Source organism: Pseudomonas fluorescens group sp. PF-69, from assembly GCF_054481235.1.
Genome location: NZ_JBTMNC010000001.1, coordinates 854807 through 910570, shown reverse-complemented (window position 1 = coordinate 910570; position 55764 = coordinate 854807). Strand labels below are relative to the sequence as shown.

The following is a 55764-nucleotide window of genomic DNA, read 5'->3' as shown; positions in this document are numbered from 1 at the left end:
CACCCGGTTCGTTCTCCATCGACGACGATCCGCCCGAAGGTATTCAGGGCTGGCTGTGCTCTGGAGAGCCCTTGTTGTTGCTGTGCCTGCTTCCGGGGGGCGGCAGTTTCAATCATTGTGAACAGGCTTTTTGTACCTGTCGGGCGGCGTTGCGGCTTGGCCAGAGTGGTGCGGCATGATCGCCGTCGAGATGCCCGAATCGACCCCGCTCTGGTTTTTGCTGGATACACCGGGTGCGCCACAAGCGGGGGCCGCCCTGCCGCACCGGTTTGCGCATGCGCGGTGGTTCTGGCTGTTCGAAGGCACGGAGTGGCATGCGCTGCGTGAGCAAGGCCCGGCCCTGATCGATCTGCGGAGCTGCCCGATTCTGGCCCGCGCATGCCAGCGCGATGCGCGGTACTGGCGTGGCCTGCTGTTGATCAGCGAGACATCGGCATCGGCCTTGCTGGCGCACTTGCGGCGCATGCTCACGGTCGGTTTCGGCGCGCATCACCGCGCCTTGCTGAGTTACTACAACCCTTGCACCGCCAGTTACTTCTTCGATGCCTGCGACGCCGGGGAGCTGAGTCGCTGGCTGGGGCCGATCAGCCAGTTGCGCTGGTTCGGTGGCACCTGGGCGGACCGGGCCAACGGCAGCCAGGGCTGGCAACGGCTGCTCAATCCGGGGCTTGCCGTCAGCCCGCTGGCGATCGAAGAAGCACTCAGTCCCCATCAGAAGGCAAGGCTGCAAACCTGCCTGCTGGAGCACCACACCTGGCAATGGTTCAAATCCACCGGCACCGATTACCGCACGCTGTGATCCCATCTCCAGGAAGGGCTGACATTGGGATTCAGCGAGCGAACGGTGCTCGATGGCTGGTTATGGCTACGCTTGCAGCACCCGGAGGCTGTGCCCGACCTGCCGTTGCCGGGCGCCACTCAGAAAGAGCGCCTCGATTTCCTGCGCAACCGTTGGCAGAACCCTCAACCCTGAATCTGCACGAACCAGCCATCGTTGCGCCGCAGACGCCAGGCAATCGCGCCCAGGGTCAGGCTGCGCAACACCATGAACAGCAGGAAGGTTATCCACAGGCCATGGTTGCCGAAACCTCGCAACGCCCAACCGAACGGGACCAGCAACGCCACTGTCAGCAGCATGCCGTTGCGCATTTCCCGGGCGCGGGTCGCGCCGATGAACAGCCCGTCGAGCAGGTAGCTCCAGACCGCGATCAACGGCAGCGCCGCGAGATAGGGCAGATAGATGAACGCGGTGTCGCGCACGCTTTGAATATCGGTCTGCATCTCGATGAACAGATGCCCGGCAAACAGGAACAACGCGGCAAAACCGAGACTCGCCAGCAGCGACCAGCCGCAGGCCACCACCAATGAGCGGCGCAGGGCCTCGCGGTCACGAGCCCCGATGGCATGGCCGCAAAGGGCTTCGACGGCGTGGGCCAGACCATCCAGTGCATGGGCGGTCAGCAGCAGGCCGTTGAGCAACAGGGCGTTGGCGGCGACGGTAGCATCCCCCAGTCGTGCACCTTGCACCGTGATCAGAAAAAACACCGATTGCAGGGCCAGGCTGCGGATGAAGATGTCGCGATTGACCGCCAGCAGAGGCCGCCAGCTCTGCCACAGCGCCAGTGCGGCCCAGGCGATGTGGCCAGGATAGGCGCGCAGGGCCTGGCGGGTCATCAGCAGGCCGATCAGGGCGCCGGTCCACTCGGCGATGACTGATGCGCGGGCGGCACCGACCACGCCCCATTCCAGGCCGAGGACAAACCAGAGATTCAGCGCAATGTTGACCAGGTTGGTGCTCAGCAGAATCACCAACGGTGCGCGGGCGTTCTGCGTGCCGAGGAACCAGCCGACCAGTGCATAACTGGCCAGCGCCGCTGGCAGGCCGAACAGCCGCGTGTGGAAAAACTCGCGGGTCATTTGGTCCAGTTCCGCCGACGGCTGCATGAAATGCAGGGCGACGCCACTCAACGGCACGCCCAGCGCACCCAACACCACGGCCAGTCCCATGGCCAACAGCAACCCTTGCAATAAAATCTGTCGCAGAGCCGCGCCATCGCCACGCCCGGCCGCCTGGGCCGCGAATCCGGTGGAGCCCATGCGCAGAAATCCCATGGCCCAGGCGAGAAAGGTGTACAGGCTGGCCCCGACCGCCACGGCACCGAGCTGATGGGCGTGAGGCAGGTGGCCGATGACGGTGCTGTCGACCAGCGCCACCAGGGGGACGGAAATGTTCGAGAGGATCATCGGCGCAGCCAGCGCCCAGACCCGGCGATGGGTCGGGCGGTCGCGCCAGTCGGCAATCAGGTTGGACATGCAGGCTCCTTGAGGAGCGGGCATTGTAGCGACACATTTTGGATTGCCGCGATCCATTGTAGGAGCGAGGGTGTTAGTGAACCACCCAGCTCAACAACCAGAGCCCCAGCATCAACCAGATGATCCCCATGATGAACGAGGCGTTCATGAAGGCGCGGATCGCCGACCACAACACCACCAATCCCAGGATCAGCGTGGCGATGCTGATGATCGACGTGTCCATGCCCAGGGCGCGGGACAAGCCTTCGACAAAATTGCTGCTGGCGCGGCTCATCATCTGGAACAGGCCGCTGAGGCCATCAACGATGAAACGGATGACGGAACCGAGGGCCTGGCCGAGCCATTCGAAAAAACCTTCTACCTGCATGGAATGAGCGTCCTGATAATGAAAGGCGGGGTTGCCGGACTTGAGCCTTGGGCTGTCGATTGCGGCGCCGAGTTCCCCACAAGCATAGAGGGTTGTCTTGCGGCTGTGGGAACGACCCCGTGACCACGACTCACCTCTGCCGCTTGCCTTCATCCGCCATCCCCCCGAAGCTATACGCCTTCAGGAGAACCCGATGAACCTTGTTGAACTGACCGAACGCCTGCACGCCATCCGTGACCGCAATGACTGGCGGCCATTTCACAGCCCGAAAAACCTGGCCATGGCCGCGAGCGTCGAAATGTCCGAGCTGGTGGAAATTTTCCAGTGGTTGACCGAAGACCAGTCGCGCCAGTTGCCGGCGGACCAACTGGCCCACGCCGGGCAGGAAGTTGGCGATATCGTCCTCTATCTATTGCTGTTGTGCAGCGAGTTGGGTCTGGACATGAATGAAGTGGTGCGCAGCAAACTGGCGGACAGCGAACGGAGATTCAGCTGATGAGCGACCGTCATTTCGACCAGTTGGCGACCCGCTTCGCCGAAAAAATCTACGGCGGCGCCAAAGGTGCGATCCGGCTTGCAGTGCTGCAGGCGGATCTGGCCGAAACCTTGCCGGATCGCCCGCTGCGCGTACTGGACATCGGTGCCGGCCTTGGCCACATGTCGCTGTGGCTGGCACAACGCGGCCATCAGGTGACGCTGGCCGAGCCCGCCGAGCCCATGCTCGAAGGCGCCCGCCAGCGCTTCGCCGAGGCCGGGCAAGCGGCAACGTTCATTCAGGCGCCCTGGCAGGATCTGCTCGGCCAACTCAATGAACCTTACGATCTGGTGCTTTGTCATGCGGTGCTGGAATGGCTGGCCGAACCCCACGCGATCCTGCCGGTGCTGCATCAACTGACCAGGGCAGACGGCTGGCTATCCCTGGCCTTTTATAACCGTGATGCGCTGATCTACCGCAACTTGCTCAAGGGCCATTTCCGCAAGATGCGCAAGAACGACATGGCCGGCGAGAAGCAAAGCCTGACCCCGCAACAGCCCCTTGATCCACGGGAGTTGGCGGCGCAACTTGAAGGTCTGTGGCAAGTCGAAACCCAGAGTGGCGTTCGGGTTTTTCACGATTACATGCCGGTGGAATTCCAGGCCCGCGCCGAGCTGGTGGACTTGCTGGAAATGGAATTGGCCCATCGTCGTCACCCAAGCTTTGCCGGGCTTGGGCGTTATTTGCACTGGATTTGTCGGCCGGTCTGATCGGAGTATGAAATGAGCAGTCGTTCAGGGTTGTTAGTTCTGTGTCTGGGGTTGGCGGCTTGTCAGGGCAGCAACCCGTATGTGGCAACCTCCAACCCATTGCCCCCGGCGCCGCCTCAGGCCGCCAACACCTTCGATCGCAGCGCTTACCCGGCTGCGCCACGTGATTACGGTCGCTACCGCAGTTGGGCCTGGCTCAATGGGCAACTGCCGCCGGGCAGCGCATGGGCCGACTCGGCGCAGGTCGCCGAAGCGGTCAGCAATGCCCTCGATCAGCGCGGTTTGCGCCCGCTGCATGACAATCGCCCGGCGGACCTGTTTGTCAGCGCCAACCTGCGCCTGGAAACCCGCCTGCGCCAGGTCCAGGACGACTATGGCTATTACGGCGGCGGCTACTACGGCGGTCACGGTGGTTATGGCAACGGCGTTGGCATGTACAACACGGTGCCGATCGTCCGCACTTATCAGGAACAGGTCGTGGTGGTGCAGGTGGATATGTTCGACGCACAAAGCGGTCAGCCGGTCTGGAGTTCCAGCGCCGAAACCCTGCGCAAGGGCACGCAGATGGAACAGGCCGATGCGATTCGGGAGGCTGTGGAAAAGGCAATGTCGGCGTATCCTCCGAGTTAGCTTCTGTCGTTATGGAGCGTTTCGCAGGTTCATGCCTTCTACCGGAGAATCATCATGTTCCGCCGTTTCGTTTTACTGGCAGTGGCCGCGCTGCTCAGTGCCTGCGCCGCCAACCAGGTCAATCATGACTACGACGCCAGCCGCGACTTCTCCGCCTATCGCAGCTGGAGCTGGAAAGAACCTGCCCTGCAATATCGCCCCGATGACCCGCGGATCAAGAGTGACCTGACCGAACAGCGCGTGCGCCAGTCGGTCACCGATCAATTGGATCAGCGTGGCCTGCGCCCGGCTGCCGCCGGCGCCAAGGGCGATTTGAACGTGCAGACCTACCTGATTGTCGAGGAACGCCAGCAGCAGATCACCACCAACTATGGCGGCGGTTGGGGCAACCCCTGGAACGGCTATTGGGGCGCGCCGATGTACAACGAAACCCGCGTGGTCCCCTACAAGGTCGCCACCCTCCAGATCGATCTGTTCGATGGCAAGGACGGCAAACTGGTGTGGCGCGGCAGTGACGAGCAGATACTCAGCCGCACACCGAACCCTTCGGACCGCAGCGACGCGATACGCGAAACGGTCACCCGAATACTGTCCAACTATCCGCCAAGATAAATACAACACAGCCGGCCTTGAGTGGTGCATTGCGCTTGAGGGCCTCTTCGCTGGCAAGCCAGCTCCCACAGGAATTTTTGTTGTCTGCGCTGGCGAGTTGCCAGCAGTCCTGATTTCCCTTGTCTACACTGCTTCACACCAACGGAGGTAGCGCTCGGCAGTGCGCCGGCAAAGGAGTGCTTGATGTCTCCCTGCTTGCAGTTTCGCGGTCCGGCCCGGCAACGGGGGGCGATTGGTTTGATGGCTGCCGGTACGCTGGCGCTGGCGCTGGGTTTCATGCTGTTGGTGATCGATAGCGGCAGGCTTTACCTGGAGCAGCGCAAACTGCAGCGCGTAGCAGACACCGCCGCACTGGAGGCGGTGACCCGCGATGGCAACTGCTTGTCCGGGGCGAGTGCCACCGCTTACGCCACCCAAAGCGCTACCCGTAACGGTTTTACCGTCAACGCCGACAATACGCTGACCGTCAGTTGCGGCACCTTGCAGATCGGCGCCGATCACTTGCGCGCGTTCAGCGCCGACCCGAAGAAGTCCGCTGCCGTCCAGGTCATCGCCACCCGCACGGTGGCCACCAGCGTCGCGGCCGGTATCGGCGCGTTGCTCTCCGGTGGGCCGGCCAGCCTCACGACCCGGCTCAGCGCCACGGCCGTCGCCGCCGAGCCCAAGATCTCACTGGCGCAATTGAGCATCCGCAGCACCCTGTTGGGCGTCGATAGCTCACAGTCCAGCCTCTTGAATCCGCTGTTCTCGACGCTGCTGGGGGGCAATGTCAACCTGACCGCTGGCGGCTGGGATGGTTTGGTCAAGACCGATATCAACCTGCTCAAATTCATGGACCAGCTCGCCATCGAACTGGGCGTGTCGGCCGGCAACTACACCACGCTGTTGAACACGCAAGGCAACGTCACCCAGTTCATCAAGGCCGCGGCCACCGTGGTGAACCTCAACGGCGCCACCGCGACCGTCACCACCGCGTTGGCCAACTTGCAGGTAGCCGCTACCAGCGCTTCGCCCATCAAACTGGGTGACTTGCTTCAGCTGCAAACCGGTACGCAGGCGGCAGGGCTGGACGCCACGGTGCAGTTGTTTCAATTGATTCAGGGGTTCGTTCAACTGGCCAACAAGAACAGCGCGGTGACCGCTGTGTTGCCCGTCAATGTATTGGGACTGGCGGGCGTGACCACCCGCATCAAGGTCATTCAACCGCCGCAATTCTCGGCGGTCGGCGACCCGGCGCTGGCGAAAGCAGCGCCGCTGGGCGTGAACAGAATCTACGTGCGCACTGCGCAGGTTCGCATCCTGGTGTCGGTGGACCTGTCGGTGATCAATGCCGTGCTGCAGTGGGTCAACTCGCTGTTGAGCCCGGTGGTGGGGCTGGTCAACACACTGCTGGCGCCTGGTTGCCTTCTGGGCAATTGCACCCAGACCGACCTGCAGATACTGCCCAATGGGCTCAACCTCGATCTCGGCATTGAAGCCGGCACAGGCAGCAGTTACGTCACGGACTATTCCTGCGCCAGCCCGACCAACAAAAGCCTCACCGCCACCACCAACATTTCCGCAGTGCAGGTCAAGGTCGGCCAGATCGACGACGCCATCTGGCTATCGTCGTCGCCGGCTCAAAGCCTGTCGCCGCTGACGCTGGTCGATATCGGTTCGAAAACCTGCAATTTCTCAGGATGTGGCGCACGAACCCCTTTCGGCGGTGGCGGCAGCGAAATCATGATCGACAGCCCGGTCGCCGGCACCACCGAGCCCAATTACACCTTTGCCAACCCCCATGAGATCAATGTGTCTCCGGACCCGACGCACCCGGTGATGGTCTCGGGTGTGGTCGGCAGTCTGAAGGGCACGCTCGGCGGGATCACGCTGATTCAACACACGCCCACCATCGGCAGTCTGTTGGGCAGTTTGTTGAGTACGTTGCTGTCGACGCTGTCCGACGTCGTCGCGCTTTTGGCATCGGCCATCGGTGGCCTGTTGGCGCCGCTGGTCGACCCGATCGTGAACAGCCTGCTGATGAACCTGGGGATCGACATCAACAAGGTTGACGTCGGCTTCAACCTGACCTGCGGCGAGAAAGGCAAAGCCTACCTGGTGATCTGATCCTCCTGCACAACCGGCAACTCGATACAGAACCGCGCACCCTCGGTTGAGTTGCGCACGCTCAGTTTGCCCCCCATGTTTTCGACGATGCCGTAGCTCACCGACAGGCCGAGTCCGGTGCCGATGCCGACCGGTTTGGTGGTGAAGAACGGCTCGAAAATCCGTTCCAGCAGTCGCGGGTCGATGCCGCCGCCGTTGTCCTCGACCCACAGGCGCACCGACTGCGGGTCCCGTTCGGCGTACACCGCGATCCACGGTTTGAATTCGGGGTGGGTTTCGCGCTTGCTCAGCAATGCATCCCGGGCGTTGACCATCAGGTTGATCAATACCTGCTCGAGCTGATCGACGTAACCGCGCACCTGCACCTCGAACCCGGTTTCGCTGATGCGCAGTTCCACCCCTTTGCCACGCATGCCTTCGGCCAACAGCGACAGCGTGCCTTCGATGGCCTGGGCCGGATTGAACGGTTGTTGCTCGATCTCCGAGCGGCGGCCGAACACCCGCATGTGATCGACTACCCGCGCGGCGCGCTGTACCTGCGCATCGATGCGATTGAGTTTGTCGGTCAGGTAATCGACCTGCACGTCACCGTTGCCCAGGCGCTTGAGCACATTGATGATCGCCATGCGCATCACGTTCAGAGGCTGGTTGATTTCGTGGGCCAGGCCGGTGGCCATTTCGCCGAGGGTGGCCATTTTTGCGCTTTGGGTCAGTTGCTGCTGGGAACGCCGGACTTCGGTGTTGTCGCGGCCCACGGCCTGAATCTCCAGCAACTGGCCCTGTTCGTCGAACACCCCGCGATCCGACCAGACCCACCAGGCATGCTCTCGACCCGGCAATTGCAGGTTGATTTCCGCGGTGCTGACCGGGAACTCCGGGCTGAGGCGGGTCAGGCGCTGGAGGAAGGATTCGCGCTGTTGCGCCGACATCCAGTTGCCCAGGTTCAGCCCCGGCAGTTGCTCGGGCGTGCACTCCAGATACGCCGCCAGTGGCCGGTTGCCGAAGGTCAGTGACAGGTCCGGGCGATATCGGCAGATCATCGCCGGGGAGTCTTCCACCAGAATCCGATAGCGCTCTTCGCTTTGCTTGACCTGTTCGGCCGCCACGGTCGCTTCGGTGACATCCAGCCACAGGCCCACGGCTTCCACCGGCAGTCCCAGGTCATCGCGCAAAAGCTTGGCCTCATCGAGCAACCAGTGGTAATCGCCACGACTGTCACGCAGTCGATAGCGGGCGCGCACCGAGCCTTCGCGTAGCAGTTGCCGGGTGCGCTCGAAATAACGATCACGGTCTTCGGGGTGAACCCGATCCACCAACGCAGTCGTGGCGCAATCGGTGAGCGTCCAACCGAGCAACGGCAGCAGGCTGTCGCTGAAGAACGTCGGTTGCAGCGCGCCTTCCACATAGCGCTGCACGTAAATCACCGCGGGCGAACTGGCGATCAGATTGTCCAGGCGTGCGTGTGCGGCGGCGGCGTGTTGTTCCTGGTTTTTGATGTCGCTGATGTCGAGCATGAAGCCCACCAGGCGCCGATGGCGGCCGACACCCAGGGCCTGGCCTTGCAAGCGATACCAGCTCGGCGGCAGTGCGGCGTCGGGGCGATACGAACGCACGCACAGCAGTAACGGCGTGCCTTCGTCCAGCAGGTCTTGCAAGCGACTGCGCAGTTCTTCGCGGTCGGCGGGATGCACCTGATCGAGCCAGTCGTTCAGCGGTAAACGCCCGCTGGCAAGGTTCAGGGTGTTGGCCAGCGAGGGCGCCAGTTGCACCTCGGCCCTGTCGCTGAACACTTCCCACCAGCCGGTGCCGAGCAAAGCCTGCAGTGATTCCAGGCGCTCCATTTGCAGGTGGTGCCGTTGCTCGCGGGAGCGTTCCAACAAGGGACCGGCGAGCGCTGAGGCGAACTGCAGCCAATCGCGCTCGCTGACATCAGGCGCCCGTTGCTGCACCGGATAGCAACCACACAGTAACCAGGCTGCCACGCCTTGAGCATCGTGATAAGGCACGACGAACCCTTCGGCATTGCCAAAGATGACTTGCAGACGGGGGTGTTCGGCAGGGTTCAGGTGCTGCGGTGCCGAGCCGTTCAGGCTGTCCAGGCCGGTCCCCAGCCGCTGTCCGGTGTGCCACAGTTGCGGCGCATCGAAGCCTGCAAAGTGCTGGTGAATCTGCCAGCCCTGTTCTTGTTCGTCGAGCAATGCCAGGGCGATGCAGGGGACGTGAAAACGCTGGGCCAGGCTTTGCAGTTGATCGGACAGGACTTCGGGCAAGCGCGTCAGGCTGCACAGGCGCAACTGCTCGCCAATCTGCACCGCGAGCAATCGGCATTGTTCGCTCACCCGCGATTGCCGGCGCTCGAGCAGCAGATCGCCGATGTCCAGCAATTGCAGGAGCCAGGCATCGGCCAACGGCTGGACCCAGCCGCGCAGGTGCAGGGTTTGACCACTGAGTGTGTAGAAGTCCAGGTCCAGGGCCTGGCCCTGCCAATCGGCGGGGGAGCCCTCGACGACGAGGCCACAGTGCGGGAGCAAAAAGTCGAGCAGATGCGGGGGCCGGGCGCCGGGTACCTGCTGGGCCAGCGCGTGTCGCAGCGGTCCGGTCAGGTGTAACACGCGACCTTCGGTGTCCAGATGCATCTGTAAGCCGACACCGGGCATGCTCGGCGCTTGCAGGGCCTCCAGGGGCGGAGGCGGGTGGCGGTTGAGCAAACGCCCGAAGAGTTTATCCCCGGCACTCAAAATTGCAGGCTCGAACTGGCGGTGAGGGTCGCGGGCAAATCAGGCACTTGACCTATTCCCGGCAGGTTCAGAAACGGAATGACGGCATTCAATTTACTGGTGGGGTAGTTGATGCTCACCTTCAGGACTCCGCCGACATAGGTGGTGGTGGCGTCAGTAGCAACGTCGAAGTTCAGTCCCGCAGGAATCCACGCCAGTTGCCGGGTCAGTTCCTGCGTGGCGGTGGACTTCAACTGGGCTTCGTAACCGGGAGTATTCGGGTCCAGTGCCACGCTCCGGCGCACGGCTTCGGCCGTCGACTGGTTGAACGACTGCATCAGCAGCAGCGGCAGGCTGTAAGTGACAATCGCGTAAAACACGCCGAAAAAGATGACGAAGACCAAGGCGAACTCAATCGCTGCGGCTCCTTTTTGCTTGCGGGGGAAGCTGGTTTTCATGAGTGCGTCTACCCTGACATCACTAGGTAATGTCAGCATAGAATCATTCAGCCAAAACGGACGTTTTTTACCGGATGCAGAGCCTTGTCCTACTGATCTGGCTGACGCTATGCGCAGCGCAGGATGCCCGGGAGCGGCACATCGCCAATGGCTTGACCCTTGGCGCAGGGGCGTTGGCCCTGGCATGGATGCTGTTGAGCGGAACCACCTGGGTGGGAGCACCCGCCGAGCAGGGCGGCTGGGCAGCCCTGTTGGCGCTGGCATTCACCCTGCCCGGTTATGCGTTACGACGCCTGGGCGCCGGGGATGTGAAACTCATGACCGCCCTGGGTCTGGCGACCGATGGTCGGCATGTGCTGGGCGTGTTCATCGGTGCCGGACTGGCCAGTGTGTGCTGGCTGCTGCTGGCGCCAAGCGTCTGGCTCCATGTCGGTCAAAGGCTTAGAGGACGCCTTCGCTATCTGCAGCCTGGAATGTCAAAAAAACAACCCTTCGCGCCGTTTTTGCTCGTGGGCTTGTTGCTGACATTGGCTGTGTTTCGTTTTTTTACAGAGTCGGAAAGTGCGACTACTTTCATTCAGTAGTTGTACAGCCCTGAGCTGTGATTGGAAGTACGGTCAGCCTTTGACCTGGCAGGGAGTTGCACGTGAGCAAGCGTACCTCGGCAGTAAAAGTCCTTGTGGTCGACGATCAGCCATTCATCGTTGAAGAACTCTGCGAATTTCTTGAGAGCCGCGGCTACCGTTCCGTTGCCTGCGGGTCCAGCCATCAAGCCATCGAGCGGTTCAACGAAGACCCTGATATCGGCCTGGTGCTTTGTGATTTGCACATGCCGGGTCTGGACGGCATTCAACTGGTTCTGGAGCTGCAACGGCTGTCGGGCAAACACCGCGCGTTCGAGGCGATCATGCTGACCGGGCATGCGGACAAGCAGGATGTGATCAAGGCGTTGCGTGCCGGTTTTGCCGATTACTACCAGAAGCCGATTGATCTGACGGAGCTGCTCGAAGGCTTGCAGCGGCAGGAACTGGTCTTGCAGGAACGGCACAAGGCACTGCAACTGGGACACCTGGATCAGAAGCTGCAGTACCTGTCCGAGTCGATCGAGGACCTGTATCAGGACCTGGACAAGGTTCGCCGGACTCCGCTTTCGTCGGGTTCGGTGGAGTCGGGCGATGAGGCCGTCAGCGAAGCGGATCGGGTAGAGATCCCGGCGATTTTCAATCAGTTGTCGCCCAGGCAACTGGATGTGGCGCGGCTGGTGGGCAAAGGGCTGACCAATTATCAGATTGCCTGTGAGTTGGGGATCACCGAGAACACGGTGAAGCTGTATGTGTCCCAGGTGCTGCGGTTGACCCATATGCATAATCGGACGCAGTTGGCGTTGGCGCTTTCGCCGAGCGGTTCCGGGTTGCGGCAGCGGGTTACGGCGCACTGAATAGCCCATCGGTTTTTTGGATAGCGTACATATCCGTTTCCGCGGTAACGGCGACTTATGGTTTCGCCCTTACGGCGACTCACTTTTTTACAAGCGCCTAAAAAAAGTAAGCAAAAAACGCTCGGCCTGATGAGTGGTGAAGGGCGACCACGATCCCCTGTGGGAGCTGGCTTGCCAGCGAAGAGGACCTCAAGCGCGATGCACGACTCAAGGACGGCTTCGCCGGCAAGCCGGCTCTACAGGAATGCGCCCGTTCCTCAACCGCAAACAACCAGCACTAATTCCCCGATCCGCTACTCACCTTCCCGCCCGCATCCTGATCAAAGAACTGCGGGATCTCGTGCTGATAGGTTTTCAACCAGCGTTGCATCGTCAGTTCCCGTTCGGTTGCGGTAGCGGTTTGCAGTTTTTGCGAGGCGGCGTTCTTGCTGCTTTGCAGTTGCAGCCAGCCTTCGGTTTCCTGCTGTTGTGGCGAGTTCGGGCCGGGGTCGATGGCGTGGCTGGTGAGGGGCAGGGCCAGCAGGCCGAGGCAGCAGAGGGTGGTCGGTTTCATCCTGGGTTCTCCCTACTGAAGGGCGGGTGCGGTGGCGACGGCGACTTGCGCGGCGACGGTCGGGGCGGACTTGGCTGGCGCCTTGAGTCTTTGCGCGCGGGCCTGGGCCTCGGTGACCTGGGCGGGGCTCAGGCCGAGACGGCTGACCAGTTCGGCGGCGCGGCTCCAGTCGTCCTGATAGATCAGCAACGTCACCAGGTTCAGGCCTGCCAATGTGTTGTTTTGCTTGAGTTCAAGGGCGGTGAGGAATTCGAACCGGGCGTCTTCGACACGCAATTGATTGAGGTACACCACACCGAGGTCGTTGCGGATTTTTTCGTCGGTGGGCGCCAGGCGTGCCGCCCGTTGCAGGTGGGACTGGGCCTGGCCGTTGTCGCCCCGTGCGACAGCAAGTTGACCCAGGCCGTGTTCGGCCTCGGCCGCCTTGCAGCCGCCGAGCAGGCTGCGGTACAGCGGCTCGGCTTCGTTGCGGCCCAGCAGTCGATAGACCTTGGCCTTGCGCAAGCGCACATCGGCCAGGTTGTCCGGCAGGTTCTGCAGATTGGCCAGGCTGGCGTGCAGCTTGCCGTCATTGGCCATGTCGTCCGCAAGGTTCAGCGACAGCTGTTCTTCGGAACTCAACTTGCCGCAACTGGCGGAGTCGGTCAGGGCGTTCCAGGGTGTCTGGCCGTTGCTCGCGCAGCCGCCCAGCAACAGCAGACTCAAACCGGCAATCACTACTTTCATCACGATCCCTCTAGGAAGCAAAGGCCCGGGTCAGGGCGGTGAGGCCCGGGCCGGCCAGTACGATCAATAACGCCGGGAAGAGGAACAGCATCATCACGACGGACATTTTGGCGGACATCTTGGAAATGTATTCCTGCAAGCGCGTCAGGCGCCGGTCATCGAGCAACAGCTTGAGCGCCAGCAGCGACTTCATCGCACCGCCGCCCTGATGGATCAGCTGTTGCAGAATCACGCAGGTGTCGGTGAACTCATCCACCCCCAGCAAGCGGCTCGCCTTGTTCAGTTCATCGCCCAGCTCCAGGCCGGAATCGACCCGGGCCAACACCAGGCGCAGTTCATGGGTGAGCGTTGGCATCAGCTGTTTGCCGTCGTTGCTCAACACACGCAGCGATTGCTCCACGGCCATGCCGGATTCGAACAGGATGCGCAGCAACGGAATGAAGGTGGAAATCTCGATCGCCAGTTTTTTCTTCCGATGCTGCGCAGCCGCCGCCAGCAGGCGTTTGGGCAGCAGATAGCCTATGCCGGTGGCAAACGTCGGCGCGACCCAGCGATTGGCGACGTGCGCAAAGAACAGCTCTTGAATCAGCACACTCAGGGCCAGTGCCAGCACCGGCACGCCGACCTGGAACGCCGCATACAGGGCGCGTTTGCGCGCGGTGCGCCAGCCGAGGCCGTTGAGCAGTGTCTGGGTTTCGTTATCGAGTTTGACCGACTGCTGGCCCAGCCGACTGGCGCCCAGGGCCAGCAGCCACTGGCTCAAGCGTGGCTCGCTCGGCGCCTTGCCGTCCAGTCGTCGCACCACTTGCCGCGCACGCCGACGCAGTTCCAGCACGACGCTGAACAACAGCAGCGATGCCAACAGAAACAGCAGTGAGCTCAGCAACATGGACAGGTTCATAGGCTACGCAACATCCGCCACAGTGCCAGACAGCCGAACACCTGCAAGACGAGCGCGCTCACCAGCATCCATTGCCCGGAGCCGTCGTTCCACATGCTGAGCAGGTACCTCGGGTTGGAGATCAGAAAGTAGCCGGCGACGGTGACCGGCAGCAGTGCCAGTACCAGTGCCGTGACGCGGGTTTCGCCGGTCATGGCGCTCAATTGACGAGCCGCTTGCTCGCGTTCGCGGATCAACTTGATCAGGTTTTCCAGCAGCTCGCTGGCGTTGCCGCCGTAGCGGTGGTTGACCTTCAGGCCGAGGGCGAACAGGCGCAGTTCGTCTTTGTCGTACAGCTCGGCGAAGTCCGAGGCGGCGTCGGGCAGGCTGACGCCCAACTGCACACTGCGTTGCACCCGGCCCAGGGCGTTTTTCAGCGGGTCTTCGGCAACGTTGATGGCGCCCAGTACCGCATCGGCCAGGGTGCGTCCGGACTTCAGGCTGCGCACCGCATGGTCAAGCAGTGTCGGCAATTGCTCGATCATGCGCTTGAGCCGGCGTTGATAGCGCCAATCGATGTACAAACGCAGAAACAGGGGCGGCAGCAGCAACGGAATGAAAAGACCGACCCAGCCGCCCGCCGCGACCCCGAGCAAAACCGCCAGCCCCCAAAGCGTCAGCCATAGCCCCAGGCGCTCCGTGGGTCGTCCGAGGCCTGCACGCAAAAAGGCGCGATCCAGTGCCACCCAGGACGATTTCTGCACCACCGGTTCCGGTTGTCCCTGGGTCAGGCGCTCCAGCACGCGCTGGGTGCCGGGCTGGCGCAACCCGCGGTAAAGCAGGCGAGCCGACAGGCCGAGCAAGGCCAGGCAAACGAGGATGAGCAGCAGCGATTTGAGCATGCTGTAACCTTCAGTACGCCGAGGGAGAGAGCGCCGATTCGCGACGCAGTTTGTCACCGGCAGGGTTGACCGCTTCGCGCATGAAACCGAAGCCGCTGCGACGGTCGAGGCGGAACAGCGTATTGGTCACATACACATCTTCACGGATGCCGATCACCTCCACGACCTCGCTGACGCAGCGACGGCCATCGGGCAAGCGCGTCAACTGGATCACCACGTCCAGCGCCGCGCAGATCATTTGCCGCAAGGTGCGTTCGGCGATGCTGCGGCCCGTCAGGCCGACCAGGGTTTCCAGGCGCAGCAGCGCATCCTGGGCATTGTTGGCGTGCACGGTGCTCATGGAACCGTCGTGGCCGGTGTTCATGGCGGTGAGCACATCGACCACTTCAACGCCGCGGATCTCACCGAGGATGATGCGGTCCGGGCGCATCCGCAGGGCGTTGCGAATCAGGTCGCTGGACTTCACTTCGCCGTGGCCCTCGGCATTCGGCGGACGGGTCTCCAGGCGCACCACATGAGGGTGGCCCAGTTGCAGTTCGGCAATGTCCTCGATGGTCACCAGCCGTTCGTGGGGATTGATCAACTGGCTGAGAATGTTCAACAGCGTGGTCTTGCCGGTGCCGGTGCCGCCGCTGATCAGAATGTTGCAGCGCTTGCCCACGGCCTCCTTGAGGAAGTCGTAGATCGCCTGGTCGATGGTCTGCATGGTCATCAGGTCGGTGCTGTTGAGCATGTCCTGGCGGAACTTGCGGATCGACAGGCACGGGCCATCGAGGGCAATCGGTGGAATGATCGCATTGACCCGGCTGCCGTCCGGCAGGCGCGCATCGACCATCGGCGACGACTCGTCGAGGCGCCGACCCAGGGGGGCGAGAATGCGCTGGATAACGCGTTCGACGTGGTGCGCATCGATGAAGCGCAAATCACTCTGGTGCAGCAAACCGTCGCGCTCGATGAACACCCGGTGCGGGCCGTTGACCAGAATTTCGGTCACCGCCGAATCTCGCAACAACACTTCCAGCGGGCCGAAACCGGTGAGCTCGTCGACGATCTCTTCGGCCAGGCGCTCCATCTCATAACGGGAAATCGCCAGGTGCAGGCGCGCGATGTATTCGGCCACTTTGTCGATGACGAATTGCGACAGCGCCTGCCGCGATCCTTCCAGGAGGTTTTTGCCCGACTCTTCGATCGCATCGATGATGTAGCGGTGCAGCACCAGTTTCAGGCCTTCATGGTCGGTGTTGCCGGCCACGCTGCGTTGCGCCACACCGAACAGTTTTTCGCCGCTCATTGCGCACCTCTCAAACGGCTGAACCAGGACTTGGGCTTGGCCAGGTTTTCGGAACGCTTGGCCAGGCATTCACCGAGGGTGCGCAGGCTTTGCGTAAGGACTTCCCGTGGCGCCAGTTCGAACAGGGTCACGCCCTGATTCTTGGCGTTCAGGCGCACTTCAGGGCTGTAGGCGAGGGTGGCGATGACCTCCATGCCGAAGCTTTTGCCCAGGGCGTCGGAGTCCGGCGCGACGGCGCGCAAGTAGCGATCCACCAACAGCCGCGCGTGATCGAGCTTCATGCCTTTTTCGCGCCACAGATTGAGCACTTCGAGGTTGCGACGGCAGTCGAGCACGTTCTGGTCGGTGTACCACAACAACTTGTCGCAATGGCTGACGAAGGTGCGCAGGGCTTCGCTGTCCGGTTGCCCGGTGAGGTTGACCACGATGTGCTGGAAGTGTTGGCGCAGGGCGCTGAGCAGCATGTACAACTCGGCGGCGCTGGTGTGTTCCAGCGGCTCATCGTGGCTGGCGTAGGCGAGGATTCGCACCCCGACTTCGCAACGGGTGAAGGCACTGTCGATCAGTGTCGCGTCGAGGCGGCGCAAATGCCGCAAGGCATCGCCGAAGTGAAACGAACTCTCCAGCCCGAGCAAGGCCAGGCTGTCGCCACGTGGCAGACCCAGGTCGAGCAAGAGGGTTTGCTGTCCGCTCTTCTGCACCACCTGCGCCATGTGATTGGCCAGCAGCGCGCCGTCGGCATTGCTCTGCACGCCATACAGCACGGTCAGGCCACCCAGTTGGGTGCTCGGCGTCACGGCCGGAAGGCGTTTGCTCAGGCGGCGTACCAGCCCGGCGACTTCACTGGAGCGCGAACCATACGAAACGAAATCCCGCGCCCCGGCGCGCATGGCATTGAGCACGAGCTGGTTGTCCATGCCGTCGCCCAGGGCGACGATCGCCAGCATCGGCTTGGCTTCCAGGGCGCCCTCGATCAACGCGCATTGGGCCACCACGTGTTCGCGGTCGAGGCCGACGAACACCAGGCTGGCGAAGGTCACGTCCACCAGCGCCAGCAGTTCGTCGAGACTGCCGGCGCCGGCGCTGACCACTTGACCCAGCGGCGCGAGGGCGCCCTGCAGCCACTCAAGGTCAGTGTGGTTACGCGTGATCGCGAGGAAGGTCTGGCTCAGGTTCTGGCTCATTGCGATAACCCGCTGCGTTTATCGAAGTCGCCGTTTTCGAGGAAGTACAGGCGATACCAGTTGGGGTCGTAGTTGCGCAGTTTCTCCCCGGGCAACGACGGCAGCTGCGCGTTGGCGGCCAACGGCTGGACCAGGTGCGGGGTGACGATCATCAGCAGCTCGCGCTCTTCACGGCTGATCGAAGAGCTGCGGAAAAACGCGCCGAGAATCGGAATGTCACCCAGGCCCGGAAACTTGCTGACTTGCGAGCCGTTTTGCGTGCTGATCAAACCACTGATGACAAAGCTCTCGCCGTCGGCCAGGGAGATGCTGGTGTCCGTGCGGCGAATGGTGAACGCCGGCACCGTGGTGCCGCCGATGGTCACGGCATTGTTGTAGTCCAGTTCGCTGACCTCGGGGGCGACCTTGAGGGCGATCTGATCGTTGCTGACCACCGTCGGCGTGAGCGTGAGGCGGATGCCGAACTCCTTGTACTCGATGGAATAGCTGTCGCTGTTGGCGCTGGGAATCGGGATCGGGATTTCACCGCCGGCGAGAAAGCTTGCACTCTGCCCGCTGAGGGCGACCAGGCTCGGGCGTGCCAGGGTGTAGGCGAAGCCGCTGCTTTCCATGGCATTGATGATGGCGAGGAAGTTACCGCCACCGGCGACGATATTGAACACGTCGTTGGCCAGGGGAATGCTGGGTGTGGCGATGCGCGGATCGATGTTGCGCAGCGGGAGCACGCGGGGCGTCACCCCGGTATTGGGCACTGTGCCAGGGGAGCCGAACAGGAAATTCGAGTTTTTGCCATAGATCGAGGTGCTGGCTTCCTTGAGTTTGGTCCGGCTGACTTCGACGAAACGGATGTCGGTCTGCACCTGTGACGGCAGCGACGGATCATCCGATGGCAGCCGCGCGGCCCTGGTCATGGCCGCAGTGGCGCGCCCCTGGACGAACACCATGCTTTGGCGCGGTGCACTGGCGCAGGCCGTCCAGACCATCAGGCTGGTGGTGCCGGGGGCCATCCCGGTGAGCAGGAACGCCTGGTTGCCATTGACCCGAACGTCGGCGATCTTCGGGTCCCCTACGGCCAGGCGCGTGATGGGAACAGGCGATTGCAGCTCCTGTTGCTGCCCTTCGCCGATTTCCACGGTGGCGGGTAACGGGCCCAGCGCGGCACAGTTGCCGCCTGCCGCGACGGCGGCTGTCAACGGCATGCCGCCGATCAAGATGGCCCAGATCAAACCGTTGAATAACGGAATAATTCGTCTGCGCATGGAAAGGCGTCCTTGCTCGATTCAGGGGGTCTGTTGAGTGAGTTCATTGCCGCGAATGACTTCCACGCCCGATTTTTTCGGTGCGACGGGGGCACTGGCGACGACGGGTTTGGGCGGTGCGGTCATGGCCAGTTGATTGAACTGAATCAACTCGCGATTGGCGTTGGCGAGGTTGGTCGCAGAATCGCTCTCACCGGCCCAATAACGGGCCAGGCGTTTCTCATCCGCACTGCGAACTGCCAGGCGCAACACCCCGGCCTGGGTGGCGAGGAGCAGGCGACTCAACAGCGGCGCGGGAACGGCGAGCAGGACGGTACGGGCGCTGGCACGCTGTTGTTCCTGCTTGAGCTTTTCATCATTGCTGTAGGCCGGGCTGGTGGGTTGGCCATCGTTGGTCAGGCCCAACTGTTCGCCCACCCCCAGCACGCGCAATGCCGGAACCACCAATTGTGCCGAGGGTTGGGGATTGATGGCGTCCATGCGCAAAAACAGCAAGACGTCGACATAGTCCCCCGGTGCCAGTTGGCCGCCGGCATTGATGACTTCGTCTACGGATACGGCGAGCGCGCGTTCGTCAGAACGAATCATCCGCGCCAGTTTGCTGCCGGCTTCGAAGCTTTCATCACTGAGCCAGGTTCCGGCGCGCAGGCTGCGCCAGGGCGTGCGACCGATCGCCTGATCGAGACGGGTGAGGCTGCCGGCAGGGGCGGTGCGGAGTTTTTCCACGGCCACGTCGGCGGCAGTGATTTGCACGAACGGCGCGACGTCATGCAGCAGCACGACGACGGGTTGGCGGGTGTCTTCTTCCTGTGGCGCCGCTGCCTGGGGAGTGGCGGCTGTCGGGGTGACGATCCCGGTCTGTGCAACCACAGGGGCGGCGGCCGGTTGCCGGCTCAGGGTGAAGCCCCAGTAACCGGCAATGACAGCGCCCACCAGAGACAGTCCGGCAAGACCCAGAATGGCACGACTGTTCATGACGGCTCTCCCTTTCCTGCTGCGCAAAAATTTCGTATCAGAGAACGAGAAAAATTTGCAATAAGGCAGCTATGAACATTGAACTATTTCGCTATTTGACCCTAGCGCAGCTAGTGCAAAATGCCATTACCGGAACGGAAATATCTGATAAAAGTGAACGACTAACGTGAAATGTCAGGTTCTTTGACGCCAACCAAATGACTAATACTTTCGTATTAATGCGTTCTTACAGTTGTTGACCGGGTAAATGCCGACAATGCTGGTGCTGGCATAGGGGAATCATGTTGCGTTGATGCAACACCCGTGGTCATCAAGGAGAACGTCATGTCTGTTGCCAAGGTTGTTCAGAAGATCAAATCCGAGATCGATTTCTATAAAAGTCTGGCCAAAGATACCGAAGGGGCTTCAGGTATTGAGTACGCCATTGTGGCGGCGATGGTGGCGGTGGTGATTGCCGGACTCAGTACTGGTATGGGCACTTCGATCACCACCATTTTTGGAAAAATCAAAACTGCGCTGGGTTGAGTATTGGCAAGTCGCCAGGCCTAAAAACGGACGCTAATGTCAGCGCTAACCCATTCCAGGTGTTTCCTATGAACGCTCCTGTGCTTTCGCGCCAGCAACTTCTACTGGTCGACGATGAGGAAGATGCGTTACTTGAGTTGGCCGAGTTGCTGGAGGGCGAAGGCTTTATTTGCTTTACCGCGACGTCGGTGAAACTGGCGTTGCAGCATTTGACACTCCATCCGGATATTGCATTGGTCATCACCGACCTGCGCATGCCGGAGGAGAGTGGCATGTCGCTGATCAAGCGCTTGCGCGAGCATACGTCGCGCCAGCATCTGCCGGTGATTGTGATGTCCGGGCATGCGGGCATGGAGGACGTGAGTGACATGTTGCGGTTGCAGGTGCTGGACCTGTTTCGCAAGCCGATCTATCACGTACGGCTGTTGGAGACGTTGAACAACCTGTTTCCACTGCCGCGGCTTCAGTTGGTTTATCCCTGAATGTCGCTGTCTGGTTCTGGCGATCTGTTGACGGCTGGCTGACCGGCGAAGGCGGCGAGTAGAACACGACTCCCGGCAACGTCCTTCGCCAGCACGGCGTCTTCTTCAGACGTTGTCAGGCGAGCGGCCGCCAATGCCCAATCATGTGCTCCAGCTCTCCGGCGCCGATCAAGCGCAGATCGCCACTCGACCCCGCCGCACTGGCGAGCAACGTCACCTCGCTGGGCAGGCGTACCGGTTTCTGGAATTGCACCATGATCTCGAGGTTCGCCGTCGACAGGTGATCGGCCAGCGCGGCCAGGGTGCGCGCCTTGTTCCACAAACCATGGGCGATGGCCGAAGGAAACCCGAACAGTTTGGCGCTGGCGGCACTCAGGTGAATCGGGTTGTAGTCGCCGGACACCTTGGCGTACTGCCGGCCGATATCCGCGGGCGCTTTCCAGTGCGCGACTTCGCTCAGCGGCAGTGTCGAGGCCAACACCTGCTCGACGGGCTCACCCTCCAGCTTGACGCCGCGACAGAGCATCCGGCTTTCAGCTTCCCACAGCGACCCGAGTTGATCGTCGAGGGTGGTCACCAGGTCGAAGGTCGCACCCTTGGCGTGGGGTTGCAGGTTCTGCACTTGCACGCTGACCCGGACCCGATTGACCCCGCCCAGCGGCCGCAGTATGCGTATGCGATTGCTCAGATGAATCAGCCCCAGCAACGGAAACGGAAAGTCCTTGGCGGTCAGCAATTGCATCTGCAAGGCGAACGCGAGGATGTGCGGATAAGTCGGTGGCAGCAAACCATCGTCGGCGAACCCGCAGACCTTGCGATAGGCCGCCAGGTGTTGCGGATCGACATTGATCCAGCAGCGCAAACCGGCATCGGGCAGGGTGGTGCCGCTGATTTTGCGTCGCGTCGCCGCACGTAGATACAGCCCCGGCAGGCTCGGCTCGCGGTTGAGTGTGTGCCAGTCAGTGATCATGCCTATGCCCCCAAAACGCTTTGCCCACAGACGCGCAAGGCCTGCCCGGTGAATGCGCCCGTGCCCGGCTGCGCCAGCCACGCCACCGCTTCGGCGACGTCCTGAGGCAGGCCGCCCTGGCCCAGGGAACTCATGCGTCGCCCGGCTTCGCGCAGGCCGAATGGAATGTGTGCGGTCATCTGGGTTTCGATAAACCCCGGTGCCACGGCATTGATGCTGATGCCCCTGGCCTGCAACAGCGGCGCCCAGGCCTGCGCCAGGCCGATCAGCCCGGCCTTGCTCGCCGCATAGTTGGTTTGTCCGCGATTGCCGGCGATGCCGCTGATCGACGCCAGCAGGATGACCCGGCCGTGGTCACGCAAGGTGCCGTTATCGAGCAAGGCCCTGGTCAGGACTTGCGGGGCATTGAGGTTGACCGCGAGCACAGCGTCCCAGAATTCCGGGGTCATGTTGGCCAGGGTTTTGTCGCGGGTGATGCCGGCGTTGTGCACCACGATATCGATGCCGTCGGGTAGCGCTTCGACCAGTTGCGTGGCGGCGTCCTCGGCGCAGATGTCGAGGGTGATGCTGCGCCCGCCCAGGCGTGCGGCGAGGGCGTCGAGATCGGTTTTGGCGGGTGGCACGTCGAGCAGAATGACGTCGGCGCCGTCACGGGCCAGGGTTTCGGCGATGGAAGCACCAATGCCGCGCGCCGCGCCGGTGACCAGCGCCTTGCGCCCGGACAGCGGACGGGTCCAGTCGGTCACCGGGGTGTCGCAGGCGTTCAGGCGAATGACTTGCCCGGAGACGAAAGCGCTTTTCGGCGAAAGGAAAAACCGCAGCGGGCCTTCCAGTTGATCGTCAGCGCCTTCGCCGACATGGATCAGCTGCAAGGTGCCGCCGCTGCGCAGTTCCTTGGCCAGCGAACGACTGAACCCCTCAATCGCCCGTTGGGCGCTGGAGGCGAACGGGTCGCTCAAGGTCTGCGGCTCACGCCCGAGAATGACCAGGTGAGCGCAGTGGTCGAGGTTCTTCATCAAGGGCTGGAAGAATTCGCGCAGCTGTTTGAGCTGATCGGTCTGCACCAGGTGAGTGGCATCGAACACCACGGCCTTGAGTTTCGGGCCATGGCCGGGAATCCACGCCGTGGCCAGCGAAGGATCGGTGCCGTAGCTGTAGATGGCATCGGTCAGGCGATTGGCGAAGGCGCTGACGTTTTCCGCCAGCGGCCCGCCGCCGATCAGCAACGCGCCTTCGATAGGACGCAAGCGGCCCGCTTGCCAACGCTCCAGGCGCACCGGCGAAGGCAGGCCCAAGGCCCCGACCAGGCGATGGCCGATGGAGGAATTGGCGAAGTCGATATAGCGGTCAGACATGGAACGCGCTCCAGCAGCTGAGGTTCAAAGTGTGGACCATGAATGGCGATCAGTCGTTCGATCCACGAGATAAGGCCTACGCTTGACCAGACGGTAGGAGCGAGCCTGCTCGCGATGGTGTATCAGTCGAAGTCAATGTAGCTGACACACCATCGCGAGCAAGCTCGCTCCCACAGGGGGCGGTTTTAACTTTCAAATGTTGATAGGGAGCTTTTCATGACTCAGCTGCGCCGCGTCGCGATCATCGGCGGTAACCGGATTCCCTTCGCCCGCTCCAATGGCGCATACGCCACCGCCAGTAACCAGGCCATGCTCACGGCTGCCCTCGAAGGCTTGATCGAGCGCTACAACCTGCATGGCCTGCGCATCGGGGAGGTGGTTGCCGGGGCGGTGCTCAAGCTGTCGCGGGACATGAACCTGACCCGCGAATGCGTGCTCGGTTCGCGGCTGTCACCCATGACCCCGGCCTATGACATCCAGCAAGCCTGCGGCACCGGACTGGAAGCGGCGTTGCTGGTGGCGAACAAGATTGCCCTGGGCCAGATCGACTGCGGCATTGCCGGTGGGGTCGATACCACGTCTGACGCGCCGATCAGTGTCAGTGAAGGCCTGCGCAAGATTCTGCTGCAAGCCAACCGCGCCAAAACCACTGGCGACAAGCTGAAAACCTTTCTGCAGTTGCGGCCCCGTGACCTGATTCCCGAGTTCCCGCGCAACGGCGAACCGCGAACCGGCTTGTCCATGGGGCAGCACTGCGAGCTGATGGCACAGACCTGGAGCATCCCCCGCGAAGCACAGGATCAACTGGCCCTGGAGAGCCATCAAAAACTGGCCGCGTCCTATGCCGAAGGCTGGCACAACGATTTGATGACGCCGTTCCTCGGCCTCACCCGCGACAACAACCTGCGTGCGGATTCGACGCTGGAAAAGCTGGCCGCACTCAAACCAGCCTATGAAAAAAGTGCCAAGGGCACGCTGACGGCGGGCAACTCCACGCCGCTGACCGATGGCGCGTCGCTGGTGCTGCTGGGCAGCGAAGCGTGGGCCAAGGAGCGCGGCTTGCCGATTCTGGCGTACCTGCGCGACGGCGAGGCGGCGGCGGTGGACTTCGTCAACGGCGCCGAAGGGCTGTTGATGGCACCGGTGTATGCGGTGCCGCGCTTGCTGGCGCGCAATGGCCTGACCTTGCAGGACTTCGATTACTACGAAATCCACGAAGCCTTCGCCGCGCAAGTGCTTTGCACCTTGAAGGCCTGGGAGGACCCGGACTATTGCAAGACCCGTCTCGGCCTTGATGCACCCTTGGGTTCAATCGATCGTAGCCGGCTCAACGTCAAAGGCAGCTCGCTGGCGGCCGGGCACCCGTTTGCCGCGACGGGCGGGCGCATCGTGGCCAACCTGGCGAAGTTGTTGGCGGCGGCAGGCAAAGGCCGGGGCCTGATCTCGATCTGTGCTGCGGGAGGGCAGGGCGTCACCGCCATCATCGAGCGCTGATTTTTGAAGGCAGCGAAAAACTGTGGGAGCGGGCTTGCCCGCGATGGGGGCCGCACATTCACCATCGCTGTTGCCTGACACATCGCTATCGCGGGCAAGCCCGCTCCCACAAGGGCCGCCGGTGTTGAATCGATGTGTGACATGGCCTAACGTCGGCCGCATCAGCCGTCTTGCAACATAAGGTCAGTCAATGCCGACTAACGGACAAATCACCCTCGAACGCAGCATTCCTCCCCTCAAGACGTTGCCGCGTCCGCTGTATGCGCGGGTGGAGAGCCTGAATGCCGGTTCATGGACGCCGTCCCATCGCCACGACTGGGTGCAGTTTTCCTACGCGATCAGTGGCGTACTTGGCGTGCACACCGCTGAAGGCAGTTTCTTCGCACCGCCCCAGTGGGGGATCTGGATTCCGGCGGATCTGGAGCATCAGGTGGTGACCTCGATGCGTGCCGAGATGCGCAGCCTCTACGTGCGTCGCGAGGATTGCCAGTGGGCGGACGGGCGTTGCCGGGTGCTGGAAGTGACGCCACTGGCCCGTGAACTGATCAAGAGTTTTTGCCTGCTGCCGGTGGAGTATCCGCAGGGCGATAGCCCGCAGGCGCGGCTGGTGAGTGTGCTGCTGGATCAATTGGCGACGTTGCCGGAAGTCGGGTTTTCCCTGCCGTTGCCTCGGCATGAACGGTTGCTGGGGTTGTGCAACGAACTGATCGAAAATCCCGAGCTCAACGTGACTTTGCAGGCGTGGGCTGAGCGCTTGGGCATTTCGGAGAAAACCCTGATGCGCTTGTTTCAGCGCGAAACGGGGTTGAGTTTCCGTGGCTGGCGCCAGCGCATGCGGCTGTTGTCATCGCTGAGCTTGCTGGAGGAGGGCGACAGCGTGACCAACGCTGCGCTGGCATGCGGGTATGACTCGACGTCGGCGTTTATTGCGGCGTTCAAGGGTTTGTTCGGTTTTACGCCGGGAGAGTTGTTTCGGCAGTGATGAAGCCTTCGCTGGCAAGCCAGCTCCCACAGTGTGACGCAAATCTTGTGGGAGCTGGCTTGCCAGCGATCGACCGCGAAGCGGTCTTCGGTCAGGTGCGGAAGCGGCGCACCAACCCGTCCAGCTCATTCGACAAACCGGCCAGGCTCTGGGAATCGAGGCGCGCCGAGTTCGCCAGCTCTGCCACCAACTGCGCATCGCCATGGATGTGGCTGATGTGCCGGTTGATGTCTTCGGCCACTTGATGCTGTTGCTCGGCCGCCGTGGCGATCTGGGTGTTCATGTCGCGGATCACGTCCACCGACTCGCGAATCTGCCCGAAGCTGCTGCGCGCTTCACCGATGCGTATGACCGATTGCTGCGACACTTCCAGGCTCGCATGCATCTGCTGGGTCACCTGGCTGGTGCGTTTGGCCAGGTTGCCCAGCAGCCCGTCGATTTCCGCCGTGGAGTCGGCCGTGCGTTTGGCCAGGGCTCGCACTTCGTCGGCGACCACCGCGAAACCACGGCCTTGTTCACCGGCACGTGCGGCCTCGATGGCGGCGTTCAGAGCCAACAGGTTGGTCTGCTCGGCAATCGAACGAATGGTCCCGAGAATCGACTGAATGTCGTTGCTGTCGCGCTCCAGTTGTTGCATCGACTGGGCCGACTGTTCGATTTCCTGGCTCAGGCGATCGACGCTGGTCACGGCGGCGTCAATCTGTTGCTGGCCTTCGCGGGCCTGGCGCTGGCCACTGTCGGCCGATTCGGCGGCCTGGCTGCAAGAGCGGGCCACTTCGTTGGCGGTGGCGACCATTTCGTGGAACGCGGTGGACACCATGTCCACGGCTTCACGTTGACGACCGGCCGCTTCGGCCATGTCGTGGGAGACCTGGGTCGAGCTCTTGGAGGTGTCGAGGATTTTGCTCGCGGCGCCGCCAATGCTCTGGATCAGGTTGCGGATCGCCGCCAGGAACTGGTTGAACCAGTTGGCCAGTTGCGCGGTTTCATCGCGACCACGGATTTGCAGGTTCTGGGTCAGGTCGCCTTCACCCTGGGCGATGCCTTCCAGCCCGCTGGCCACGCTGCGGATCGGGCGCACGATAAGGCTGGCGAAACTGGCGCCGACGACGGCGAAGAGCACCGCCAGCACGGCGGCGATGATGGCGATCAACCAGGTCAGTTGGGTTGCCGAACTCATGACTTCGCTTTGCTTGATCAGGCCGATGAAGGTCCAGCCCAGTTGCTCCGACGGCCAGACGTTGGCCATGTAGCGCTCGCCGTTGAGCTCGACTTCGACCAGACCTTTACCGGCCTTGGCCAATTGCGCGTAACCGTCGCCGAGGCTGCTCAGGGCTTTGAAGTTATGTTCCGGTTGTTTCGGGTCCACCAGCACGGTGCCGGTGTTTTCCATCAGCATCAGGTAGCCGGACTCACCCAGTTTGATCTGTTTGACGATTTCGGTGAGCTGCTTGAGCGACACGTCGATGTTGACCACGCCACCCTGGGCACCCAGTTGGTTGGCCACGGCGCGCACGGTACTCACCAGCACGGCGTCATCGCCGGCCCAGTAATAGGCTTCGGTGCGCACAGTCTTGCCCGGGTTGGCCATCGCCGTTTTGTACCAGGGACGAACGCGCGGATCGTAGTTGGCCATTTTGGCGTCGCCAGGCCAGAACGCATAACCACCACTGGCCAGGCCGTAGGACACGTAGGAGTAAGCCGGATGACTGGCGGCCAGGGCCGCAAACAAATCAAACAGCTTGGTGTCGATCTCGGTGTCTGGAATTTTCGCGGCGTCAGCGCTGACGCGGCTTTTCACGCTGGCGTCGGCTGTCCTGACCAAGGGCTGGTTGGCCAGGTACTCGACGTTCTGGCTGATGCCGTCGAAAAACAGCTGCATGGCGTTGCTGACCTGACGAATCTCGCGTCCGCTGCCGTCGATGAAATTGTCCTTGGCATCGCCGCGCAGGTTCAGCACCACAAGGGTGGCGACCAGTACCACGGGCAAGCAGGCGATGATTGCAAACGCCCACGTCAACTTCTGTTTGATATTCATCCGCGCTCCATATTTTGTTGTAACCCACGTAGTGCAGAGGACTCGCGGAATTTAATGGCAGACATAAACTGAGTTGTTGATCCCGTTCCTGGGAAAGTCGTCGTCTTCTATCGAAACGAGCGTCGGACAATTCGCTTTGTTACTGATGACTTCGGCTGCTCTCGTGGGAAATTGAGGGCTGTTGGAAAAAAATCCTACGAAAATAGTCGGACGGTATGTCGGATTTTGTCGTCAATCCTCTTACATCCCTTCTCCAACAAGTGCTGCGGGCTCGGCTATGATTCTTGGCGGTCGATGAACATCGGCGGAATTTGTCAGGTTTTTCGGCACATTGTGTGCATCGGCAGCGTTCATAGGTCGGCAACCCCTCCCGTCAAGGAGAGGATTGCCGTATAACGAATGACTTTCGCGTGTTTGGTAATAAAGGACCCACAATAAAAGCTGATGAAGACTCCAAAACGCATTGAACCCCTGATCGAGGACGGTCTGGTCGACGAAGTGCTGCGCCCACTCATGAGTGGTAAAGAAGCAGCTGTTTATGTGGTGCGCTGCGGTAACCAGTTACGTTGCGCGAAGGTCTACAAGGAGGCGAATAAACGCAGTTTTCGTCAGGCGGCCGAGTACCAGGAAGGCCGCAAGGTGCGCAACAGCCGTCAGGCCCGGGCCATGGCCAAGGGCTCCAAGTTTGGCCGCAAGGAAACCGAGGACGCCTGGCAGAACGCCGAAGTGGCGGCGCTGTTCCGTCTGGCCAATGCCGGTGTGCGAGTGCCCAAGCCGTACGACTTCCTCGAAGGCGTGCTGTTGATGGAGTTGGTGGCCGACGAGTACGGTGATGCCGCGCCGCGTCTGAACGACGTGGTGCTGGAACCGGACCAGGCACGCGAGTATCACGCCTTTCTGATTTCGCAGATCGTGCTGATGCTGTGTACCGGTCTGGTGCACGGTGACCTGTCGGAGTTCAACGTATTGCTGACCCCGACCGGTCCGGTGATCATCGACCTGCCCCAAGCGGTGGACGCAGCGGGCAACAACCACGCGTTCAGCATGCTGGAGCGCGATGTGGGCAACATGGCGTCCTACTTCGGGCGGTTCGCGCCGGAGCTGAAAAAGACCCGGTACGCCAAGGAAATGTGGGCCTTGTACGAGGCCGGCACCTTGCACCCGGCCAGCGTCTTGACCGGCGAGTTCGACGAACCGGAAGAGTTGGCTGACGTGGGCGGCATCATGCGCGAGATCGAGGCTGCACGCCTGGATGAAGAGCGCAAGCAGGCTGCACGTGCCGCTGATGACGCGCCACCGGGCAAGGCCGAAGAACCGCCTCCGCCGTGGATGCAGTGATCGGCTAAAGAAAAACCCGGCTTCGGCCGGTTTTTTTGCAGGGTTACAGATTCAATATGGATGTTGCCTCATCGTCCGCCTTCGCGGGCTTGCCCGCGAAGGCGTCAGTACATTCAGCATCAAGGTGTCAGGCAGAAACAGGTTCAGCACAGCACCCCGATTCCAGGTTCTTGAGAATCGGACAGTCCGGCCGATGATCCCCTTGGCAGTGCTCAACCAGGTCCTGGAGGGTATCGCGCAACTGGCCCAGTTCACGGATCTTCTGGTTCAGATCCTCGATATGCTGACGGGCCAGGGCTTTGACATCGGCGCTGGCGCGCTGGCGGTCTTGCCAGAGGGCCAGCAACTTGCCGACTTCTTCCAGGGAAAAGCCCAAATCCCGGGAGCGCTTGATAAATGCCAGGGTATGCAAATCGTCGTCACTGTAGATCCGATAACCGCTGTCGGTGCGATGGGCGGCCTTGAGCAGGCCGATTGACTCGTAATACCGGATCATCTTGGCGCTCAGGCCACTGTGGCGCGCTGCTTGGCCGATGTTCATCGGTTGTCCTCCAGGTCCTTGGGTTTCCAGGTTTTCAACAGCAGCGCGTTACTTACGACGCTGACACTCGACAACGCCATGGCCGCGCCGGCCAGCACCGGGTTGAGGAAGCCGAACGCCGCCAATGGAATGCCGACCAAGTTGTAGACGAAGGCCCAGAACAGGTTTTGCCGGATCTTCGCGTAAGTCTTGCGGCTGATCTCCAGCGCGGCGGGCACCAGTCGTGGATCGCCGCGCATCAGGGTGATGCCGGCGGCGTGCATGGCTACGTCTGTGCCGCCACCCATGGCGATGCCAATGTCTGCGGCAGCGAGGGCCGGCGCATCATTGATGCCGTCACCGACCATCGCCACCACGCCGGTTTTCTTCAGCGCGGTGACCGTAGCGGCTTTGTCGGCTGGCAGCACTTCGGCATGCACGTCGCTGATGCCCAGCGCTTCAGCCACCACTTTGGCGCTGCCACGGTTGTCACCGGTCAGCAAGTGACTGCTGATGTGCCGTGCGCTCAGTTGTTGCACCGCTTGCAGTGCGCCGGGCTTGAGGGTGTCACCAAAGGCGAACAGGCCCAGCACCCGTGGCTCCGGGCTTTGCTCGATGAGCCAGGACAAGGTCCGGCCTTCGGTTTCCCAGGCGCTTGCCGAATCGGCCAAGGGACCCAAGCTCAAGCTGCTCTCGTCCAGCAAGCGCCGATTGCCCAGGGCCAGCCGCCGGCCTTCGAGGCTGCCAGCAATGCCGCGTCCGGTCAGGGACTGGCTGTCGCTGACATCGGCCACGGTCAGGCCACGTTCGCTGCAGGCATCCAGCACTGCCTTGGCCAGCGGGTGTTCGCTGCCGCGTTGCAGGGCGCCGGCCATTTGCAGCAGCGCGGCTTCGTCGCCGTCGATGGCGCTCAAATGGGCGATACGCGGAGCGCCCGAGGTCAGGGTGCCGGTCTTGTCGAACACCACCGCGCTGACTTCATGGGCTCGCTCCAGCGCTTCAGCGTCCTTGATCAGAATCCCGTAGCGCGCTGCCACCCCGGTGCCGGCCATGATCGCGGTCGGCGTCGCCAGACCGAGGGCACAGGGACAAGCGATCACCAACACCGCCACGGCGTTGATCAACGCGGTTTCCATCGGTGCGCCGTACAGCCACCAACCGATCAGCGTCGCCAGGGCCAGCAACAAAACCACCGGCACGAACACCTGGCTGACTTTATCCACCAGTTTCTGGATCGGTGCTTTCGCCGCTTGAGCGTCTTCCACCAGACGGATGATGCGCGCCAATACGGTTTCCGCACCGAGCGCCTGAGTGCGAACCAGCAACCGACCTTCACCATTGATTGCGCCGCCGGTGACCTTGTCGCCAGGCTGTTTCGGCACCGGCAGGCTTTCGCCGCTGATCAGCGCTTCGTCGGCATGGCTCTGGCCTTCGACCACGGCGCCATCGACCGGGAAGCGTTCACCGGGTTTGACCAGCACCAGGTCATTGAGGCGCAGGGCGCTGATGGCGACTTCCTGCTCACGACCGTCGACGATTTGAATGGCACGCTCGGGGCGCAGTGCTTCGAGGGCGCGAATGGCGCTGGCGGTCTGCCGTTTGGCACGACTTTCCAGGTATTTGCCCAAGAGCACCAAGGCGATCACCACCGCCGAGGCTTCGAAATACAGGTGTGGCATGCGTCCGGCGGCCGTGGCCCATTCATACAGACTCAAGCCATAACCGGCGCTGGTGCCCAGGGCGACCAGCAAATCCATGTTGCCGGCCCCGGCACGTACGGCTTTCCAGGCCGCGACATAAAAGCGCGCGCCAAAGATGAACTGCACTGGCGTGGCCAGTGCAAATTGCACCCAGGCCGGGAGCATCCAGTGCACGCCGAACGGTTGCAGCAGCATTGGCAGTACCAACGGCAAGGCGAGGGCGATGGCCGCGAGCAAGGCCCAGCGCTCGCGTTGCAGGCGAGTGTGCTGGCTGTCGGTTTGTGGCTGTTCGGCCTCCCAGACGCTCGCGCTGTATCCGGCTTTGGTCACGGCGGCGAGCAGGGTTTGCGGATCGATCTGGCCGAGCAGTTCGAGGTGGGCCCGTTCGTTGGCCAGGTTGACGCTGACGCTCTTCACGCCGGGTACTTTGTTCAGCGCCCGTTCGACGCGACCGACGCAAGAGGCGCAGGTCATGCCGTCGATGCTCAATTCCAGACTGTGCTGCGGCACGCTGTATCCGGCGTTTTGCACGGCCTCCATCAAGGCCGGCAGGCTGTCGGCGGGTGCCTGAACACGGGCCTGCTCGGTGGCCAGGTTGACGCTGACAGCCGTGGCGCCAACGACTTTGCTCAAGGCGCGTTCGACACGCCCGGCGCAACTGGCGCAGGTCATGCCGGCAATGGGCAGATCGTAGGTAATGGATTCGGACATGGGGCACGCTCCCTGTAGTGGATGCCCACAGGATCAACCTTGCCATGCGGGTAAGGTCAAGCCCGAATCGAAAAACTGCCAGCGTAAATAGTGGGAGCTCGCTCCCACATCAGGTGCTGATCAGTACTCGAGCGCTGCTTGTTTGAGGTACATCCCTTCCTGCGTCATCGCAATCCGGAACTTCAGCACGTCCCCGGCCCGAAGCGTGATGTTTTGCGAGCCCGGCGCCAACATGCCCGGATTGCAGCCAGGTGCCTGGCCGGGCAGCAGTTTCAGGCGCAGCGAGACATTGCCCGGCGGCAGATTGAACGAAGTGCTTTGCTCCTGGAACAACCGCGCCGACAACTGATCCTGGATGTAAACGCCAATCTCGCAGCTGGTCGACACTTCCAGCCGTTCACGGGAAATGATCAGTACACCATAGTCCTCCCCGGCAGCATTGGCCGAGGGCATGGCGGCGAAAAGGCTGAGAAAGCCAAACAGGCTGAAAGCTGACCAGCGCATGGCTGAATCTCCTGAGATCGAGTCATAGATGGACGCAGCTTGGCCGAGCGCGACGCCGATTGCCAGCCCGGCAGATTATTTCAGAACTTGACCTTGCCATGGTGGCAAGCTCGACACTGCGCGTCGCCTCTTTAAAAAACCTCATTCAAGGAGTTGTCCCATGCAAGTATTCAATGTTGAAGGCATGTCCTGCGGCCATTGCGTCAAAGCCATCACGGCTGCGGTACAGGCCAGGGATGCGGCCGCCAGTGTGCGTGTCGATCTGGCGGCGAAAGAAGTGGGCGTCGAAAGTTCGCTGAGCGCCGAACAGGTGATCGCGGCGATCAGCGAAGAAGGTTATGACGTCAAGTTAGCCTGATTTTTTTAATAGTTAGCGAGCTATCTGAATGTTCAAGGCATCCGTGCACGGCTAGACTGTCGGGCTGCTGACTCTGCCCAACTGGATGCCTGATGAACCTGCGCACAATCCTCATTCTCGGCGCCTTGAGCGCGTTCGGTCCGCTGGCGATCGATTTTTACTTGCCGGCCTTTCCGGCCATGGCGCTTGCCTTTGCTACCGATGAGCAACATGTGCAGCTGACGCTGGCGGCCTACTTCTTTGGTCTGTCCATCGGTCAATTGGCCTATGGCCCGGTGGCGGATCGCTTTGGGCGACGCATTCCCCTGTTGATCGGCGTCGGGCTGTTCACCGCTGCCTCTCTGGCCTGCGCCTATGCGCCGAACCTCGATTGGCTCATCGGCGCGCGTTTCGTCCAGGCGCTGGGCGGGTGTGCGGGGATGGTGATCTCACGGGCGGTGGTCAGCGACAAATGCGATGCAGTGGGGTCGGCGAAAGTCTTTTCGCAGTTGATGCTGGTCATGGGGCTGGCGCCGATTCTTGCGCCGATGCTCGGCGGTGTGCTGGTCAACACCGCGGGTTGGCAGTCGATCTTCCTGGTGCTGACCGGTTTCAGCGCGTTGGCCGGTCTGGCCGTAGCCCTCGGATTGCCGGAAAGCATGCCCGCCCATTTGCCGCGCCAACCCTTGTCCGGGGCGTTGCGTCAGTACGGACGGCTGTTGAAGGATCCGGTGTATCTCGGCCACGCGCTGACCGGTGGTATCGCCATCGCCGGGATGTTTTCCTACATCGCCGGTTCGCCATTCGTCTTCATCAAACTTTATGGTGTTCCGGCCGAACATTTTGGCTGGTTTTTCGGGGCCAATGCGGCGGGTTTCATTCTGGTGGCCCAGGTCAATGCACGGCTGTTGGCCCGGCGTGGCCCGGCGTTCCTGCTGGCGCGCACGGTGTGGATCTACCTCGGCGCCGGCCTGGCCTTGCTCGCCGTCAGTGCGCTGCATACCGCACAGCTTTGGCCGTTGTTGATTCCGCTGTTTGTCTGCATCGCCAGCCTGGGTTGCATCCTGCCCAACGCCTCGGCCTGCGCGATGAACGGCCAGGGCGCCCGCGCCGGCAGCGCCTCGGCGATGCTCGGTTGCCTGCAATTCAGTGTGGCCGCCGGAGCTTCCGCGCTGGTGGGCGTTTTACACGACGGCAGCGCGATGCCGATGGCCATGGTCATCAGCCTGTGCGGCATTCTGGTGGTGAGCGCGGCAATGCTTACCCGACGCTTGCAGAATGCCCGGGCGTTGGTGCAAGCCCAGGTCTGAGGGCGGACTCAGCCGGCAGCTCGCTGCTGACGGTCGGGAATTTGATGGGGGGCCTGCAAGCGCGCTTCAAGCGTGTTGGTGAAGGCGCGGGCTTCGGCTTCGCTGCGGAAAGTCACCGCATGTTGGTCCAGACGAACTTGCCACTGGGACTTTGCCAATTCTTTTATCAGGATCTTCATTACTGACCTCCTCAGATAAAAATGTGTCTCACAGAGGTGTCAATTGTAGTCCTGAATACGATCGCAATTGTGACAAGGATCAAGCTTCTGACTGACGGTGTCGCCCGTGCTCGGGGCGACACCGAAGCCATCGGCCTAGAAGCCTTCCAGCACAATCTTGCCCTTGGACTTTCCGCTCTCGAGCAGCGCATGGGCTCGACGCAAATTCGTCGCGTTGATTGTGCCGAAGTGCTCGCCAACCGTGGTTTTCAGCGTCCCGGCATCGATCAACTGTGCCACGCGATTGAGCAGTTTGTGCTGCTCGATCATGTCGGCGGTTTCGAACAGTGAGCGGGTGTACATGAACTCCCAGTGCAGTGACAGGCTCTTGCGCTTGAGCTTGGTCACGTCGAGGGTTTTCGGGTCATCGATCAGTGCCAGCTTGCCTTGCGGTGCCAATGCCTCGACCAGTTGATCGAGGTGATGATCGGTCTGGGTCAGGCTGGCAACGTGGGTCACGTGTTCGATACCGGCGTGTTTGAGTGCTTCGCTCAGCGGCTGGCTGTGATCGACCACCCGGTCGGCGCCCAAGGCTTTCACCCAGCTTTGGGTTTGCGGACGCGAAGCGGTGCCGATGACGTTCAGGCCAGTGAGTTGTTTCGCCAGTTGCGTGAGGATCGAGCCGACACCGCCGGCTGCGCCGACAATCAGCAGGCTCTGGCCTTCATCGACGTTGCCTTCGCGTACTTGCAGGCGTTCGAAGAGCAGTTCCCACGCCGTGATGGCGGTCAGCGGCAGGGCGGCCGCTTCGGCGAATCCCAGGGTTTTGGGCATGTGGCCGACGATCCGTTCATCCACCACGTGCAGTTCGCTGTTACCACCGGCGCGGGCGATGGAGCCTGCGTAGAACACCTTGTCGCCGGTCTTGAACAGGGTCACTTCGCTGCCAACGGCTTTGACCACACCGGCCACGTCCCAGCCCAGCACCTTGGCCGCGCCGCCCTCAGGCTGGACGTTCTGGCGGACCTTGGTGTCCACCGGGTTGACCGATATGGCTTTGACTTCCACCAACAGGTCGCGGGGCCCGGCGACAGGCTCCGGCAGTTCGATGTCTTGCAGGGATTTTTCGTCGCTGATCGGCAGGGAGGCGTAATAGGCGATGGCTTTCATGGAGGGCTCCGTTAACTAATAGAAGAAAGAATCAGGCGAGGGCTTGCAGGCGCTTGAGTTCGAAGTGTTCGAGAAAATCCCCGGCCCTGGCGCGCAAGTGCTGGATATGGGCACTGGCGTCATGGGCTTGCAGGGCTTCATCGCTGCTCCAGCGCTCGATCATGTAGAAGGCCAGTGGATTGGCCAGGTCCTGATGCAGATCGTATTGCCCGCAACCCGCCTCGGCACGAGTCGGCTCCACCAGCGCCCGCAAGTGCTGTTCGAGGGCGCCCTGCTGGCCGGGTTTGGCGATGAGGGTGGCGATAGCGGTAAAAGGCTGGGACATCTTCGACTCCGGGAACGGGGTGATTTCGATGGAGAGATGATTGGCTATTTCTAGTGAAGATAAAACCCGCTAAAAGAGCAGTCTCTTTCAATATTTTTTTGATAATCGAGGCTTCAAATGCTGCGTTTCGATGACTTGCAGTTGTTTGTCCGGGCGGCGGACCTGGGCAGTCTGTCGGCGGCCGCGCGGGGTATGGACATGTCGGCGGCGGTGGCCAGTGCCGCCTTGAAACGCATCGAACAGCAGCTCGGCGCCCGCCTGCTGGCCCGTTCAACCCGCAGCTTGCGTCTGACCGTCGAGGGCGAAGGCTTTCTCGAATACGCCCGGGCGGCCCTGAGCAATCTCGACGAGGGCCGGCGTTTGTTGGCCAGCGGGCAGGACCAGGTCAGCGGCGTGTTGCAGTTGTCGGCACCGTCGGACTTCGGTCGCAACCTGTTGTTGCCCTGGCTCGACGAGTTTCAGCGCGAGCACCCGAAACTCACCGTGCGTCTGTTGCTGGGCGACCGCATCGCCGATCTTTTTCGTCAGCCGGTGGACATTGCCTTGCGTTATGGCGAGCCGGAAGACTCCAGCCTGGTGGCATTGCCCATCGCCCCGCAGAACCGGCGAGTCCTCTGCGCTTCACCGGATTATCTGGCCCGGCATGGCGAGCCACGGCAATTGGAGCAACTGGCCCAACACAATTGCCTGCTGTTCATGCTCGGCAGTCGCGTCCACGACCACTGGAGTTTCCACGATGGCAAGCGCGCGGTCAGCCTGACCGTCAGTGGCGATCGCTTCAGTGATGATGCCGACGTGGTGCGTTTGTGGGCGGTGGCAGGGGCTGGAGTCGCCTACAAATCCTGGCTTGATGTGGCGGCCGATGTACTCGCCGGCCGTTTGAAGGTGCTGATGCCCGAGCTGCTCTGCGAGCGCGCACCGCTGAATCTGCTGTGCGCCCATCGCGCCCAACTGAGTAAGCCAGTGAACCTTTTGCGAGAAATGCTGGCCAGCCGATGTGCGCGGTTGAGCAGTCATTTTCCGGGGTTGGCGGGCATCGATCATTAATCGCAGGAAAAAAGCGAAATTTCCCTCAGGAACTATCACCACCAACGCTTCGCGGAGGGCAGGAACCAGGCGCCAACCCGCCTATACTAGCGCTCGCCTCATGTCCGCACCGTCGATCCGAATGGCGAGGCCTCGCTGGAGCCGACCTTGCCCCATATCCCGTCGTCTGCCCTCTGCAACCCTTGTCCGGTGAGGGCTTGAGTGAGCGATGGTTTTGTCCGGTGAATGGCGGTTATCGCGTCTTGGCCGACGACACATTACTGCTCAAGATGTCCCGTGGGCAGTAGACGAAACGATTCAACAGGGAGTGAATACATGGAACATGCACCTTGCATCAGCCAGATAGCCACCTTGCTGGCTGACCCAAAGCGCAGCGCAATGATGTGGGCCTTGATGGACGGCTCGGCACGACAGACCGAAGAGTTGGCGTTGTTGGCGGGTCTGTCACCCTCTTCGGCCAGTGCGCATCTGGGGCGTTTGTCCGCCGGAGGTCTGCTGAAGGTCGAGCCCCGCGGGCGCAAGCGTTTCTTTCGCCTGGCCGCCCCTGAAATCGGAGCGGCGATCGAAGCCCTGGCCAGTGCGACGATTGCCAGCACGCCACAGAATATCCCTGACATTTTCAAACGCACCGCGCCCCTGGCCAAATCGCTGCCGACCCGTTCGCCATTGTTGCGTGCCCGACTTTGCGATGATCATTTGGGCGGCACACTGGCCGCTGACCTGTATCAGCGGTTACTGGATTCAGGCTGGATCGAACAGTTCGATCAGCGTGTCACGATCACGTTCAAGGGTTCGACGGAGCTCGCGGCCCGTGGTGTCTACATCCAGGCACTGGCCCATCGCAACGGCCGGGTCGCGTGCGCATGCCCGGACTGGAGCGAAAGACGTGCTCACCTGGGCGGCTCATTGGGGGCTGCGTTGTTGCAGCTGTTCATGCAATCAGGTTGGTTGAGCCTGGCCAACGATTCGCGGGCCTTGCAGATTACCGCCGCCGGGCAGCGTGAAATTCACCGCTTTGCCAAGGAAACCGAGCTGGAACTGGCGCTCTAGGGCTTTTTCAGGCTGACGTCTGGGGTTGGGGCGCCAGACGTCGTGCAGAAGCCCGGACAGGTCGCATCCAGCAATAACCCTCCATGGCTATCACGCACACTCGAACCGGGGACTTCCTGGATTGGGGGATGCGGTATGGACACACGAAGCTACAGCGCGGCAGAACGTCTGGAACGACTGCCCATCAGCGGTTATCACCGCGTCATTTTCATCATTATCGCCCTGGCGTTTTTCTTCGACTCCATGGACCTGGCGATGATGACGTTCCTGCTCGGTTCCATCAAAGCCGAGTTCGGCCTGAGCACCGCGCAGGCCGGGCTGCTGGCCAGTTCGAGCTTTTTCGGGATGGTGGTGGGCGCGTCGCTGTCCGGAATGCTGGCCGACCGCTTCGGGCGTAAGCCGGTGTTCCAGTGGAGCATCGTGTTGTGGGGGCTCGCCAGCTACCTGTGTTCCACGGCGCAAACGATAGAGACACTGACGTTGTTCCGAATCCTGTTGGGGATCGGCATGGGCATGGAGTTTCCCATTGCTCAGTCGATGCTGTCCGAACTGATTCCGGCCAAACGGCGCGGACGCTACATCGCCTTGATGGACGGTTTCTGGCCGCTGGGCTTCGTCGCGGCCGGGGTGCTTTCCTACTTCCTGCTGCCGGTGATTGGTTGGCGGGATATTTTCCTGGTGTTGGCGGTGCCGGCGGTGTTCGTCCTGGCGATCCGCTTTTTCATTCCCGAGTCACCGCGCTGGCTGGAGCAGGCCGGTCACCATGAGGCGGCGGATACCGTATTGGGGCGTATCGAGGAGCGCGTCAGGGCTTCATTGGGCCATTCGCACTTGCCCGAGCCGATTCGCCTGCCGCAGGTGGCCAGTCAACCGGGCAACTTTTTCTCGGCACTGAGGCAGATCTGGTCGCCGCTGTATCGCCAGCGCACGATGATGATCTGGAGCGTCTGGTTCTTCGCCTTGCTCGGCTTCTATGGCCTGACCTCCTGGCTCAGTGCCTTGCTGCAACAGTCGGGTTTTGCCGTGACTCAGTCGGTGTACTACACGGTGTTGATTTCCCTCGGCGGGATTCCCGGTTTCCTGATGGCGGCCTGGCTGGTGGAGCGCTGGGGACGCAAGCCGGTGTGCGTCGTGACGCTGCTCGGCGGCGGGGTGATGGCGTTTCTTTATGGGCAGAGTGCGGTGTTTGGCGGCAACGTCAGCCTGCTGATCGCCTCGGGGTTGCTGATGCAGTTTTTCCTGTTCGGCATGTGGGCGGTGCTCTATACCTACACGCCGGAGCTGTACCCGACATCGGCGCGGGCCACCGGCTCGGGTTTTGCCTCGGCGATTGGTCGCGTGGGCTCGCTGCTCGGGCCTCTGGTGACCGGGCTGGTGTTCCCGATAACCGGGCAGGGCGGGGTGTTCGCCCTGGGGGCGTTGTGTTTTGCGTTGGCGGCGCTGGTGGTCTGGGTGTTCGGGATGGAGACGCGGGGCAAGACACTGGAGGAATTGAGCGAGCCGGTGTCCATCGGCTAAATGCTGACCCTGTGGGAGCGAGCAAGCGCGCTCCCACATTGGTTTTGCGGTGTGGTTACGGTTTTACCAAACGTGCATCCAGGCTGTTCTGCGCCAACCGCTTGGCCTGGTCCTGGGTCATGCCCAGATCGGTGTACAACGCATGGAAGTTTTCGGTGACGTAACCGCCGAAGTACGCCGGGTCATCCGAGTTCACGGTCACTTTCACGCCACGCTCGAGCATGTCGAGAATGTTGTGCTGCGACATGTGATCGAACACGCGGAGCTTGGTGTTCGACAACGGGCACACGGTCAGCGGGATTTGCTCATCGATGATGCGTTGCATCAGGCGCTCGTCTTCGATGGCGCGCACACCATGGTCGATGCGCTGGATTTTCAGCAGGTCGAGGGCTTCCCAGATGTACTCCGGCGGACCTTCTTCACCGGCGTGGGCGACAGTGAGGAAGCCTTCGCCGCGGGCACGATCGAACACGCGCTGGAACTTGCTCGGCGGGTGGCCCATCTCGGAACTGTCCAGGCCGACGGCGACGAACGCGTCACGGAATGGCAGCGCCTGATCGAGGGTCTTCTGTGCTTGTTCTTCGCTCAGGTGACGCAGGAAACTCAGGATCAAACCGCTGGTGATTCCCAGTTGCTGCTCACCGTCCTTCAACGCGGCGGCGATGCCGTTGAGCACCACTTCGAATGGAATGCCACGGTCGGTGTGAGTCTGCGGGTCGAAGAACGGTTCGGTGTGAATCACGTTCTGCGCCTTGCAACGCAACAGGTAGGCCCAGGTCAGGTCGTAGAAATCCTGGGAGGTGCGCAACACGTCAGCGCCCTGGTAATACAGGTCGAGGAACTCTTGCAGGTTGTTGAAGGCGTAGGCCTTGCGCAAGGTATCGACGTCGCTCCACGGCAGGGCGATCTTGTTGCGTTCAGCCAGGGCGAACAGCAGCTCGGGTTCCAGCGAACCCTCAAGGTGCAGGTGCAGTTCTGCCTTGGGCAGGGCGTTCAGCCAGTCGTACATAGTCTGTTCTCATCAGGTGCAATGGTCGCCATTCTACAGGTGCTCGCTGCAACAATTGGTAAAACCTGACCGAGGGGTTCATCACACCGCTTGCTGTTCCCGTCGATAGGCGTAGGTATCGGCGAAGCGCGAGAGCAGGAACTCGGCGCAGGTGGTGGTCGGGTATTTCGCCGGGTGCAGCTCATCCTGACAGCCGGGCAGGCATTCGATGCGCGTGTCGGGGTGTGGCTCGGCGAAGAACGGCATCGAATAGCGATCCATGCCCAGCGGGCTGATCACCCGGTGTGGCGTCGACAGGTAACGGTCATTGCTCCAGCGCGCCATCATGTCCCCCAGATTGACCACGAACGTGCCTTCGATGGGGGGCGCCTCAATCCATTCGCCTTTTACGTTCCGGACTTGCAGGCCGCCGGCGGCATCTTGATAGAGCAGGGTGATGCACCCGTAATCGGTGTGGGCACCGGCACCTTGCTGTTCGGCGGAACTGGCCGTGTGGCGCGGCGGGTAGTGGATCATCCGCAAGACGCTGACGGGTTCGTTGAAGCGCGTATCGAAAAAGTCGCGTTCGATCCCCAGCGCCAGGGTCATCGCCCGCAACAGCGTTTGCGCGAGGGCCTGCATGTCGAGGTAGTGTTGCTCCATCAGTGCTTCCCAGCCTGGCACTGACGGATGACGATTCGGGCCACGCAGGGGTTTTTCCGCCAACACTTCGGGATGGTCGGCGGGCAGGTGCAGACCCATGTCGAAGGTCTCTTTGAGGTCGCTGGGTTTGCTCGGGTCAAGCTGCTCGGTGGCGATGGCGCCATATCCGCGATGGTGGCGGGTCTGGGTGATGTCGATCTTGAGCTTTTCGGCCGCAGGTTGAGCGAAGAAACGCCTGGCGCTGTCGAGTACGGCGTCGATCCGTGCGGCGCTGATCGGGTGGCCCTTGATATAGAAAAAGCCCCATTCGCGGCAAGCGTGGTCGATTTGCGTTGCGACGTCAGACCAGGCGTTCTGGTCGTCGCTGTAGAGCGGGGCGATGTCGATGATGGGAAGGCTGGTCATGCGATTGTCCTGATGAGTACGCAAACGGGAAAACGCTGGGGAGCCTGTGGGAGCGGGCTTGCCCGCGATGACGTCAGCACATCCTGCATCTTTGTTGACTGAATGTCCGCTATCGCGGGCAAGCCCGCTCCCACAGGGTTTTGTGTTGATCGCTGGATTACTTCGGCATCTCGGCCTTCATGCCTTCCACGTAGTAATTCATCGACGCCAGCTCCGCATTGGTCGCGCTCACGCCCGCCGGGATTTTCTCGACACCGGCCTGATCCTTGATCGGCCCGCTGAAGGGGTGCAATGCACCGCTCTTGATGTCGGCGATGATCTGCTCGGCTTCGGCTTTCACCGGCGCCGGCACCAGGTCGCTGATCGGCAGTTCAACCGTGCCTTCTTTCAAGCCGCCCCAGTAGTCCTGGGATTTCCAGGCATGATCGATCACGCTCTGGGTTGCCTGAATGTAGTGCGGGGCCCAGTCATTGACGATGGACGTCAGCACCGCTTTGGGCCCGAAGTGCGCCATGTCCGAAGCGTAGCCGACGGCATACACGCCACGACGTTCTGCGGCCTGGATCGGTGCCGGGCTGTCGGTGTGCTGGAACACCACGTCCACGCCCTGGTCGATCAGCGCGTTGGCGGCATCGGCTTCCTTGCCCGGATCGAACCACGAGTTGACCCACACCACCTTGATCTCGGTGCCGGGGTTGTACTTGTTCAGGGCCAGTTGAATGGCGTTGATGTCGCGGATCACTTCCGGGATCGGGAACGATGCGACATAGCCGATCTTCTTGGTCTTGGTCATCTTCGCCGCGAGGAAACCGCCGACGTAGCGACCCTCGTAGGTGCGCGCCAGGTAGGTGCCGAGGTTCTTGTCCTGTTTGTAGCCCGTGGCGTGTTCGAAGGTCACGTTGGGAAATTGTTTGGCGACTTTCAGCGTCGGGTTCATGTAGCCGAAGGAGGTGGTGAAGATCAGGTCGTACTTGTCCTTGGCCATGTTGCGGATCACCCGTTCGGCGTCGGCACCCTCGGCGACGTTTTCCACGTAGTTGGTGGTGATCTGCGGACCGAATTTTTCCGCCAGTGCCTTGCGTCCCTGTTCATGCTGATACGTCCAGCCGTGGTCACCGATCGGACCGATATAGACGAAGCCGACTTTCAGCGGGTCGGTGGCACTGGCGGACAGGCTGGCGCTCAGACCGATGGCCGCCGTAATGGCGCAAAGCAGCTTCTTCAACGGACGTTTGTGCATGAATTGGAACTCCATGTTGTTGTGTGGTTGGCAGGGTCAATGCAAATTGCTGACCAACAAGACAACAAAATGGCTCTGAATCGCATACGGCCCTCGCGAGCAAGCTTGTACCCACAACAGCACCGTTAGCCCCGGGGGAGCGGGCTTGCCCGCGAAGAGGCCGGCAGGGCCAAAAAAAGTGCATGGCCTTGTACGGCTGCAATGCGCTGGTGCGTTAAGGTGTTGCGAATTATTAGCGCCGCTTCACAGTCAGTCGCTTATCCGCTCCTTCACGGCAAAAGGCCCGACATGCTCACCGTTCTCAAGCAAGAAACCTTTCTGCTGCTGGCCCTGATTGCCGCGGTTGTTGCCTTCGCGCTGGAGCACTGGTTGCTGCACAGCGGCCAGGCCATCGCACTGACCGGCGGACTGCTGTTGATTGCGTTCATCGTCGCTGCCTCCATGCGCGTCGCTCACCAGGCCGAATTGCTGGCGGAGAAAGTCGGCGACCCCTACGGCACCATGATCCTGACCCTGGCCGCCGTGCTGGTGGAGGTGCTGATCCTGGCGATCATGATGAGTAACGAAGCCTCGAAGACTCTGGTGCGGGACACGATTTATTCGGCGGTGATGCTCGATATCAACGGCATCCTCGGTCTGGCGGCGTTGATGGGCGGGCTCAAACATGGCGAGCAGTCCTACAACGATGATTCGGCGCGAAGCTACAGCGTGATGATCCTTACCGCCATGGGGGTGTCGATGGTGGTGCCGGAGTTCATTCCCGAGGCCAACTGGAAGCTCTACTCGGCCTTCACCATTGGCGCGATGGTGTTGCTGTACGCTTTGTTCCTGCGCATGCAAGTCGGGCCGCACAGTTATTTTTTCAGCTACAGCTATCCGGACAAGCGTCGCAAGAAGGAACCCCTGGAAAGCGAACCGGCACCCATCAACCTGACGTTGTCCATCGGCATCCTGGTGTTCGGGGTGGTGGTGATTGGCGCGCTTGCCGAAGTGATGTCCAAGACCCTTGATCTGGGCCTGGAAGGGACGGGCGCCCCGCCGGTGGTTACGGCGATCCTGGTGGCGGCGATTTCCGCGGCACCGGAGATTCTGACCGCGTTGCGCGCGGCGCTGGCCAACCACATGCAGGCGGTGGTCAACATCGCTTTGGGCGCGTCGCTGTCGACGGTGATTCTGACGGTGCCGGCGACGGAAGCAATGGCGCTTTACACCGGCCAGCCGTTCCAGATGGCCATGACCCCGGGGCAGACCGTGATGATCTTCATCACCCTGATCGTCAGCGCAATCAACCTCAACGATGGCGAAACCAACGCCATCGAAGGCATGACCCACTTTGTGCTGTTTGCGACCTTTATCATGTTGTCGCTGCTGGGACTTTGAATCCCCAACAAATCCCTTGTGGGAGCGAGCCTGCTCGCGATGGTGTGACAGTCAACGTCCATGTCACTGATCCTCCATCGCGAGCAAGCCCGCTCCCACAGGGACGGTGGTCGGATCAGGTCCCGGCGATCAACTGCCGTGCCGCCTGGCTGTGATCGGCAATCAAGCCTTTGAGGTCGAGCCCCTCGACCTGTCCATCAATCACTCGCCATTTGCCACCGACCATCACCCGATCCGCGCGATCCGCGCCGCACAGCAGTAGCGCCGATACCGGATCGTGGCTGCCGGAGAAGCGCAGTTCGTCGAGCTTGAACAGCGCCAGGTCGGCTTGCTTGCCCACGGCAATCTCACCGATATCGGTACGGCCCAACAGGCTCGCCGAGCCTTTGGTCGCCCAACCCAGCACGCGTTCCGGCGTGATCTTCTCGGCACCGTAGCGCAGGCGCTGGATGTACAGCGCCTGCCGGGTTTCAAGCATCATGTTCGACGCATCGTTGGAGGCCGAGCCATCCACGCCAAGGCCGAGCAGCGCGCCGGCATCGGTCAATTCGATGGTCGGGCAAATGCCGGAGGCCAGGCGCATGTTCGAGCTCGGGCAATGGCAAATGCCGGTGCCGGCGGCGCCGAGGCGGGCGATTTCATCCGGGTTGAAGTGGATGCCGTGGGCCAGCCAGGTGCGCGGGCCGAGCCAGCCGACGCTGTCCAGGTAATCCACAGTGCGCAGGCCGAAGCGTTGCAGGCAGAAGTCTTCTTCGTCGAGGGTTTCGGCCAGGTGAGTGTGCAGGCGCACATCAAGCTTGTTGGCCAGTTCGGCGCTGGCGGACATGATTTGCGGGGTCACGGAGAACGGCGAGCAGGGCGCCAGGGCGATCTGGATTTGTGCGCCGTCGCCGCGTTCGTGGTACTCGGCGATCAGGCGCTGGCTGTCGTCGAGAATCACCTGGCCTTCCTGCACGGTTTGTTGCGGTGGCAGGCCGCCGTCCTTTTCACCGAGGCTCATGGAACCACGCGTGAGCATGGCGCGCATGCCCAGTTCGCGCACGCTTTCAACCTGCACGTCGATCGCGTTTTCCAGGCCTTCGGGGAACAGATAGTGGTGATCGGCAGCGGTGGTGCAACCGGACAGCAGCAACTCGGCCAACGCGACTTTGGTGGCGAGGGCGAGTTTTTCCGGGGTCAGTCGGGCCCAGACCGGGTACAGGGTTTTCAGCCACGGGAACAACGGCTGGTTGACCACCGGCGCCCAGGCGCGGGTCAGGGTTTGATAGAAATGGTGATGGGTGTTGATCAGGCCCGGCAGGATCACGTGCTCGCGGGCGTCGAACACTTCATTGCACGGTGCCGAAGGTTGTTGACCGAGGCTGAGCACTTCGACGATTACGCCGTCTTGCAGCACCAGGCCGCCACGGGCATCGAGACCGTTGGCCGTGAAAATGGCGAGGGGATTTTTTAACCAGGTACGGGTCGCAGGCATGTTGGCCGGCTCCTCTGAAAGTGGGGTTCAGGGTTGCCAGCTCAGTGTTGCCCTGTCTGCTGATCCAGGGTCGCCGGGGAGGCGAGGTGCGGAGTTTCGATCAAAACGGCTTTCCCGGCAAGCCTCGTCCGACAGAGCAACCGGCTCCCACAGGGGGTTGTGTGTTACCAGGGAATGGTCTCGCCACGGTAATTCACAAAGTGATGTCCGCCCTTGCCGACATACGCATTCACCTGATCAACCAGACCACGGGTGCTGGTTTCAACGTCGATGTCGGCACCTTCACCGCCCATGTCGGTCTTCACCCAGCCCGGGTGCAGCGACAACACGGTCAGCTTCTGTTCGCCCAGTTGGGTGACGAAGCTGTTGGTCATGGAGTTCAGCGCCGCTTTGCTGGCCTTGTACAGCGCCAGTTCCGGCGCGTCCGGCATGGTCACGCTGCCCAGCACCGAACTCATGAACGCCAGCACGCCGGTGTCCGGCCGGATCTGCCCGACGAAACGCTGAGCCAGGTTGATCGGCGCTACGGCGTTGGTGAAAAACAGCTGACCGACGTCGGCCAGCGTCGCACCGCCATTCGGCGTCTGCACGTCAGGCCCCTTGACCCCGGCATTGACGAACAGCAGGTCGAACACTTCGCCGTTGAGCTGTTGACTCAGTGCGATGACCTGTTGCTGGTCGTCCATGTCGAGTTTCTCGATCCGCACCTTGCCCAAGGCCTGCAAGGCCGCGGCGTTCTGCGGGTTGCGCACGGTGGCGGTGACGTGCCAGCCGTCGGCCAGCAGGGTTTTCACCAGCCCGAGGCCCAGGCCCCGGGAGGCGCCGATGATGAGTGCGGTTTTTGCCGTGGACATGAGGGGCTTCCTTGTTCAGTCGGGGCATGGATTCAGTGGACAGCGTTGACCGAGCCGTTGCTGCAACTCGTTTCGCAGTGCACCCAATTCAGCCAGGCGGGTTTCGATCAGCGTGAGCTTGTCGTGCAGCAATTGCGTGACGGCACTGGCCTGGGCTAATTCACCGATGCGTATCACGACGTCTAAAAGGGGCTTGACCCTGGAGCATACTCCAGGCTTTAGCCTTGTTGCTCCCTGATTTAATGGAGCGACGCCGATGTGGACTTCTACGCAATATCGCCGACTGGTGCGCGGCAGTGCCTGGTATGACTTGATCGTGACCGCTGCGTTCGCCACGCCGTGGAGTTTTGCGGCATTGCATGCGGTGATGGTCAGTGTGAGTCAGGCTTTCGATTTGCCAGGTTCGTTACCACTGTTCGAGCCCGTGCACATGTTGATGGCGAACCTGTTGGGCTCGATTGTGTGCGTGTGGGCGGTGCTGCGGATTCGTGATCCGCAGTTGATATACGGTCGGTATGACGCGGTGGGCCGATTCCTGTTTGCGGCCTGGCAGGCTTATGCCTTGGCCCATGGCGCGAGTTCATTGTTGGTTGTTTTCTTGATTTTTGAACTGGCGTGGGGCATTGCACAGGTTTTGCCTGTGCGGACGCCATCGCGAGCAGGCTTGCTCCCACAGGGTGTGCGTCAGGCACAGTAATTGCGCAAGACGCTGTCAGGTGGGAGCGAGCCTGCACGCGAAGAGGCTCGCTCGGTCACCGCTTAATGCCCGGCCTGCCACGGCTGCCCCAACGACACCGGCGCATACAACCGGGTGCGCACCGCATCCCGGGACAGCAGCACCAGCACCACAATGGTCGCCACGTACGGCAGCATCGCCAGCAGGCTCGACGGAATCGCCAGCCCCAATCCCTGTGCCACCAGGTGCAGAATGCTGGCGAGCCCGAACAGGTAGGCGCCAAGCAGCAGACGCCACACCCGCCAACTGGCAAACACCACCAGCGCCAGGGCAATCCAGCCGCGTCCGGCGCTCATGTTTTCCGCCCACATCGGCGTGTACGCCAGGGACAGATACGCCCCGGCCAACCCGGCCATCGCACCGCCGAACAACACCGCCAATGCGCGCACGCCCAGCACCGGCAAGCCCATGGCACTGGCCGCGTCCGGGTTTTCCCCGACCGCCTGGATGATCAGCCCGATGCGGCTTTTCAGAATCACCCAGGCCACCAGCGCAAACAGGGTGAACGACAGATACACCAGCAGATCCTGAGCAAACAGCATGCGTCCGATCAGCGGAATTTCACTCAAGTAAGGGATCGCCAAGGGTTCGAAACCCGCCAGTGGTTTACCAACCCATGCCGCGCCGACGAAGGTCGACAGGCCCACGCCAAAAATCGTCAGCGCCAGGCCGGTGGCCACCTGGTTGGCATTGAACACCAGCGCCACCAGTGCAAACAGCGAGGACAACAGCATCCCGGCCAGCATCGCCAGCAACACCCCCAGCCACAAGTGGCCGGTACTGAACGCGACGATGAAACCGATCACCGCGCCAAACAGCATCATGCCTTCCTGGCCCAGATTGAGTACGCCGCTTTTCTCGCAGATCAGTTCACCCAATGCCACCAGCAGCAAGGGCGTGCCGCAGCGCACCATGGCGTAGAAAATATTGCTCAGCAGATCGATATCCATCACAGCGCTCCTGCGTGTACGGCGGTGGTGGGGGCGCGGCGGGACCAGCGCAGGTTCAAACGCGGGCGATAGAGAATCAGCACATCACTGGCCAGCAGGAAAAACAGCATCATCCCCTGAAACAATTGCGTGATCGCCTGGGGCAGGTTCAGGCTCATTTGCGCGCTCTCGCCACCGATGTACAGCAGCGCCATCAACAGGCTGGAAAACAGAATGCCGACAGGATTCAACCGACCAAGAAAGGCCACGGTGATCGCCGCGTAGCCGTAGCCGGGCGACACTTGTGGCACCAATTGACCGATCGGGCCGGTGACTTCGCAGACGCCGGCCAGCCCTGCCAGACCGCCGCTGATCAACAGCGCGAGCCAGATCAGGCGCTTCTCGCGAAAGCCGACGAAACCGGCCGCGCGCTTGTCCAGCCCAAGTACTTTGATCTGGAAACCGACAAAGCTTTTCTGCAACAACACCCACACCGCCACCAGCGCGAGCAGGGCGAAATACACCCCGGCATGCACTCGCCCATCCTCTGTCAGCAACGGCAAGCGACTGGCATCGCCGAACATCGCCGACTGCGGAAAGTTGAAGCCTTCCGGGTCTTTCAGCGGGCCATGGACGCAATACAGCAAGAGGTTCAGGGCGATGTAATTGAGCATGATGCTGGTGAGGATTTCATTGGCATTGAAGCGCGTGCGCAACCATGCGGTCAGACCGGCCCATGCCGCGCCGGCGAAGGTGCCGGTGAGCAGGATCAGCACCAGCGCCCAACGGCTTTGCATATCGATGATGTTCACCGCCAGCGCACTGCCGGCCAGCGCACCGAGTAACAGTTGACCTTCGGCGCCGATGTTCCAGATCCGCGCCTGATAGGCCACGGCCAGGCCCAGTGCGCAGAGCAGAATCGGCAAGGCCTTGACCAGCAATTCGGACACGCCATACCAGTCGCTGACCGGCGCGATCAGCAAGGTGTGCAAGGTCAGCAGCGGGTCATGTCCCAGCGCAATGAACAGCAGCGAGCCGCAGCCCAGCGTCAGGACCGCCGCCAGCAATGGCGAGCACCACAGCATCAGGCGCGATTGCTGGCCTCGGGGTTCAAGAGAAAGCAGCATGTGACACTCCGTTAAAGCGTTGCGGATACAGGTGATTGAGGGGCGTCGAAGCGGCCGGCCATCCAGCCGCCGACATCGATCAGGCGGGTGTCGACCGTGGCGCGCAGTGGCGACAATCGCCCGCCGCACAAGGCGGCGAGGCGGTCGCTGATCTGGAACAATTCGTCGAGGTCCTCGGAGATCACCAGGATCGCCGCGCCGGCATCGCGCAAGGCAATCAGCGCCCGGTGAATGGTGGCGGCAGCGCCGACATCAACGCCCCAGGTCGGGTGCGCGGCCACCAGCAGCTTCGGTTGCTGGAGGATCTCCCGGCCGAGGATGAACTTCTGCAGGTTACCGCCCGACAGGCTACGGGCCGGGGTTTGGCTGTCCGGTGTCTTGACCCCGAAGCGACGGATGATTTCTTCGGCCAGCGCTTCGACTTTGCCGCGCTGCACTAGGCCATTACTCACCAGCCCTTGTTGAAAAGCCGTCAACAAGGCGTTATCCGCCAGGCTCAGTTCCGGCACGGCGCCGTGGCCCAGGCGTTCGGCTGGGACGAACGCCAGGCCGCGCTGGCGACGCGCGTCGGGGCGCAAATGAGCAACCGCTTCGCTGCCGAAGCAGATCGTTGTGCCCTCGTCGCGGGTCAGCCGTTCTTCGCCGCTGAGCAAGGCCAGCAATTCGTCCTGGCCATTGCCAGCCACCCCGGCGATGCCGACGATTTCGCCGCTACGCACTTCGAGGTCGATGTTTTTGAGGGAGCAGCCAAAGGGGTCCGGGTTGGGCCAGGACAAACCCTTTACCTTCAAAAAGGCCTCAGCGCCGCGCACCTTTGGATAATCGGTGATCAGTTCTGCGGCCTCGCCCACCATCAACCGCGCCAATTGCGGGTCCGAGCATTCGGCAGGCACGCATTGCCCAGCCACCCGCCCACCGCGCAGTACTGTCGCGCTGTGGCACAGGGCGCGGACTTCGCCGAGTTTGTGGCTGATAAACAGAATGCTGCAGCCCTCGGCGGCGAGCCTGCGCAGGGTGACGAACAAATCGTCGGCCTCCTGCGGGGTCAGCACCGAAGTCGGTTCGTCGAGGATCAGCAGGCGGATGTCCTGCATCAGGCAGCGAATGATTTCCACCCTTTGCCGTTCGCCGATGGAGAGGCTGTGGACAAGTCGTTCCGGTTCCAGCGCCATGCCATAACGCTGTGAGACTTCACGGATCTTCGGTTCTAGTTGTTTCGGCGTGCCAGCCGCCGCGCCCATGGCCAACGCGATGTTCTGCGCCACGCTCAGGGTCTCGAACAACGAGAAATGCTGGAACACCATGCCGATCCCGAGGCTGCGCGCCTGAGCCGGGTTACGCATGGTCACGCGTTGTCCCTGCCAGATCAGCTCCCCCGCATCGGCGTGGACGACGCCGTAGATGATCTTCATCAGGGTACTTTTGCCCGCGCCGTTTTCGCCGAGCAGGGCATGGATTTCGCCCGGGGCGATGCTCAGGTCGATGTCATCGTTGGCCAGGCAGCCAGGGTAGCGCTTGCTGATGCTGCGCAGTTGCAAGCGAGGCGCTTGAATGGGATGTGGCACGGGATTGGGCATGACAGGCTCAGTGCTATGGACTTGTGCCTGTGGATAAAGCAATTTTCTGGCCATTGGGTCAGGAAATTTTCAAACCGCCATGAGTCAAGGCGTTGCGCAGGCCGCTTCGCTGGGAGTGGTCCCGAATTCGGCACCACTTGAGGGCAACGCCTTTGATCGGGCTCCGCTTTCGCTCGGCAGCCTTTGATCAAAAAATGAGCAGTTGAGCGCAAGCCGTGTCCGGCATGGTGCGGCAGCGGCCATGAACGGGTTATCCACAGATTGCTCCACAGTATTTGTGCGCAAGCTCAAAGGGAGGGCATAAGCGCGCGACGGCTATCTTCTAAAGGTGATAAACCGCTCTAACTATTTGTTTTTACGTGGATTTGGCGTTTTCAATGTCGAATTGGACGAAAAGTGAGCAAAGCCCTGAAAGCCGCATGACAGAAGGGTTACAGCAGAATGTGCTCAGGTTATCCACAGTCGGGTGCACAGCTGATGTGGGCAAGTATGGAATATGTGAGAAATCGGCGCGCCCCAAAAAAATGCAGGCCTCAACGCTGCAACAAAATGCGTCCGCGACTCAAATCGGCGAGCTGCGATTGCAGGGTATCAATCTGACTTGCACCGACCGCCAACTGCAGTTCCACGCCATTGGCCGTGAAGTTTTCCTCCACCACCAGACCACCGAGTTCCGCAACCCGCAGCTTCACCAGGGCCAATTCACTAAACGCGCAGGCACAGCTCAATGGCACCCGACTGATCAATTCGATCTTCGGTGCTGGCTGCAGGCATTTGTTCGCACCGCCGCCGTACGCCCGGGCGAGTCCGCCGGTACCGAGTTGAATGCCGCCATACCAACGAATCACCAGCACCACGACCTGGTCGCAATCCTGCGCTTCGATCGCCGCCAGAATCGGTCGGCCAGCCGTGCCGCCCGGTTCGCCGTCGTCGGTGCTGCGGTATTGATCGCCGATTTTCCATGCCCAACAGTTGTGCGTGGCATTCAAGTCGCTGTGTTGTTCGATGAACGCCTGGGCTTCAGCGGGGCTGGTGATCGGTGCGGCGAAGGTAATGAAGCGGCTTTTGCGAATCTCTTCGCGGTATTCGCAAAAACCACTGAGGGTAAATGGCATAGGTGTCTTAAATAGTCGGAGTCAGGCCGCAGCCCTTGAGGATGATTCGGATCAGGTTGTTGCCGGCGTCTTCCATGTCCTGCCTGGTCAACTTGCTGCGCCCGCTGACACGGCAAATCTGGGTGGCGAAGTCGGCGTAATGCTGGGTGCTGCCCCACAGCAGGAAGATCAGGTGCACCGGATCGACCGGGTCCATTTTGCCAGCATCGATCCACGCTTGAAACACGGCGGCCCGGCCCTGGAACCAGCTGCGATAGTCCTGGTTGAAATACTCGGTCAGGCATTCGCCACCGCTGATGACTTCCATGGCGAAGATGCGTGACGCCTGCGGTTGACGCCGGGAGAATTCCATTTTGGCGCGGATGTAGCGGGTCAGGGCTTCAGCCGGATCGTCCTCGGCGGTCAAGGTGTTGAAGGTGCTGTCCCACAATTGCAGGATGTTACTCAGCACCGCCACGTACAAACCGAGTTTGTTGGTGAAGTAGTAATGCAGGTTCGCCTTCGGCAACCCGGCATTCAGGGCGATGGTGTTCATGCTGGTGCCTTTGAACCCGTGACGGGCGAACTCGTCTTCGGCGGCTTTGATGATGGTCTCTTCGTTCTTCTGACGAATGCGGCTGGCGGGCTTTCCACCGTGGGCTGGGACTTCAAAGGTCATAGGCACTTCCGGACAAGTGGGTGGGTGCATCCAGTGCGTTGATAGCGCACCCATGGGCTTCAGACAAGTCCCGTCGCAGGATTTGCGTTTGTTCAGCGCGTGGCGGCCAGGCTTTCGAGGAAGCTTTCCAGCACCAGATGAGGGCGACGGCCCTTGCGCGTGACCGAGGCGAGGCTCAGGTCATAAAAGCGCGCGTTGGGTTTCAGGGCGCGTAACCGGCCTTGTTGCACCCAGAGGCTGGCGTAGTGGTCCGGCAAGTAACCGATGTAGCGCCCGGTCAGGATCAGGAACGCCATGCCTTCGCGGTCGGAGGCACTGGCGGTGCAGTTGAGCGCCTGATAATGGGCCTGGATTTCTGCCGGCAAACGAAAGGTCGGCGCAATGGCGTCCTGACTGTTCAGGCGTTCATCATCCAATTGTTTGTCATCGACATAGAACAGCGGATGGCCAACCGCGCAGTACAGCAGCGAGCGTTCGCTGTAGAGCGGTTGATATTCCAGTCCCGACAGCGCGCTCGCCTGCGGCACCACGCCGACATGCAGGCGACCGTCGAGTACACCTTGTTCCACCTCGTTGGGTGCGATCATGCGGATCTGGATTTGCACGTCCGGGCCGCGCTCTTTCAATTGCGCGAGCGCGTGGGTGATACGCATGTGGGGCAGGGTGACCAGGTTGTCGGTCAGCCCGATGGTCAATTCACCGCGCAAGTGCTGGTGCAGGCCGTTGACCTCGGTGCGGAAGCTTTCCAGTGCACTCAATAGCTGCAACGCCGATTGGTAGACCTCACGCCCTTCCTCGGTCAGGGAAAAGCCGGCGCGACCGCGTTGGCACAGGCGCAGGCCGAGGCGCTGTTCCAGGTCGCTCATTTGCTGGCTAATGGCCGAACGACCGATGCCGAGCACGCTTTCAGCCGCGGAAAAGCCGCCACACTCAACCACGCTGCGAAAAATCCGCAACAGGCGGATATCGAAGTCGCTGACTTGAGCCAGTGGATCGGGACGGCGAATGCTCATGCGGGCTACTCGAATGTTTAGCGGTTGGCAGACTGAAGGTTACAAAAGTTGCATTTCACCGACTTTATCGCCGTGGCAACTTAGCTGCAACAACGGTTTTCAATCCCTACGCCGCTTATTGCCTTGCGAGGTTTCGCTCATGAACTTGCCCGAAAACGCCCCGACTTCTCTGGCCAGCCAGCTCAAGCTTGATGCTCACTGGATGCCATACACCGCCAACCGTAACTTCCAGCGCGATCCGCGTTTGATTGTCGGCGCGGAAGGCAGCTGGCTGATCGACGACAAGGGCCGCAAGGTTTATGACTCGCTGTCCGGTTTGTGGACCTGCGGCGCCGGGCACACCCGCAAGGAAATCCAGGAAGCAGTCGCCAAGCAACTGGGCACCCTCGATTACTCGCCGGGCTTCCAGTACGGCCACCCGCTGTCGTTCCAGCTGGCAGAAAAAATTACGGATCTGACGCCGGGTAACCTGAACCACGTGTTCTTCACTGACTCGGGTTCCGAGTGCGCCGATACCGCCGTGAAGATGGTGCGTGCCTACTGGCGCCTGAAAGGCCAGTCGACCAAGACCAAGATGATTGGCCGTGCCCGTGGCTACCACGGCGTGAACATCGCCGGCACCAGCCTCGGCGGCGTGAATGGCAACCGCAAACTGTTCGGCCAGGCAATGATGGACGTCGATCACTTGCCGCACACGTTGCTGGCGAGCAATGCCTTCTCCCGTGGCATGCCGGAGCAGGGTGGTATCGCCTTGGCAGACGAACTGCTGAAGCTGATCGAACTGCATGACGCGTCGAACATCGCAGCGGTATTCGTCGAGCCAATGGCCGGCTCCGCTGGCGTGCTGGTTCCGCCACAGGGTTACCTCAAGCGTCTGCGCGAAATCTGCGATCAGCACAGCATTCTGTTGGTGTTCGACGAAGTGATCACCGGTTTCGGCCGTACCGGCAACATGTTCGGTGCCGACACTTTTGGCGTGACCCCGGACCTGATGTGCATCGCCAAGCAAGTCACCAACGGTGCGATCCCGATGGGCGCGGTGATTGCCAGCTCCGAGATCTACCAGACGTTCATGAATCAGCCGACCCCTGAATACGCGGTGGAATTCCCGCACGGCTATACCTATTCCGCACACCCGGTGGCGTGCGCTGCGGGCCTGGCGGCACTGGACCTGTTGCAGAAGGAAAACCTGGTGCAGAGCGTGGCCGAAGTCGCACCGCATTTCGAAAATGCGTTGCACGGTCTGAAGGGCACCAAAAACATCATCGATATCCGCAACTTCGGCCTGGCCGGTGCGATCCAGATCGCTCCGCGTGACGGCGACGCCATCGTGCGTCCGTTCGAAGCGGGCATTGCGCTTTGGAAAGCCGGGTTCTACGTGCGTTTCGGCGGCGACACCCTGCAGTTCGGCCCAACCTTCAACAGCAAGCCGCAAGACCTTGATCGTCTGTTCGACGCGGTGGGTGAAGTGCTGAGCAAAATCGACTGATTTCTCCTTCTATATAGATACATACAACGGGCGCGCCGATTGGGGCGCGCCTGTGGACAACTTTTCAGGAGCTTCCATGAGCGTTATTCCGCATTTGATCAATGGCGAACTGGTGACCGAGAACGGTCGCGCGGTTGATGTGTTCAACCCGTCCACGGGGCAAGCTATCCACAAGCTGCCACTGGCGACCCGCGAAACCATCCAGAGCGCTATCGATGCTGCCAAGGCTGCGTTCCCGGCCTGGCGCAACACGCCGGCGGCCAAGCGTGCCCAGGTGATGTTCCGCTTCAAGCAACTGCTGGAGCAGAACGAATCCCGCATCGCTCAACTGATCAGCGAAGAACACGGCAAGACCCTGGAAGATGCTGCCGGTGAACTGAAGCGTGGCATCGAGAACGTCGAGTTCGCTTGCGCGGCACCGGAAATCCTCAAGGGCGAGTACAGCCGTAATGTGGGTCCGAACATTGATGCCTGGTCCGACTTCCAGCCGCTGGGCGTGGTGGCCGGTATCACCCCGTTCAACTTCCCGGCCATGGTGCCGCTGTGGATGTACCCACTGGCGATCGTGTGCGGCAACTGCTTCATCCTCAAGCCTTCCGAGCGTGATCCGAGCTCGACGCTGCTGATCGCACAGTTGCTGCTGGAAGCCGGCCTGCCGAAGGGCGTGCTGAGCGTGGTGCACGGCGACAAGACTGCGGTGGACGCACTGATCGAAGCGCCGGAAGTCAAAGCGCTGAGCTTCGTGGGTTCAACGCCGATTGCCGAATACATCTATTCCGAAGGCACCAAGCGCGGCAAGCGCGTCCAGGCGCTGGGCGGGGCGAAGAACCACGCGGTGCTGATGCCCGATGCGGATCTGGACAACGCCGTCAGCGCACTGATGGGGGCCGCTTATGGTTCCTGCGGCGAGCGTTGCATGGCGATTT

General features: G+C 61.5%; 54 protein-coding genes and 2 pseudogenes (2 of these 56 only partly in view). 23 read left to right on the top strand and 33 right to left on the bottom strand.

Features of this window, described 5'->3' with window-relative positions; genetic code table 11:
• Both ACX3YF_RS04185 and ACX3YF_RS04180 read left to right on the top strand, forming a co-directional pair.
• Positions 1-179 carry the end of a type VI secretion system Vgr family protein gene (locus ACX3YF_RS04185; protein ID WP_458973448.1) on the top strand. The gene continues 1144 nt to the left of window position 1, outside the view, so 179 of the gene's 1323 nt are visible here — the last part of the coding sequence; the start codon falls outside the window, past its left edge; the stop codon is at positions 177-179.
• A pseudogene (locus ACX3YF_RS04180) lies at positions 176-973 on the top strand (DUF4123 domain-containing protein). Before ACX3YF_RS04185 ends, ACX3YF_RS04180 begins: the two are co-directional and overlap by 4 nt.
• Here the strand turns inward: ACX3YF_RS04180 and ACX3YF_RS04175 are convergent.
• Positions 964-2313: an MATE family efflux transporter gene (locus ACX3YF_RS04175; RefSeq protein WP_130206430.1), complete on the bottom strand. Its 1350-nt coding sequence runs from the start codon at positions 2311-2313 to the stop codon at positions 964-966. The pseudogene ACX3YF_RS04180 and the gene ACX3YF_RS04175 sit on opposite strands and share 10 nt — an antisense overlap.
• Before the next feature lie 73 nt (positions 2314-2386).
• Positions 2387-2680, bottom strand: a complete 294-nt coding sequence (locus ACX3YF_RS04170) for a hypothetical protein (RefSeq protein WP_103403256.1) — start codon at positions 2678-2680, stop codon at positions 2387-2389.
• Between the two features lie 193 nt (positions 2681-2873).
• On the opposite strand from ACX3YF_RS04170, the gene ACX3YF_RS04165 reads away from it, so the two are divergent.
• From ACX3YF_RS04165 to ACX3YF_RS04145, 5 genes are all read left to right on the top strand, one after another.
• Positions 2874-3176 (top strand): MazG-like family protein, encoded by a 303-nt coding sequence (locus ACX3YF_RS04165; protein ID WP_458943734.1) that lies wholly within the window; start codon positions 2874-2876, stop codon positions 3174-3176.
• A complete protein-coding gene (locus ACX3YF_RS04160) occupies positions 3176-3925 on the top strand; it encodes a methyltransferase domain-containing protein (RefSeq protein WP_130206434.1) in 750 nt (249 codons plus the stop codon). The genes ACX3YF_RS04165 and ACX3YF_RS04160 overlap by 1 nt, the downstream gene beginning before the upstream one ends.
• A 12-nt stretch (positions 3926-3937) precedes the next feature.
• Entirely contained in the window at positions 3938-4555 is a 618-nt protein-coding gene (locus tag ACX3YF_RS04155) for a DUF4136 domain-containing protein (protein ID WP_103403254.1), read from the top strand.
• A 54-nt stretch (positions 4556-4609) separates the two neighbouring features.
• Positions 4610-5167, top strand: coding sequence for a DUF4136 domain-containing protein (locus ACX3YF_RS04150; RefSeq protein ID WP_130206436.1), 558 nt, complete (start codon positions 4610-4612; stop codon positions 5165-5167).
• A gap of 183 nt (positions 5168-5350) precedes the next feature.
• Positions 5351-7273 carry a pilus assembly protein TadG-related protein gene (locus ACX3YF_RS04145; RefSeq protein WP_458973447.1) on the top strand — a complete coding sequence of 641 codons (1923 nt, stop codon included), beginning with the start codon at positions 5351-5353 and terminating at the stop codon, positions 7271-7273.
• Here the strand turns inward: ACX3YF_RS04145 and ACX3YF_RS04140 are convergent.
• Positions 7258-10011, bottom strand: a complete 2754-nt coding sequence (locus ACX3YF_RS04140) for an ATP-binding protein (protein WP_458973446.1) — start codon at positions 10009-10011, stop codon at positions 7258-7260. The genes ACX3YF_RS04145 and ACX3YF_RS04140 overlap by 16 nt on opposite strands.
• Positions 10008-10448: a TadE/TadG family type IV pilus assembly protein gene (locus ACX3YF_RS04135; protein ID WP_288101259.1), complete on the bottom strand. Its 441-nt coding sequence runs from the start codon at positions 10446-10448 to the stop codon at positions 10008-10010. The genes ACX3YF_RS04140 and ACX3YF_RS04135 overlap by 4 nt, the downstream gene beginning before the upstream one ends.
• 74 nt (positions 10449-10522) lie before the next feature.
• On the opposite strand from ACX3YF_RS04135, the gene ACX3YF_RS04130 reads away from it, so the two are divergent.
• Positions 10523-11032: a prepilin peptidase gene (locus ACX3YF_RS04130; RefSeq protein ID WP_458973445.1), complete on the top strand. Its 510-nt coding sequence runs from the start codon at positions 10523-10525 to the stop codon at positions 11030-11032.
• 62 nt (positions 11033-11094) lie between these two features.
• Positions 11095-11886, top strand: a complete 792-nt coding sequence (locus ACX3YF_RS04125) for a response regulator transcription factor (protein ID WP_130206446.1) — start codon at positions 11095-11097, stop codon at positions 11884-11886.
• Between the two features lie 277 nt (positions 11887-12163).
• On the opposite strand, the gene ACX3YF_RS04120 is transcribed toward ACX3YF_RS04125, so the two are convergent.
• From ACX3YF_RS04120 to cpaB, 8 genes are read right to left on the bottom strand one after another with little or no spacing between them, the layout of a single operon-like run.
• Positions 12164-12439, bottom strand: coding sequence for a DUF3613 domain-containing protein (locus ACX3YF_RS04120; RefSeq protein WP_130206448.1), 276 nt, complete (start codon positions 12437-12439; stop codon positions 12164-12166).
• A 12-nt stretch (positions 12440-12451) separates the two neighbouring features.
• Complete coding sequence (locus tag ACX3YF_RS04115) at positions 12452-13165, bottom strand: tetratricopeptide repeat protein (RefSeq protein WP_454837792.1); 714 nt, start codon at positions 13163-13165, stop codon at positions 12452-12454.
• A gap of 10 nt (positions 13166-13175) precedes the next feature.
• On the bottom strand, positions 13176-14054 hold the full coding sequence (locus ACX3YF_RS04110) for a type II secretion system F family protein (RefSeq protein ID WP_458973444.1): 879 nt from the start codon (positions 14052-14054) through the stop codon (positions 13176-13178).
• 8 nt (positions 14055-14062) lie between these two features.
• A complete protein-coding gene (locus ACX3YF_RS04105; RefSeq protein WP_130206454.1) occupies positions 14063-14947 on the bottom strand; it encodes a type II secretion system F family protein in 885 nt (294 codons plus the stop codon).
• A 10-nt stretch (positions 14948-14957) separates the two neighbouring features.
• A complete protein-coding gene (locus ACX3YF_RS04100; protein ID WP_198131598.1) occupies positions 14958-16238 on the bottom strand; it encodes a CpaF family protein in 1281 nt (426 codons plus the stop codon).
• Positions 16235-17422, bottom strand: coding sequence for an AAA family ATPase (locus tag ACX3YF_RS04095; RefSeq protein WP_458960780.1), 1188 nt, complete (start codon positions 17420-17422; stop codon positions 16235-16237). The genes ACX3YF_RS04100 and ACX3YF_RS04095 overlap by 4 nt, the downstream gene beginning before the upstream one ends.
• Positions 17419-18681 (bottom strand): type II and III secretion system protein family protein, encoded by a 1263-nt coding sequence (locus ACX3YF_RS04090; RefSeq protein WP_458973443.1) that lies wholly within the window; start codon positions 18679-18681, stop codon positions 17419-17421. The genes ACX3YF_RS04095 and ACX3YF_RS04090 overlap by 4 nt, the downstream gene beginning before the upstream one ends.
• A 21-nt stretch (positions 18682-18702) precedes the next feature.
• The gene (gene cpaB, locus ACX3YF_RS04085; RefSeq protein WP_130206462.1) at positions 18703-19656 is read right to left on the bottom strand and encodes a Flp pilus assembly protein CpaB; all 954 of its coding nucleotides are present in this window, start codon (positions 19654-19656) and stop codon (positions 18703-18705) included.
• A 324-nt stretch (positions 19657-19980) separates the two neighbouring features.
• Here cpaB and ACX3YF_RS04080 point away from each other — a divergent pair, with 324 nt between their 5' ends.
• Together ACX3YF_RS04080 and ACX3YF_RS04075 are read left to right on the top strand one after the other, a co-directional pair.
• The gene (locus ACX3YF_RS04080) at positions 19981-20181 is read left to right on the top strand and encodes a Flp family type IVb pilin (RefSeq protein WP_130206464.1); all 201 of its coding nucleotides are present in this window, start codon (positions 19981-19983) and stop codon (positions 20179-20181) included.
• Between the two features lie 68 nt (positions 20182-20249).
• A complete protein-coding gene (locus ACX3YF_RS04075; protein ID WP_130206466.1) occupies positions 20250-20663 on the top strand; it encodes a response regulator in 414 nt (137 codons plus the stop codon).
• 115 nt (positions 20664-20778) lie between these two features.
• On the opposite strand, the gene ACX3YF_RS04070 is transcribed toward ACX3YF_RS04075, so the two are convergent.
• Both ACX3YF_RS04070 and ACX3YF_RS04065 read right to left on the bottom strand, forming a co-directional pair.
• Positions 20779-21633, bottom strand: coding sequence for a MaoC family dehydratase (locus tag ACX3YF_RS04070; RefSeq protein WP_448645745.1), 855 nt, complete (start codon positions 21631-21633; stop codon positions 20779-20781).
• A gap of 2 nt (positions 21634-21635) precedes the next feature.
• Entirely contained in the window at positions 21636-22988 is a 1353-nt protein-coding gene (locus ACX3YF_RS04065) for a 3-oxoacyl-ACP reductase (protein WP_458973442.1), read from the bottom strand.
• Positions 22989-23204: 216 nt separating this feature from the next.
• Between ACX3YF_RS04065 and ACX3YF_RS04060 the strand changes: the two genes are divergently transcribed.
• A complete protein-coding gene (locus tag ACX3YF_RS04060; protein WP_458973441.1) occupies positions 23205-24482 on the top strand; it encodes an acetyl-CoA C-acetyltransferase in 1278 nt (425 codons plus the stop codon).
• Between the two features lie 190 nt (positions 24483-24672).
• A complete protein-coding gene (locus tag ACX3YF_RS04055) occupies positions 24673-25464 on the top strand; it encodes an AraC family transcriptional regulator (RefSeq protein WP_130206474.1) in 792 nt (263 codons plus the stop codon).
• 91 nt (positions 25465-25555) lie between these two features.
• On the opposite strand, the gene ACX3YF_RS04050 is transcribed toward ACX3YF_RS04055, so the two are convergent.
• A complete protein-coding gene (locus tag ACX3YF_RS04050) occupies positions 25556-27502 on the bottom strand; it encodes a methyl-accepting chemotaxis protein (protein ID WP_458973440.1) in 1947 nt (648 codons plus the stop codon).
• Between the two features lie 444 nt (positions 27503-27946).
• Between ACX3YF_RS04050 and ACX3YF_RS04045 the strand changes: the two genes are divergently transcribed.
• The gene (locus ACX3YF_RS04045; protein ID WP_103403233.1) at positions 27947-28840 is read left to right on the top strand and encodes a PA4780 family RIO1-like protein kinase; all 894 of its coding nucleotides are present in this window, start codon (positions 27947-27949) and stop codon (positions 28838-28840) included.
• Positions 28841-28967: 127 nt separating this feature from the next.
• Here the strand turns inward: ACX3YF_RS04045 and cueR are convergent, their stop codons facing one another.
• The 3 genes from cueR to ACX3YF_RS04030 all read right to left on the bottom strand — a co-directional run bounded on the left by cueR (position 28968) and on the right by ACX3YF_RS04030 (position 32275).
• Positions 28968-29381: a Cu(I)-responsive transcriptional regulator gene (cueR, locus tag ACX3YF_RS04040; RefSeq protein WP_288101247.1), complete on the bottom strand. Its 414-nt coding sequence runs from the start codon at positions 29379-29381 to the stop codon at positions 28968-28970.
• Positions 29378-31771 (bottom strand): heavy metal translocating P-type ATPase, encoded by a 2394-nt coding sequence (locus ACX3YF_RS04035; protein ID WP_458973439.1) that lies wholly within the window; start codon positions 31769-31771, stop codon positions 29378-29380. The genes cueR and ACX3YF_RS04035 overlap by 4 nt, the downstream gene beginning before the upstream one ends.
• Before the next feature lie 120 nt (positions 31772-31891).
• Positions 31892-32275 (bottom strand): hypothetical protein, encoded by a 384-nt coding sequence (locus ACX3YF_RS04030; protein ID WP_130206482.1) that lies wholly within the window; start codon positions 32273-32275, stop codon positions 31892-31894.
• A 160-nt stretch (positions 32276-32435) separates the two neighbouring features.
• On the opposite strand from ACX3YF_RS04030, the gene ACX3YF_RS04025 reads away from it, so the two are divergent.
• Both ACX3YF_RS04025 and ACX3YF_RS04020 read left to right on the top strand, forming a co-directional pair.
• On the top strand, positions 32436-32633 hold the full coding sequence (locus ACX3YF_RS04025; RefSeq protein ID WP_047537090.1) for a cation transporter: 198 nt from the start codon (positions 32436-32438) through the stop codon (positions 32631-32633).
• A gap of 92 nt (positions 32634-32725) precedes the next feature.
• Positions 32726-33922 carry a multidrug effflux MFS transporter gene (locus tag ACX3YF_RS04020; RefSeq protein WP_198131610.1) on the top strand — a complete coding sequence of 399 codons (1197 nt, stop codon included), beginning with the start codon at positions 32726-32728 and terminating at the stop codon, positions 33920-33922.
• Between the two features lie 8 nt (positions 33923-33930).
• Here the strand turns inward: ACX3YF_RS04020 and ACX3YF_RS04015 are convergent, their stop codons facing one another.
• The 3 genes from ACX3YF_RS04015 to ACX3YF_RS04005 all read right to left on the bottom strand — a co-directional run bounded on the left by ACX3YF_RS04015 (position 33931) and on the right by ACX3YF_RS04005 (position 35575).
• Positions 33931-34101, bottom strand: a complete 171-nt coding sequence (locus ACX3YF_RS04015; protein WP_167361795.1) for a hypothetical protein — start codon at positions 34099-34101, stop codon at positions 33931-33933.
• A 135-nt stretch (positions 34102-34236) separates the two neighbouring features.
• Positions 34237-35250 carry a zinc-binding alcohol dehydrogenase family protein gene (locus ACX3YF_RS04010; RefSeq protein ID WP_130206486.1) on the bottom strand — a complete coding sequence of 338 codons (1014 nt, stop codon included), beginning with the start codon at positions 35248-35250 and terminating at the stop codon, positions 34237-34239.
• A 31-nt stretch (positions 35251-35281) separates the two neighbouring features.
• Complete coding sequence (locus ACX3YF_RS04005; RefSeq protein WP_458973438.1) at positions 35282-35575, bottom strand: putative quinol monooxygenase; 294 nt, start codon at positions 35573-35575, stop codon at positions 35282-35284.
• Positions 35576-35692: 117 nt separating this feature from the next.
• Between ACX3YF_RS04005 and ACX3YF_RS04000 the strand changes: the two genes are divergently transcribed.
• The 3 genes from ACX3YF_RS04000 to ACX3YF_RS03990 all read left to right on the top strand — a co-directional run bounded on the left by ACX3YF_RS04000 (position 35693) and on the right by ACX3YF_RS03990 (position 39190).
• Complete coding sequence (locus ACX3YF_RS04000; protein WP_130206490.1) at positions 35693-36622, top strand: LysR family transcriptional regulator; 930 nt, start codon at positions 35693-35695, stop codon at positions 36620-36622.
• A 315-nt stretch (positions 36623-36937) separates the two neighbouring features.
• Positions 36938-37672 carry an ArsR/SmtB family transcription factor gene (locus ACX3YF_RS03995; protein ID WP_103403229.1) on the top strand — a complete coding sequence of 245 codons (735 nt, stop codon included), beginning with the start codon at positions 36938-36940 and terminating at the stop codon, positions 37670-37672.
• A 135-nt stretch (positions 37673-37807) separates the two neighbouring features.
• The gene (locus ACX3YF_RS03990) at positions 37808-39190 is read left to right on the top strand and encodes an MFS transporter (RefSeq protein WP_458973437.1); all 1383 of its coding nucleotides are present in this window, start codon (positions 37808-37810) and stop codon (positions 39188-39190) included.
• A 55-nt stretch (positions 39191-39245) separates the two neighbouring features.
• Here ACX3YF_RS03990 and ACX3YF_RS03985 read toward each other — a convergent pair whose 3' ends face one another.
• The 3 genes from ACX3YF_RS03985 to ACX3YF_RS03975 all read right to left on the bottom strand — a co-directional run bounded on the left by ACX3YF_RS03985 (position 39246) and on the right by ACX3YF_RS03975 (position 42486).
• Entirely contained in the window at positions 39246-40199 is a 954-nt protein-coding gene (locus ACX3YF_RS03985; RefSeq protein ID WP_103403227.1) for an adenosine deaminase, read from the bottom strand.
• A gap of 81 nt (positions 40200-40280) precedes the next feature.
• Positions 40281-41246: a 2-oxoglutarate and iron-dependent oxygenase domain-containing protein gene (locus tag ACX3YF_RS03980; RefSeq protein WP_458973436.1), complete on the bottom strand. Its 966-nt coding sequence runs from the start codon at positions 41244-41246 to the stop codon at positions 40281-40283.
• Positions 41247-41403: 157 nt separating this feature from the next.
• Complete coding sequence (locus ACX3YF_RS03975; protein ID WP_458973435.1) at positions 41404-42486, bottom strand: BMP family ABC transporter substrate-binding protein; 1083 nt, start codon at positions 42484-42486, stop codon at positions 41404-41406.
• Between the two features lie 288 nt (positions 42487-42774).
• Between ACX3YF_RS03975 and ACX3YF_RS03970 the strand changes: the two genes are divergently transcribed.
• Positions 42775-43866, top strand: coding sequence for a calcium:cation antiporter (locus ACX3YF_RS03970; RefSeq protein ID WP_448645751.1), 1092 nt, complete (start codon positions 42775-42777; stop codon positions 43864-43866).
• A gap of 115 nt (positions 43867-43981) precedes the next feature.
• Here ACX3YF_RS03970 and ACX3YF_RS03965 read toward each other — a convergent pair whose 3' ends face one another.
• The 3 genes and pseudogenes from ACX3YF_RS03965 to ACX3YF_RS03955 all read right to left on the bottom strand — a co-directional run.
• Positions 43982-45340 (bottom strand): 8-oxoguanine deaminase, encoded by a 1359-nt coding sequence (locus ACX3YF_RS03965; RefSeq protein WP_130206512.1) that lies wholly within the window; start codon positions 45338-45340, stop codon positions 43982-43984.
• A gap of 164 nt (positions 45341-45504) precedes the next feature.
• Positions 45505-46194 carry an SDR family oxidoreductase gene (locus tag ACX3YF_RS03960; RefSeq protein ID WP_130206514.1) on the bottom strand — a complete coding sequence of 230 codons (690 nt, stop codon included), beginning with the start codon at positions 46192-46194 and terminating at the stop codon, positions 45505-45507.
• 15 nt (positions 46195-46209) lie between these two features.
• Positions 46210-46341 (bottom strand): annotated as a pseudogene (locus ACX3YF_RS03955) (MerR family transcriptional regulator); the annotation flags it as partial.
• Between the two features lie 109 nt (positions 46342-46450).
• Between ACX3YF_RS03955 and ACX3YF_RS03950 the strand changes: the two are divergent.
• Complete coding sequence (locus ACX3YF_RS03950; protein WP_130206516.1) at positions 46451-46891, top strand: hypothetical protein; 441 nt, start codon at positions 46451-46453, stop codon at positions 46889-46891.
• A gap of 62 nt (positions 46892-46953) precedes the next feature.
• Here ACX3YF_RS03950 and ACX3YF_RS03945 read toward each other — a convergent pair whose 3' ends face one another.
• The 6 genes from ACX3YF_RS03945 to ACX3YF_RS03920 all read right to left on the bottom strand — a co-directional run bounded on the left by ACX3YF_RS03945 (position 46954) and on the right by ACX3YF_RS03920 (position 53349).
• Entirely contained in the window at positions 46954-47880 is a 927-nt protein-coding gene (locus ACX3YF_RS03945; RefSeq protein WP_448645752.1) for an ABC transporter permease, read from the bottom strand.
• The gene (locus ACX3YF_RS03940) at positions 47880-48986 is read right to left on the bottom strand and encodes an ABC transporter permease (protein ID WP_196587065.1); all 1107 of its coding nucleotides are present in this window, start codon (positions 48984-48986) and stop codon (positions 47880-47882) included. The genes ACX3YF_RS03945 and ACX3YF_RS03940 overlap by 1 nt, the downstream gene beginning before the upstream one ends.
• An 11-nt stretch (positions 48987-48997) precedes the next feature.
• On the bottom strand, positions 48998-50563 hold the full coding sequence (locus tag ACX3YF_RS03935) for an ABC transporter ATP-binding protein (RefSeq protein WP_130206521.1): 1566 nt from the start codon (positions 50561-50563) through the stop codon (positions 48998-49000).
• Between the two features lie 533 nt (positions 50564-51096).
• The gene (locus ACX3YF_RS03930; protein ID WP_458973434.1) at positions 51097-51678 is read right to left on the bottom strand and encodes an IMPACT family protein; all 582 of its coding nucleotides are present in this window, start codon (positions 51676-51678) and stop codon (positions 51097-51099) included.
• Between the two features lie 7 nt (positions 51679-51685).
• Positions 51686-52336 carry a TetR/AcrR family transcriptional regulator gene (locus ACX3YF_RS03925; protein WP_047537145.1) on the bottom strand — a complete coding sequence of 217 codons (651 nt, stop codon included), beginning with the start codon at positions 52334-52336 and terminating at the stop codon, positions 51686-51688.
• Between the two features lie 92 nt (positions 52337-52428).
• Positions 52429-53349, bottom strand: coding sequence for a LysR family transcriptional regulator (locus ACX3YF_RS03920; RefSeq protein ID WP_047537148.1), 921 nt, complete (start codon positions 53347-53349; stop codon positions 52429-52431).
• Positions 53350-53488: 139 nt separating this feature from the next.
• On the opposite strand from ACX3YF_RS03920, the gene aptA reads away from it, so the two are divergent.
• Positions 53489-54838: an omega-aminotransferase AptA gene (aptA, locus tag ACX3YF_RS03915; RefSeq protein ID WP_090328818.1), complete on the top strand. Its 1350-nt coding sequence runs from the start codon at positions 53489-53491 to the stop codon at positions 54836-54838.
• Between the two features lie 76 nt (positions 54839-54914).
• Positions 54915-55764 carry the 5' portion of a CoA-acylating methylmalonate-semialdehyde dehydrogenase gene (locus ACX3YF_RS03910; RefSeq protein ID WP_090465112.1) on the top strand. It continues 644 nt past the right edge of the window, so the window shows 850 of its 1494 coding nt (coding positions 1-850); the start codon lies at positions 54915-54917; its stop codon lies off the right edge, out of view.

Coding starts and splice junctions, on each gene's coding strand:
- ACX3YF_RS04175 (WP_130206430.1), bottom strand. CDS start 2,313: ATGTCCAACCTGATTGCCGACTGGCGCGACCGCCCGACCCATCGCCGG.
- ACX3YF_RS04170 (WP_103403256.1), bottom strand. CDS start 2,680: ATGCAGGTAGAAGGTTTTTTCGAATGGCTCGGCCAGGCCCTCGGTTCC.
- ACX3YF_RS04165 (WP_458943734.1), top strand. CDS start 2,874: ATGAACCTTGTTGAACTGACCGAACGCCTGCACGCCATCCGTGACCGC.
- ACX3YF_RS04160 (WP_130206434.1), top strand. CDS start 3,176: ATGAGCGACCGTCATTTCGACCAGTTGGCGACCCGCTTCGCCGAAAAA.
- ACX3YF_RS04155 (WP_103403254.1), top strand. CDS start 3,938: ATGAGCAGTCGTTCAGGGTTGTTAGTTCTGTGTCTGGGGTTGGCGGCT.
- ACX3YF_RS04150 (WP_130206436.1), top strand. CDS start 4,610: ATGTTCCGCCGTTTCGTTTTACTGGCAGTGGCCGCGCTGCTCAGTGCC.
- ACX3YF_RS04145 (WP_458973447.1), top strand. CDS start 5,351: ATGTCTCCCTGCTTGCAGTTTCGCGGTCCGGCCCGGCAACGGGGGGCG.
- ACX3YF_RS04135 (WP_288101259.1), bottom strand. CDS start 10,448: ATGAAAACCAGCTTCCCCCGCAAGCAAAAAGGAGCCGCAGCGATTGAG.
- ACX3YF_RS04130 (WP_458973445.1), top strand. CDS start 10,523: ATGCAGAGCCTTGTCCTACTGATCTGGCTGACGCTATGCGCAGCGCAG.
- ACX3YF_RS04120 (WP_130206448.1), bottom strand. CDS start 12,439: ATGAAACCGACCACCCTCTGCTGCCTCGGCCTGCTGGCCCTGCCCCTC.
- ACX3YF_RS04115 (WP_454837792.1), bottom strand. CDS start 13,165: ATGAAAGTAGTGATTGCCGGTTTGAGTCTGCTGTTGCTGGGCGGCTGC.
- ACX3YF_RS04110 (WP_458973444.1), bottom strand. CDS start 14,054: ATGTTGCTGAGCTCACTGCTGTTTCTGTTGGCATCGCTGCTGTTGTTC.
- ACX3YF_RS04105 (WP_130206454.1), bottom strand. CDS start 14,947: ATGCTCAAATCGCTGCTGCTCATCCTCGTTTGCCTGGCCTTGCTCGGC.
- ACX3YF_RS04100 (WP_198131598.1), bottom strand. CDS start 16,238: ATGAGCGGCGAAAAACTGTTCGGTGTGGCGCAACGCAGCGTGGCCGGC.
- ACX3YF_RS04095 (WP_458960780.1), bottom strand. CDS start 17,422: ATGAGCCAGAACCTGAGCCAGACCTTCCTCGCGATCACGCGTAACCAC.
- ACX3YF_RS04090 (WP_458973443.1), bottom strand. CDS start 18,681: ATGCGCAGACGAATTATTCCGTTATTCAACGGTTTGATCTGGGCCATC.
- cpaB (WP_130206462.1), bottom strand. CDS start 19,656: ATGAACAGTCGTGCCATTCTGGGTCTTGCCGGACTGTCTCTGGTGGGC.
- ACX3YF_RS04080 (WP_130206464.1), top strand. CDS start 19,981: ATGTCTGTTGCCAAGGTTGTTCAGAAGATCAAATCCGAGATCGATTTC.
- ACX3YF_RS04075 (WP_130206466.1), top strand. CDS start 20,250: ATGAACGCTCCTGTGCTTTCGCGCCAGCAACTTCTACTGGTCGACGAT.
- ACX3YF_RS04070 (WP_448645745.1), bottom strand. CDS start 21,633: ATGATCACTGACTGGCACACACTCAACCGCGAGCCGAGCCTGCCGGGG.
- ACX3YF_RS04065 (WP_458973442.1), bottom strand. CDS start 22,988: ATGTCTGACCGCTATATCGACTTCGCCAATTCCTCCATCGGCCATCGC.
- ACX3YF_RS04060 (WP_458973441.1), top strand. CDS start 23,205: ATGACTCAGCTGCGCCGCGTCGCGATCATCGGCGGTAACCGGATTCCC.
- ACX3YF_RS04055 (WP_130206474.1), top strand. CDS start 24,673: ATGCCGACTAACGGACAAATCACCCTCGAACGCAGCATTCCTCCCCTC.
- ACX3YF_RS04050 (WP_458973440.1), bottom strand. CDS start 27,502: ATGAATATCAAACAGAAGTTGACGTGGGCGTTTGCAATCATCGCCTGC.
- ACX3YF_RS04045 (WP_103403233.1), top strand. CDS start 27,947: ATGAAGACTCCAAAACGCATTGAACCCCTGATCGAGGACGGTCTGGTC.
- cueR (WP_288101247.1), bottom strand. CDS start 29,381: ATGAACATCGGCCAAGCAGCGCGCCACAGTGGCCTGAGCGCCAAGATG.
- ACX3YF_RS04035 (WP_458973439.1), bottom strand. CDS start 31,771: ATGTCCGAATCCATTACCTACGATCTGCCCATTGCCGGCATGACCTGC.
- ACX3YF_RS04030 (WP_130206482.1), bottom strand. CDS start 32,275: ATGCGCTGGTCAGCTTTCAGCCTGTTTGGCTTTCTCAGCCTTTTCGCC.
- ACX3YF_RS04025 (WP_047537090.1), top strand. CDS start 32,436: ATGCAAGTATTCAATGTTGAAGGCATGTCCTGCGGCCATTGCGTCAAA.
- ACX3YF_RS04020 (WP_198131610.1), top strand. CDS start 32,726: ATGAACCTGCGCACAATCCTCATTCTCGGCGCCTTGAGCGCGTTCGGT.
- ACX3YF_RS04015 (WP_167361795.1), bottom strand. CDS start 34,101: ATGAAGATCCTGATAAAAGAATTGGCAAAGTCCCAGTGGCAAGTTCGT.
- ACX3YF_RS04010 (WP_130206486.1), bottom strand. CDS start 35,250: ATGAAAGCCATCGCCTATTACGCCTCCCTGCCGATCAGCGACGAAAAA.
- ACX3YF_RS04005 (WP_458973438.1), bottom strand. CDS start 35,575: ATGTCCCAGCCTTTTACCGCTATCGCCACCCTCATCGCCAAACCCGGC.
- ACX3YF_RS04000 (WP_130206490.1), top strand. CDS start 35,693: ATGCTGCGTTTCGATGACTTGCAGTTGTTTGTCCGGGCGGCGGACCTG.
- ACX3YF_RS03995 (WP_103403229.1), top strand. CDS start 36,938: ATGGAACATGCACCTTGCATCAGCCAGATAGCCACCTTGCTGGCTGAC.
- ACX3YF_RS03990 (WP_458973437.1), top strand. CDS start 37,808: ATGGACACACGAAGCTACAGCGCGGCAGAACGTCTGGAACGACTGCCC.
- ACX3YF_RS03985 (WP_103403227.1), bottom strand. CDS start 40,199: ATGTACGACTGGCTGAACGCCCTGCCCAAGGCAGAACTGCACCTGCAC.
- ACX3YF_RS03980 (WP_458973436.1), bottom strand. CDS start 41,246: ATGACCAGCCTTCCCATCATCGACATCGCCCCGCTCTACAGCGACGAC.
- ACX3YF_RS03975 (WP_458973435.1), bottom strand. CDS start 42,486: ATGCACAAACGTCCGTTGAAGAAGCTGCTTTGCGCCATTACGGCGGCC.
- ACX3YF_RS03970 (WP_448645751.1), top strand. CDS start 42,775: ATGCTCACCGTTCTCAAGCAAGAAACCTTTCTGCTGCTGGCCCTGATT.
- ACX3YF_RS03965 (WP_130206512.1), bottom strand. CDS start 45,340: ATGCCTGCGACCCGTACCTGGTTAAAAAATCCCCTCGCCATTTTCACG.
- ACX3YF_RS03960 (WP_130206514.1), bottom strand. CDS start 46,194: ATGTCCACGGCAAAAACCGCACTCATCATCGGCGCCTCCCGGGGCCTG.
- ACX3YF_RS03950 (WP_130206516.1), top strand. CDS start 46,451: ATGTGGACTTCTACGCAATATCGCCGACTGGTGCGCGGCAGTGCCTGG.
- ACX3YF_RS03945 (WP_448645752.1), bottom strand. CDS start 47,880: ATGGATATCGATCTGCTGAGCAATATTTTCTACGCCATGGTGCGCTGC.
- ACX3YF_RS03940 (WP_196587065.1), bottom strand. CDS start 48,986: ATGCTGCTTTCTCTTGAACCCCGAGGCCAGCAATCGCGCCTGATGCTG.
- ACX3YF_RS03935 (WP_130206521.1), bottom strand. CDS start 50,563: ATGCCCAATCCCGTGCCACATCCCATTCAAGCGCCTCGCTTGCAACTG.
- ACX3YF_RS03930 (WP_458973434.1), bottom strand. CDS start 51,678: ATGCCATTTACCCTCAGTGGTTTTTGCGAATACCGCGAAGAGATTCGC.
- ACX3YF_RS03925 (WP_047537145.1), bottom strand. CDS start 52,336: ATGACCTTTGAAGTCCCAGCCCACGGTGGAAAGCCCGCCAGCCGCATT.
- ACX3YF_RS03920 (WP_047537148.1), bottom strand. CDS start 53,349: ATGAGCATTCGCCGTCCCGATCCACTGGCTCAAGTCAGCGACTTCGAT.
- aptA (WP_090328818.1), top strand. CDS start 53,489: ATGAACTTGCCCGAAAACGCCCCGACTTCTCTGGCCAGCCAGCTCAAG.